The following is a 57,671-nucleotide window of genomic DNA, read 5'->3' as shown; positions in this document are numbered from 1 at the left end:
AGATCGGGAAGACCTTCCGCGTACCGTCGCTGGATTCCTTACCGGACTTGCGTTCCGGCTGCGCGGGCCCCTCTTCGAGGACGACGTGGGCGATCGTGCCGCCGACGCCGTAGCTGGACACACCGGCGCGGCGGGCGTTCTCACCGGCGGGCCACGGGGTGGTCTCGCCGACCAGTTTCAGTCCCGAGCTCGGGTCGGAGATCGCGTCGTTGGGTTCGGTGTGCAGGCTCGGCGGGATCTGCTCGTTGCGCAGCGCCAGCACGGTCTTGATCACACCGGTGATGCCCGAACCACCCTCGACGTGCCCGATGTTCGGCTTCACCGAACCGACGAGACAAGGGTTCTCCGCGGATCGCACGGCACCGATCACGGCGGCCAGCGCCTCGACTTCTTCACCGTCACCGGTCGGGGTCCCGGTGCCGTGCGCCTCGACGTAGTCCACAGTGGACGGATCGACGCCCGCGCGCTCGTACACCTCGCGCAGCATGTGGGCCTGCGCCTCGGCGTTCGGCGCCATCATGCCCTCGGACCGGCCGTCCTGGAAGACTCCGCTGCCCCGGATGACGGCCTGGACCGGGTCGCCGTCGCGGATCGCGTCCGAAAGCAGCTTCAGCACGATGACACCGGCGCCCTCGCCGCGGCCGTACCCGTCGGCGTTCTTGTCGAAGGCCTTGCTGGTGCCGTCCGGCGACATCGCGCCGGCGCCCTCCAGCGCCACGTTCAGCGCCGGGGTGGCCATGATGTTGACGCCACCGACGAGCGCGATCGACGTCTCACCGGTGCGCAGGCTCTGCGCGGCGATGTGCAGCGCCGTCAGCGATCCGGCACAGGCGGTGTCGACGGCCATGCTCGGGCCGCGGACGTCGAGGAAGTAGGAAACGCGGTTCGCGATCCCGTAGAACGTCGTACCGTTGACGGCGTACGCGCCGGTGAGGGGGATGTCCTCCAGCAGGCGGCGGCCGTAGTCGTTCGAGTTCGCGGCGACGAACACACCGGCGTCGGAGTTGCGCAGCGACAGCGGCGGGACACCCGCGTCCGCCAGCGCCTCCCAGGCCAGTTCGAGGATGAACCGCTGCTGCGGGTCGAGGAAGTCCGCCTCACGCGGGGAAATGCCGAAGAAGTCGGCGTCGAATCCCTCGATGTCGTCGAGGAAGGAGCCGCGGATCGTGGTCCCCCTCAGGATCGCGGTGGCCTGCGGACTGCTCGCCGCGTAGGACTTCCACCGCTTTTCGGGCATGTCACTGACGGTGCTCTTACCATCGGCCAGGAACTCCCAGAACTTCTCCGGGGAGTCGAGGTCTGGAGCGAACCTGCAACTCATACCGATGATCGCAATGGCTTCGTCGGGTGCTTTGTACTCGCTCAAGTCCTCGCTCCTCGAAGTAATAGGTCGCCTGAGGCGGAGACAACACAAAATTCCGGCGTCTCGTTGTACGGACAGCGTCTGCCCTGGCGCCTCGCTCCGGCATCTCCTCGACTGCTTGCGCGGGATCCTCGAGCGATCTCCGAGTGCGTGCGCAAGGTTCGAGACGCCCGCGCGCACAGCACGTCCCTAGAGTCCGATCGGGACCCATATCGAGGAGGAACAGCCATGCCGGGATCAGCGGGGCGGTCGACCGGGACGGGAGTCGTGCCGTGGCCGAGGAACGTCGCGGACCGCTATGTCGCCGAGGGCTACTGGGAAGGCCGGTCGCTGGGGACGCATCTGGCCGAGGCCGCGCGCAAGTACCCGGACGAGGTCTGCCTCGTCGACGGGGACGTGCGGCTGACGTTCCGTGAACTGCTGGCGAAGGCCGACGGCGCGGCGATCCGGATGAGCGCGGCCGGGATCGGCGCCGACGACCGGATCGTCATCCAGCTGCCGAACTGCTGGGAATTCGTCGTCACCACCGTCGCCTGTTTGAGACTCGGCGCCGTTCCGGTGTGGACGATGCCGCAGTTCCGCGAACACGAGATCGGCGGCATCCTCGCCAACGCCGAAGCCGGGGCGATCGTCGTTCCGGACGTCCACAAAGGATTCGACCACCAGACGCTGGCCCGCGAGGTCCTTCCGGACGGGCTCGTCTTCGTGGTGGGCGAGGACGTCCATCCCGGCAACATCGACCTTCGCGCGCTGTTCGTCGCGGACGAGCCCGTCGAGGTCTCGCAGGCGCTCGACGCCGCCGCGCCGAACGGCAGCGCCGTCGCGACTTTCCTGCTTTCGGGTGGGACGACCGGGCTGCCGAAACTGATTCCGCGCAGCGGCGACGACTTGAGCTACATGATCAAGACGGCGTCGGAGATCTGCCGGTTCGGGCCGGACACCTCGTATCTCGTCGTGCTGCCACTGGGACACGGGTTCGCCAACACCGGGCCGGGGATCCTCGGCGCGCTGATGTCCGGCGGACGGATCGTCATCGCGCCGTCGCCCGCGCCGCGACAGGCGTTGCCGCTGATCGAAAGCGAGCGGATCACCGCGACGTCCGCGGTGCCGGCGATCCTGCACCGGTGGATCGAGTACCTGGACTCCGATCCCGGTCTGGATCTGTCCACTTTGGAGATGATCCAGATCGGCGCCGCCAAACTCGACCCCGCTTTGGCGGCGCGGGTCCGGCCGAAGCTCGGGTGCACGTTGCAGCAGGTTTTCGGGATGGGCGAAGGACTCCTGTGCCTGACCCGGCTCGACGACCCGGACGAGCTGATCCTGCATACCCAAGGGAAGCCGATCTCACCGCACGACGAATTCCTTTTGGTGGACGAAGAAGGCACGCCAGTCCCTCCAGGCGAGCCGGGGATCCTGCTGGTCCGCGGGCCTTATACGACGCGCGGCTACTACCGCTCGCCGGAGTTGAACGCGCGGTCGTTCGTCGACGGCTGGTACAACACCGGCGACATCGTCCGGATGACACCCGAGGGTTACCTGGTGGTTTCCGGACGGGAGAAGGACGTCGTCAACCGCGGCGGGGAGAAGATCAACGCCGAGGAGATCGAGACGTTCGCCCTCGAACTGGACGGCGTCGAGCACGCGGCCGCCGTCGCGATGCCGGACGCGGAACTCGGCGAGGTCGTCTGTCTCTACGTGGTCGCCACGAAAGCTGTTTCCCTGCAGGCTCTCCATGCGCTGATGCTCGGTGCGGGCGCTGCCAGGTTCAAGCTTCCGGAGCGGCTGGTCGTCGTCGACGCCCTGCCCGTCACGGGAATCGGCAAGGTGGACAAGAAGGCACTGCGGGCCGACATCGCCGCGCGCCTGACCCAAGTCCCCCACGCCGCCTGAAAGTCCGTGAAGGCCTCCTTAAGGGACCCAGAGTCCCTCAAGGAGGCCTTCACGGACCTCGGCTACGCCTTAGCCAATTCCACAATGGACATGTACGACTTCTGGCCGACCATGTGCGTCCCGCGCACCTCTAGCCCGGCCTGCCGCGCCAGCTCCGCCAGTTCGGAGAGACCGCGTTCCTTACCGCCGTTGTAGATGAGCATGCGCAGGTCCATCCCGGTGTTCGGGGTCTCGCCGTCGGAACCGATCGCCTCGACGAGCAACACGACACCGTCGTCCCCGGCCGCCTCCGCGCAGCGCTTCAGGATCGCGACGGACGGTTCGTCGTCCCAGTCGTGGATGATCGCCGACAGCACGTACGCGTCCGCGCCGGCGGGCAGCGGGTCGAAGAAGCTTCCCGGCACGACGTCGACCCGTTCGGCCAGACCGTTTTCGGCGAACCGCTCCCGCGCGTTCGCGGCTGGGCCCGGCAGGTCGATCAGGGTGCCGCGCAGCCCGGAATGCTTGAGCAGCAACGCTTCCAGCAGAGCGCCGCTGCCACCGGCGACGTCGGCGACGTGACCGAGGCTCGCCCAGTCGTAGGCGTCGACGATGCCCGAGTTGTCCAGCGCGATGTGGTGCCCCATCAACGCGTCGAACGACGCCGAAAGTTCCGCGTCGCCGCTGAGGTCGTCCCAGAACGGGACGCCGTGGCGCACCGAATAAGACTCCTCGCCGGTCTTGACCGCGTGGCCGAGGTCGACGAAACTCAAGTCACCCTTGCCGATGGCACCGTTCATGTCGAGCCACTTCCGCTTGCTGCGCGGGTGGCCGTCCCGGAGTTGCTCGCCCAGTTCGGTCGCCGCGTAGGCGCCCGAGTCGTCCTTGGTGAACAGGCCGACGGAGACCAGGTGCAGCAGCAGGCGGTCCAGCGCCCCCGCGTGCGTACCGGTGACCGCGGCGAGTTCGGCCGGGGTACGTGCCCCACCGGCGATGTGGTCGGCGACCCGTAACGTGGCCGCCACGCGTACCGCCATCGGTGTCGCCAGATCCGCCAACGCCCTCAGCCCGAGCCGTCCCGCGTCGTCGACCGACATTTTTGCTCCCTTCGCCCTTCGGTCAGGCTAGGGGCGGAAGGTACGGCGAGGCTTATCCACGACTGCTCGCAATCGGGGAGAGGCGCTCCGCCGCCCGCGACCGATAGCGTCGTTCACCGAGGGGAGGGCAGTTCCCCGGACCGGAGGTCGCATCCCGTGGCACACCACGAATTCGAACCACGGCTGGCGATTCCCGGACGCGGAGCCGTGGCACTGCCCGAACTCGCCGGAACGCTCAGCGTCCGCGAACGTGACCTCGCGGACGCTGAGCGGGACTTCGGCGGCCACGTCCACCGCCGCCCGCTCGCCGTCGCCTTCCCGGCCACCGCGGTCGACGTGGCGACGCTCGTGCGGTTCGGCCGGGCACATGGAATCCCTGTCGTGGCACGCGGTGCCGGGCATTCCGTCGACGGGCAGGCACTGACCACCACCGGCATCGTCATCGACATGTCGACACTCGGCGGGGTCCGCCCGTTCGGGCCGGACCGGATCAGCGTGGACGCGGGCGCACGCTGGCGCGCGGTCGTCGACGCGACCCTGCGCACCGGCACCGTCCCACCGGTACTCCCCGACTACCTGGAACTTTCCGTCGGCGGGTTGCTGTCCACCGGCGGTTTCGGCGGTGCGAGCCACCGGTACGGCTCGCAGGCCGACAACGTCCACGACCTCGACGTCGTCACCCCCGACGGCGAACTGGTGACCTGCTCACCCAGCGGCAACGCGGCGCTCTTCGGCGCTGTGCGCGGAACGCAGGGACGGCACGGGATCATCACACGCGCCACCGTCGCGCTGACCCGCGCGCCCGCGAAGGTCCGGCGGCATCGCCTGATGTATCACGACCTCGGCGCGTACCTCGGCGATCAGCGACGGCTGGTGGACGGACTCCGCTTCGACCATGTGGACGGTCAGGCACAGTATGTGGACGGTCGCTGGCGTTTCGTCCTGGAAGCGGTCTCCGCGCTGTCGCCGTCGATCGACGATCTCCGGCACGATTCCGCCGAGATCATCGACGCGACCTATCGGGAGTTCCTCGACCGGATCCAGCCGATCGAGGCGCACCTGCGGTCGACCGGTTCGTGGTACCACCCGCATCCGAGGGCGAACGTCCTGCTGCCCGGCGCTCACGCCGAAAAGATTCTCGGTGATGTCTTGGCGGACCTGACGCCTGAGATGCTCGGCGACGGCGGCAGTGTCCTGCTGTATCTCTTACCGACCGCGCGGGTGTCCGCTCCCATGGTCCCGACCGCGCGGGATCCGTACACCGTGCTGTTCGGCGTCCAGCGGACCGCGCCGCCCGGAGATTCCGTGACGCTGCAACGCATGCGCGAGGCCAACGCCGCTCTGCACGCGACCGCGCGCCGTCTCGGCGGGGCGAGCTACGCCTATCCCCTGGGCGACACGGACGCCCGGGCCGCCTGAATCGCGACGACCGCGCGGTCGACGTCGGCCTCGGTCGTACTCCAGTTGGACACGGAAATGCGCATCAGGCGCTGGCCGTGCCAGGTGGTCGCACCCATCCAGCACTCGCCGGAACGCTGCACGGCTTCGACGACTCGGTCCGTTTCGTCGCCGAAGCCGACGAGAACCTGGTTCAGCACCACGTCGTTGACGACGGTGATGCCCTCCGCCGTAAGTCGTTCGGCGAACCGCCGCGCCAGCGCACAGCAGCGCTCGACCATCTCGGCGACCCCCTCGCGGCCCAGCTCGCTGAGCGCCGCCCATGTCGCGAACCCCCGCGCGCGGCGGGAGGACTCCGGCACGAAATTGCTCGGCGCTCTCACGCCACCCTCACCCTGGCCGGTCAGATACGCGGCGGTGAGCGACATCGCGGCCGCGTGCGACCCGGGATGGGCGCAGAAGGCGTAACCGCTGTCGTAGGGGACATTGAGCCACTTGTGCCCGTCGACCGCCCACGAATCCGCTCGCTCGACCCCCGCAACTAGAGGACTGGTTGCGGGGTTGGCGGCCGCCCAAAGGCCGAAGGCGCCGTCGACGTGGACCCAGGCACCGTGCCGGTGGGCGATCTCCGTCGCGGCGGCGAAGTCGTCGAAGGCACCGCTGTTCACGTTCCCGGCCTGAAGGCAAACGATTGCGGGCCCGTCGAGCGTCTTCTCGAGGCCGGCGATGTCGATCGCGCCCTTGGCATCGGCACCGACGGGCGTGACGGCGTCGGTCCCCAAGCCGAGAAGACGCAAAGACCGGTCGATCGTCGCGTGACGCTCCTCGCTCGCGATCACTTTCAGCGGCGGTGCCCCGTTCAGGCCGCGGCGCTCCACGTCCCACCCGGCCTGCGCCAGCACGTGATGACGAGCGGCGGCCAGGCAGACCGTGTTCGCGCCCTGGCCGCCGGTCACGAACCCGAAGGAGGTGGTGGACGGCAGGCCGAGAACGTCCTTCAGCCACTCACCCGCCACCTCCTCGACGATCGCGGCGGCCGGTGACGTGACCGTGTTGAAAGCGGGCTGATCCCAGCCGGTCGCCAGCATGTCGGCGGCCGTCGCGGCGTCGAGCGCGCCACCGGTGACGAACCCGAAATACCTCGGCCCGGTGGTCGCCACCAGCGCGGGTTCGACGGCGTCCGCGAGCCGCCGGATCACCTCGGCGGGCGGGGCGGGTTTCTCGGGCAGTTCGCCGAGCTTTTCCCGGACGCCTGCCGTGTCGTCCGGGAAGACCGGGCCGTCGGCCACGCTTTCGCGGTAGCCGGCCACGCGGGCGGCGACGTCGGCCAGCAAACCTCGCAGCTCACTCATCCGGCGGCCCTCTTCCGATCGTCGCGCGGCCCGTTACCCGCTCATGATTTCACGATCACGGCCGTGAAGGTTGCTTCGCGAGCAAGGCGCCGGCCACGAACAGCACACCGATGAGCAACAGGATGAGTGTTCCAGCGTCGAAACCACCCAGCAGTCCGAGCAGGACAGCCCACGCGGCGAGGCCTCCGCCCAGCCAGCCGGGCACGCGTTCGCCGCGCCGGGTCAGCCGGACCACGAGAGCGCCGAGCAGAAACAACGGCACGCCGAAACTCCCCGGACCGAGCCAGAACGCCTCGGCCATGGGAAGCCGGTCGGGCGACGGGTCCAGTGTGACCGTGTTGAAGAATCCTTCGTCGAAGATCCGCGCCCAGACTTCGTCGCGCATGAGAGCGGCGACCACGGTGTGGAAGAGACCGCCGCAGAGCGCGAGAAGCCCGCCCCACGCGGAGAGGTTTCGCCACCAGGCTCGGGACGTGGTGGCCGCGGGATATGTGTCGGTTGTCGTCATGTGCCCAGGCTGCGCGCCGCCCCGGCGGAAATCCTCGGCTGGAGGTCGCTGACCGCTCCACCGAAATGATGAGATCAGCTAGTGCCCTGAGAGGTTGGGAACGCGGCTGGCAGGTGGGTGAGGGACCTGATGATGCCGCGGCGCGGGCCGCGGAGATCCGGAAGCGCGCTTTGGGAGACACCAGTCTAGCTCGGACGAACGAGCCCGTTCTCGTACGCGAAGATCACCGCTTGCACCCGGTCGCGGACTCCGAGTTTGGCGAGGAGGTGGCCGACATGCGTTTTCACCGTGGCTTCGGAGAGGAAGAGGTGCTGCGCGGTCTCGGCGTTGGAGCGCCCCTGGGCGATCTCCAGCAACACATCGCGTTCGCGCGCGGTGAGCCGCTCCAGCAGCGGGGAAGTTTCGCGTGCGACCGCGAGCTGGTCCAGCATGCGGCGGGTCGTGGAGCGCGCGAGCACGGCATCGCCGGCATGGACGGCGCGGATCGCGTGGAGCACCTCGTCGGCCGACGCGTCCTTGAGCAGGAACCCGCTCGCGCCGGCGCGTAGCCCGGCGATGGCGTACTCGTCGAGATCGAACGTCGTCAGCAGGATCACTTTGGGCGCGTTCCGACGGGCGGTGACCAACCCGGTGGCCTCGACGCCGTTCATCCGCGGCATCTGTACATCCATCAGCACGACGTCGACCCGCGTCTCGGCGAGCTTCGCGACGGCCTCCACCCCGTCGGCGGCCTGCACGACGATCCGGATGTCGTCGGTCGCGTCGACCACCATGGCCAGGCCGACCCGGACCAGTTCCTGGTCGTCGACCAGGGCGACGTCGATCGTCATTTCACCGCTCCCCGTTCTCCGGCACGAAACTCCGCACGCACCTCGAAACCGCCGTCGACGGGACCGGCCTCGAACGTACCGCCCGCGGCTCGCACCCGCTCCCGGACACCACGCAGGCCGGCACCGGCGCCGGGCAGCGACGCCCGATCCTCGTCGTCCCCTCCGTCGTCCTCGACGGCGAACACCGACGCCCCCGGTATGTGCGTGACCCTGACGGTGACGCACACGTGCGGGCCCGCGTGCTTGACGCTGTTGGTCAACGCCTCCTGGATCAGCCGGTAGGCCGCCATGGCCGCGCCCGCCGTCAGCGCGTCGGCCGAACCCCGCTCGGTCAGGCGGACATCGACACCCGTCGCGCGTACCCGTTCCACCAAGGCCGGGATCCCGGCGAGCGAGGGCCGCCCGGCCTCCCGCAACACCCGCAGCGTGCCCCGCATGTCGGCCAAGGCCTCCCGGGCGGTGCCGGCGATGACGGACAGCGCCTCGGCCGCGCGGTCCGGTGACTTGGCGGCGATGGCGGAGCCGCCTTCGGCCTGACGCACGATGACCGCCAGTGAATGGGCGACGATGTCGTGCATGTCGCGAGCGATGCGACGGCGTTCGTCGGCCGCGGCACGCTCGACGGCTTCCTCGGCCTCTTCGGCGAGACGCTGCCGCCGTTCGAAACGAAACCGGCCCGCGGCCCAGGTACCGGCCACAGCCGCGACCAGCGCGAGAAGGGCCAGCAGGAGCGTGAGCCATCCCGCGGGCAACGCGCCGTACGCGGTCGCCGTCCTCGCGGTGCACAGCAACGCCCCGGTCACGCTGATCCCGAGGGCGAGCAGGCTCTTGGGCAGGGGCCGCCACGCGGCGACGGCGTAGAGGTGCACCAGGTAGACCGCCGACGACGGCAGAAAGAACAGGGGGATCTCCATACCGTCGCTCGCACCGGCCAGCCCCAGCGGCGCTGGGGAGACCATCGTGTTCGGCAGGGTGACGGTCACCGCCATCGCGAGACTGGCGACGACGAACGCGGCTTCAGCGGCGACCCGCCGCAGCGCGACGGTGGCGAGTACGGCGGCCCCGCAAAGACCCGCCCCCCACAACGCCCAGGCCGGAGACTCGGCCACCAGCAGGATGTCGAGCGAAGGCGGCCCGAGCATCACGGCGATGCCCAGGGCGAGAAGGGCGTCCGAAACGAGGGGGTGTCTCCGCGTCCACCGGTCCACACGGTCGGTCCACGTCACGGCCACGATCGTAGACACCGATGTCCACTCATCGGAGACTCAGCCGCCAGCGGTCGCTCTCTTTCCCTTGACCACGCGGTTCACCTTGTCGGCGGAGACGCCACTCTCGCGGAAACCGTTCCGCCGGAGCCGCCGATCAGCTGGCTCACACGCTGTGGTGTCAAACCGAGTTCCGCGGCGAGCTCCCGCCCGGACAACCCGGATGTTCCCAGGTTTTTCGCCACTTCACGCTGTTTTCGCGGCGGCTCTGCCTCTTCGAGGTCGAGAGCGAGCGCGATGTACTCCCTGGCGACAGCCTCCGCCTTGGACAAGGTGCCCGCCTGCGAGACACCGACGCCATCGACCTGCAGTCCCCACCACGCTTCCAGCGCCTGGCCAAGACAACGTAGGTGTCGGCCATCGCAGCGATCCCTTCGGTGGGCACGCGAGCTTCTCCACTTCTCATGACTCCCCCCGAGTCGATGACCACGCAGATCCAGGGGGACTGGATGTGAACGGGAGCCGATTCGGATCCCGCCCGTGGACAAGGGGTGTGACCAGGGCGTCGTGTGACCTTGGGAAACCTTGTTTGACCAGCGTTGGAATGCCCCGGTACCGTGTGGCGTTAGCACTCTTGTCGGCTGAGTGCCAATGCACGAAGGAGCAGCAGTGCCCACCTACCAGTACGCCTGCAAGGAATGCGAACACGCTTTCGAGGCCGTGCAGTCGTTCTCCGACGCGAGCTTGACCGTGTGCCCGCAGTGCTCGGGGCCGCTTCGCAAGGTCTTCAGCTCGGTCGGCGTGGTCTTCAAGGGCAGCGGGTTCTACCGCAACGATTCGCGCGATTCGAAGGCAGGCACGACCTCGGGCACCCCGGCCAAGGGCGAGGCCAAGACCGAGAGCAAGCCGGAGTCGAAGACCGAGTCGAAGACCGAGTCGAAGACCGAGTCGAAGCCGAAGACCAAAAGCGAGTCATCCTCCTCCACGGGTACGACGAAAACGGCCGCCGCCGCTTCCTGACGTCCCGAGTTGTCCACAGGCCCCCGGTTGTCCACAGCCGGGGGTTTTCGTTCTTTCCGGCCCCGGCACCGCCCCCTAGCGTCGAGATCATCACCGATCGACGAGGGGAATCCCGTGTTCCAAGATCTGCCCGCCCTGCGAAGACTTCGAGGCAGGCCCGCACGGCTGCTCCGCCGCTGGCTCGCCCTGTCCCTGCTGCTCAGCGGCCTGGTCGCGCTCTTCCTTCCGGCCTCCGCGCGCGGCACGCCCGGCGCCGCGACCGTGGTCTCCGCCCGTGACCTCCCGGCGGGGACACTGCTGCGCGCCGAGGACCTCAAACTCGTCGATCTCCCCGAGGACGTCCGTCCACAGGGTGCCACCGGTCGGGCGGCCTCGGTCGAGGGGCGGATGCTCGTCGGAGCGGCGCGGGTGAACGAACCGCTGACCGACGTCCGCCTGCTGAGCGCGGCCATCCCCGGAACGGGTGATCCGGAAAGTTCGACTGTCCCGGTGAGGCTCGCCGACGCCGGTGTCGCGGAGTTACTCAGGCCGGGTCAGCGGGTCGACGTCGTCGCGGCCGCCGAGCACGGGCGGGAGGCGTCTGTGCTGGCCGGTATGGCCGTCGTGGCGGCCGTCGGCGACCAGGGCACCGGCGGGCCGAAAGCCTCCGGCGCCGGGAGCAAGGGACCTTTGGTGCTGCTCTCCTTGCCCTCCGCGACCGCGACACGAGTGGCGGCCACCTCGCTGGAACGGTCCATAACGGTTACCCTCCGCTAGCTCGCGCCCGCCGGCGGCGGGCGCCCGCGTCCCCCGGTATGGAAGAAAGGGACGGTCGGCCAACCGTCCCAGCTGAAGAGGAGAGAGCGTCTTGCTCAAGGGTTTCAAGGACTTCCTGATGCGCGGGAACGTCGTCGACCTCGCGGTCGCGGTGGTCATCGGCGCCGCGTTCACGTCGATTGTCACGGCGTTCACGACCGGCCTGGTCAAGCCGTTGATCAACACGATCGGCGGGTCGGACGCCGCCAAGGGGCTCGGTTTCAACGTCCTCAGCGCGAACGACGCCACGTTCCTCGACTTCGGCGGCGTGATCAACGCGGCGATCAACTTCGTGCTGGTGGCCGCGGTCGTCTACTTCGTGATCGTGCTGCCGGTCAAGCACCTCCAGGAGCGGCGCAAGCGCGGCGAGGAGGCGGGCCCGTCGGAGCCGACCGACGTCGAGCTGCTCACCGAGATCCGCGACCTGCTGCGCGCGCAGCAGAACCGCCAGGGCTGAGCCGGTTCACCGGTCGTGGTGAGGCGGCCGGTTCTCCAGATACCACGAGTCGGAGTCCGGGGTGCGCTGCCCCGGCTCTCGCTCGTCGGAGGTCGTGTCGGGCAGGACATCGCCGAAGATCTCATCGACCCGGCGCTGTCTCTCTGTGCAGGATCCCGCCGCGGAAGGGCGCTCGTCCTCGTCTTCACCTGGCATGACGTCCATTTTCGCACCGGTCGTGGAGTCCACTGACCGGTGGGACCATCAGCGCTTGAACATTGTCGACAAGGCGAAGGGGCAGGCCGAGAAGGTGGAAGGGGTGTTGCACCACGACAAAAGGGCGAGCCCGGGACTGAGCCAGGACCCGCCCCCGAAAACTAGGCCTCTTCGAGCCCGGAAAGCTCGTCGATCACGTACGGCACCAGCGACGAGAGCGTCGCCATGCCGTCGCGGACGGCCGCGCGCGAACCCGCGAGGTTGACCACCAGCGTGCTGCCGGAGACGCCGACGAGCCCGCGGGAGATACCGGCGTCCACCGCTCCGGCGGCCAGACCGGACGCGCGCAGTGCCTCGCCGATGCCCGGAATCGGGCGGTCGAGCACACCGGCCGTCGCGTCGGGGGTGCTGTCGCGCGGGGAGACCCCGGTGCCGCCGACTGTGATCACCAGGTCGGCGCCGCCGATCACCGCGGTGTTGAGCGCGTTGCGGATCGCGGCCGTCTCGGCCTCGACCACCACGACACCGTCGACGATGAAGCCCGCTTCTTCGAGCAGCTCCGTGACCAGCGGTCCCGTGTTGTCCTCGTGTTCGCCATGGGCGACACGGTCGTCCACGATGACCACCAGTGCGCGGCCCAGCCGTTGTGCGCTCCGTTCCATACGCACACCGTATCCGGTTTCGGCTGATCTTCGCCGCCGCGGTGTCACGGGCCACGAGTTGTGATGATTCCCTGACGTGAGCGGCGGATCCAGGGCCGCCGTCGAAGATCGCCCCTAGCGTCGGGAAGGTGCGAACAGTGGTAACCGGCGGGGCCGGGTTCATCGGCTCCCCCAACCGCCGATCTGCTGTCCGATCAGGGCGACGAAGTGGTCGTCCTCGACAACAACCTGCTTGCGGACCGCCCACGGCTCCTCTCGTCCGCCCGGCTACACCGGCCGTCACCGGTTCTCGCGTCGCGACGTCACCGACGCGGAGCTGGTCGCCGAGCTGCTGGACGGCGTCGACGCGGTCTGCCATCAGGCGGCCGTCGTACGCGCTGAACAACGACTACGGGACCGCCGTGCTGCTCGCGGCGATGCACCGGGCCGGAGTCCGGAAACTGGTGCTCGCCTCGTCGATGGTCGTCTACGGCGAAGGCCGCTACGAATGCACCATTCACGGGATCGTGCCGCCGTCGCCGCGGAAACAGTCCGATGTGGACGCCGGACGCTTCGAGCCCACTTGCCGACCCTGCCCGTGCCGGACGGCTGCTCGGCTTCACCGCCGAGACCGGTTTCGCCGAAGGCATCGCCGGTTTCGCCACCGCTGAACTGCGGGAACCAGTCGGTTCCTGAAACCGGGAACAGACCGCGCCACCGGCCGGTTGTCGTTCCCGGCAACGGAAGCGACTTTATTTGGGGGTTCGAGTGGGCATCACCGTCGGAGACATCGAGATCGAGGCGCTCGGGGACGGCCTGATCAGGCTGCCGCTCGCGTTCTTCCCCGGTCTCGACCCCGAAGCCCACCCGGACGTCCTCGACGAGGACGGCACCGTGCACGTCCCGACCGGCGCGTACCTGATCCGCGGCGGCGGCCGCACGATCCTCGTCGACACCGGCCTCGGCCCGCGCGAGTTCGCCTTCCCCAAGGGGATGACGCCCGCCAAGGGCGATCCCACCCCGCCGATGGGCACCGGCGGCGACCTCGCGGCCGCGCTGGACAAGGCCGGCTGCCCGGTCGGCGAGATCGACACCGTCTTCCTCACCCACCTGCACAACGACCACACCGGCTGGATCGCCCCCGAAGGCGAGCTGACCTTCCCCAGCGCTCAGGTCGTCTTCGGACGACTCGACTGGGAGGCCCTGATCGAGCCCGCCGGGGCGGGCGAATGGGGCCGCGTCGGCATGGAGACCGCTCGCGGCGCCGGTCTGACCGAGGCGATCACCGGCGACGACGTCCCGATCGCGCCCGGCGTCGTGGCGCGGCACGCCCCCGGCCACACACCGGGTCACTACGTCCTCGACATCACCGCGGACGACGAGCGCCTACTGCTGCTGGGCGACGTCCTGCACACGCCCGCGCAGCTGACGGACACGCGGGTCAGCTTCCTCAGCGACGTCGACCCGGACCTGGCGCTTCGCACCCGGCAGCGGTTCCTCGCCGAAGCCGAAGAGACGGGCGCGATCATCGCACCCGCCCACTTCCCGGACCTGGGGTTCCTGCGTCTCTGATCCCCCGGTCTACTTGCCGCAGAGCACCTTGTCGGTGAGCACGCGGTCCGCGTTGTTGTAAGCCTGGCCGAGGTCGGCCGCGGAGTCCCCGTAGGTCATGGACAGCTCGAAAGTCCTGCTGCCATCGGGTGTGCTGGCCATGATCGTCCCGAAGCCGTGGAAACCGCCCATGCCCTTGAGGACGGTGCCGCAGCTCGCCTCCTGGACGTACAGCCCGAGCCCGTAGCCGCCCGTGGGGTGCGGTTCGCGCATCTCGGCGAGCAACGGGGCGGGCAGCAGCTTTCCGCCCAGCAGCGCGGAGAAGAACTTGTGGAGGTCCTTGGTGGTCGAGATCAGCTCACCGGCGCTGGACGCCCAGGACGGGTTCTGGGTGGTGATGTCGACCGTCTTCCACTTCCCGGCCTCCTCGTACCGGTAGTAGCCGTGGGCGTGCGGCCCGGGGATCCCGGGCCACGTGCCCGGCACCACGGTGTCCCGCAGGCCGAGCGGCCGCAGGATCCGCTTTCGGAGTTCGTCGCCGTAGTGCTTGCCGGTGACCTTCTCGATCAGCAGCCCGGCGAGCACGTAGTTGATGTTCGTGTAGTTCCAGTCCGTTCCCGGTTCGAACAGCGGCGCCTTGGACAGGCCGAACCGCACCAGCTCCTCCGGCTGGTAATTGTGGTATCGGTTGTTGAGGAACTCCTTGCCCTGCAGGGGGATTCCCGGCACCACCGTTCCGTCGGGCCGCAGCGCGCCGGTGTAGTCGAGCAGTCCGCTGGTGTGCTGCAACAGCATCCGCACGGTGATCCGCCGGTCAAGGCCGAACTCGGGAAGGTAACCGGCCACCGGTGCGTCCAGGCCGACCTCGCCTTCCCCGACCAGTTGCAGCACGAGGGTGGACACGAAGGTCTTGGTGTTGCTGCCGATCCGGAACCGCCCGTTCGTCGGCGGTTTCGCGGTCTCGCCCAGCTTGCGCACCCCGGCGCTGCCGGTCCAGTCACCCCGCTGGTCATGCACCCGCAGCTGCGCCCCGGCGAATCCGGAGTCGGCGATCTCCTGGACCATCGCCCGCAGGTCGGGGCGATCCTGTCCCATGGCGGCCGTGGCCACCCCTGGCATGGTCACTCCGGCCAGCAGCGCCGCCGCGACCGCCGTGGCTCCCACCCGCCGGAAGACCCGGCCCCTGTCCTTCTTGGCTGTGCTCCCTGAATTCGTCATGCGGCGACGATCGCCGTCGGCGCTGACACCACGGTGACACGGCACTGACACAGGTCACGGCATGGCGAGCGGCAGGCGGACCTCGAAGCGGCATCCCCGGCCATGGTTGCGGACACCGATCCGGCCGCGATGGGCCTCCACGAGCCCCTTCGCGATCGCCAGCCCGAGTCCGCCGCCGCTCGCCAGGCCGCCACGCTCGGGTGTCCGCGCCCGCGTCCCGCGGAACGCGACGTCGAAGACGCGCCCGATCTCGTCGTCGGGGATCCCGCCGCAGCCGTCGTCGACGGCCAGCAGCGCCTCGCCGCCTTCGATGCCGATCTGGACCGCGACCGTCCCGTCCGGCGGGGTGTGCCGGACGGCGTTGGACACCAGGTTGCGCACGATCCGCGCCAGCTCGGGGTCGCTGCCGGAGACGACCGGCCACACGTCGGCGTACTCGATCATCCGCACCCGCTTCCGCCCGGCGAGCGGCGCCTGCGCGGCGACGGCGTCGCTCACGACGTCGCGCAGCGGCACGGAGGCCATGGTCAGCCGGAGCGCGCCCGCGGTGATCCTCGACAGTTCGAACAGGTCGCCGACCATGCCGGACAGCCGGGTGGTCTCGCCGCTGATCCGCCGCGCGTAGTCGGTGACCTCGATCGGCTCCGCGACGACACCGTCCGCGACCGCCTCGGCCATCGCCTGGATCCCGGACAGGGGGCTTCGCAGGTCGTGGCTGATCCACGCGACCAGTTCGCGCCGCGACGCCTCGGCCGCGCGCTCACGGTCCCGCGCCTCCCGCTCCCACACACTGCGGCGGGCGATCGCGCGGCCGAGCGCGAGGGCGGGCGGCACGGTCACCAGCGCGACCAGCAGGCAGACCAGCGTCATCGTGGTCAGCGCGGGGGTGAACATGAACCCGCTGATCCCGAGCACCGCGGTCAGCGTCGCGAGCACCGGGATCAGCACGAGGATCGTCATCGTGCTGGCGAGCGAACCCCGTCTGAGCAGGTACAACGCCAGGACGCCGAGCAGCACCACCGGCAGCGCGAACAGCAGCGCGAACGGCAGGATGTGCCAGGCGTGCGCCAGCATCTCGCCGAACGACTCACCGGAGCCGATCACGGTCGCACCGGGTCGTACCGGTAGCCGACGCCCCAGACGGTGGCGACGCGGACGGGTTTCGCCGGTTCCCGCTCGATCTTCTCCCGCAACCGTCTCACGTGGACGGTCACGGTGGACTGGTCGCCGAAGTCCCAGCCCCAGACCTTCTCCAGCAGATCGGCGCGTGAGAACGCCACGCCGGGGTGGGCGAGGAAGAACGCGAGCAGGTCGAATTCGCGGCTGGTCAGGGGAAGTTCGGTGCCACGGAGGGTCGCCTGCCGCGCGGTCATCTGCAGCGAAAGATCCCCGTCGGTGAGCTGACGCGCCGCCGGTTCCGGCCGAGGCATCCGCGCGCGCCGCAGCACCGACGCCACCCGCAACGCGAGTTCCTTGGGGCTGAAGGGTTTCGTGACATAGTCGTCGGCGCCGAGCTGGAGCCCGGCGATCCGGTTCTCCTCCTCGCCGAGCGCGGTCAGCATCACGACCGGCACCTGGCTCACCTGCCGCAGCCGACGGCACACCTCGAGCCCGTTGAGCCCTGGCATCATGACGTCGAGGACCACGAGGTCAGGGCCGGTCGCGGAGAACAGGCGCAGCCCCTCCGTGCCGTCCCCGGCGACGTCGACGTCGAAACCCGCGACCTCCAGGTACCGCCGGACTACGTCACGGACGGTCTCGTCGTCGTCGACCACGAGCACACGGCCCTGCTCTGTCATCGAACCCACCTCACCAGCTCGTCAGCATCAGATGGTTCACCATCAGCGCCGTGGCCGCCGACGCGGCGAGCCACCACCGCCGCCGGAGTGACGGCAGCGGCGCCACCGCGGGCAGCAGCCACACCTCGAACGGTAACCAGATGCGTTCGACCTCCGCGTTCGACAGGCCGGGCAGGTCGGCGAACACGATCGTCAGCACCGCGGCCGGCACGATGACCGTGACCGGGTCACGGAACGACCTCTGTGCTTCAGCGAGGAACGCCGCCCCGGCCGCCTCGTCCCGGCGATCACCGCCGGACCGGCCGCGATCAGCACCGCCGCGATATCCGCCCACACCTGGTAGGAGTACGGGCGCAGCGTCGCGATCCCCCGGTAGTAGCGCTCGACGACCAGGTGATACCCGTCGAGCCACCACCGGAGTGCTGACATTCCTCGCGTTCCCGTTGCTATGGCGGCCCTTCGGCGGCGCCACGAACCCGGTCCTGCACGACGCCGACACGCTGACCGGCCTGCTGCTCACCCTCGCCGTCGTCTGGCTCGGCGTAGTCCTGGCCGCGCTTCTCCGAAAAGCACGTTATCGAGGGGTAAGGCAAAGGTGGCGTGTCTGGTCGTGGGGGCCTAACGAGAGCGGGGTAGCTACCCCGCATAAAAGGGCCACGCGCGACCGGGATTGGCAGCCGGTCGCGCGTGACCTCTGGTTCCGGCCCGCTGGGGGTTCGAGCCGGGGTTTGGTCTCGGCCGCGCACTGCGGCCGAGCGTCTGGAAGGACTAATTCGGGGTGACGGGCTGGCCGCCGAGGGTCACCTCGACCACCTTGTCACCGCTGAGGGTGAACTTGACCTTGTCGTTCGGCGCCCTGGTGCGGATCTCGGCGACGAGCGCGTCCGCGTCGGGGATCGACCGGTCGTCCAGCTTCGTCACGACGTCGCCGGATTTGAGGCCCGCCTTCTCGGCGGGGCTGCCCGGCGAAATCTCACCGAGCTGCGCTCCGCCTGTCGGCGCTGTCTGCACTCGCGCGCCGATGAACGTCTGCGTCGCCTGACCGGTGTTGATGATGTCGTCGGCCGTGCGGCGTGCCTGGTCGATCGGGATCGCGAAGCCGATGCCGACGTTGCCGCCGCTCTCGCCGCCCTGGCCCTGGCTGGACTTCGGGCTGTAGATCGCCGAGTTGATGCCGATGACCTGGCCCGCCATGTTCGCGAGCGGTCCGCCCGAGTTGCCGGGGTTGATCGCCGCGTCGGTCTGCACCGCCGACATCACCGTGGTCTGGTCGCCGCCGCCACCGGCGCTCACCGGCCGGTTCAGCGCGCTGACGATGCCGGAGGTGACCGTGCCAGCCAGTTCGAACGGCGAACCGATGGCGACCACCGGCTGCCCGACCCGCAGGTCGTCGGACCGGCCCAGTTCCACCGGGGTCAGCCCGCTGACGCCGCTGACCTTCACCACGGCGATGTCCGTCGTGGGGTCGCGGCCGACGACGGTCGCCGTACCCTTCTTGCCGTCCTGGAAAACCGCCTGGATCTGCCCGCCAGTGGCGGCGACCTCGACGACGTGGTTGTTGGTGAGTACGTAGCCGTCGGTGCTCAGCACGAAGCCGGACCCTTCGCCCGCACCGGAACGGCCGGACACCTGCAGCTCGACGACGCTCGGCGAGAGCTTCTGCGCCACCGACTCGACCGAACCGGCGGGCAGGTTGCCCGTCTGCTGGGCGGGCTTCGGCGCGTCGAGCGCGTTCACGGAGCCGCCACCGGTGGAATCCGCGGTCAGGAAACCGACCGTGCCGCCCGCGACCCCGCCGACGACCAGCGCGATGGCCGCGACACCGGCGAGCAGCTTGCCCGAAGTGGACTTCGAGGCCTGCCGCTGCTGCGGGACCGCGTACACCGACGGGCCCGGCTGGGTGTACGGCGTCTGCTGGCCAGGGATCTGGTGCCCCTGGGTGTACGGATCCGGCGCCGGCTGCTCCTGAGCGGGTGGCTGCTGGGTCTGCGTCTGGGCCTGGGGTGACCACGGGTTGTACTGCTGATCGGAGGTATAGGCCTGCTGTGTACCGCTGTGCGGGGTGGCATGGCCGCCGAGGCCGGTCGCGTCAGGCTGCCGCGGGGCAGGCTGTGCGGCCCAGCTCGCGCTCTGCTCCGCGTCCGGCTGAGCGCCGGCGGGCCGCGCCTGCTCGGCGTTCTGGGCGCTGGAGTCGTTCTCGGTCATGTCTCTACCTTGCGGGATGGTCCTGAGAAGTTCCTGAGCCAAAGCTGTGCATCGCACATGAGTATGGCCTCCTCAGCGGGTGGCGCGCAGCCTTTCCGCGATCTGCTCGGGGGTGGCGTCGTTGATCCACACGGCCATCCCGGACTCCGACCCCGCCAGGTACTTCAGCTTGTCCTCGGACCGCAGGACCGAGAACACCTCCAGATACAGCCAGCCGAGCTCGCGATCGCGTTGGGCGGGCGCCTGGTTCCAGGCCGCGATGTAGGGCAGGGGCCGGTCGTAGAGCCCGTCACAGCGGCGAAGGACTTCGAGGTAGATGTCGGAGAACTCGTCACGTTCGGCGTCCGAGAGCGCGGGGATGTCCGGCACCTGGCGGTGCGGCACGATCTGGACCTGCACCGGCCAGCGGGCGGCGGGCGGCACGAAAGCCGTCCAGTGCTCGCCCGCGACCACGACCCTCGCCCCGGATTCCCGCTCGGCGGCCAGGACGTCACCCATCACCGGACGGCCGTGTTCGGCCTCGTAGGCGCGGGCGAGGGCCAGCATCCGCTCGGTCTTCGGCGTGACGAACGGGTAGGCGTAGATCTGGCCGTGCGGGTGATGCAGTGTCACGCCGATCTCTTCACCGCGGTTCTCGAACGGGAAGACCTGCTCGACACCGTCCATCGCGGACAGTTCGGCGGTGCGGTCGGCCCAGGCGTCGACGACCGCGCGGACCTGCTTGGCCGTCAGCCCGGCGAAAGAACCGTCGTGGTCGCTGGTGAAACAGACGACCTCACAGCGGCCGACGCCCGGCGCGACCGGCACCAGCCCCGCGTCATCCACTGTGGACGATCCGCCGACGACGTTGCGCGCGAAGGAAGGGAAGCGGTTCTCGAATACCACGACGTCGTAGTCCTGCTCCGGGATCTCGCTGGGCTTCCCGGGTTTGGTGGGACACAGCGGGCACAGGTCGGCGGGCGGCTTGTAGGTCCGCGTCTGCCGGTGGGCGGCCATCGCCACCCACTCGCCGGTCAGCGGATCACGCCGGATCTCCGACGCCGCCGCGACCTGAGGCAGGTCACGGGTGTCCTCGGCGGTGCGCTCGGGTGCGCCGGGCGAGTCGAAATAGATGATCTCCCGGCCGTCGGCCAGGTGCCTTACCGTGCGCTTCACGCTTCTTCAGCCTCAGCCGTCTCCGCCGTTTCGGCGATCATCAGCGCACCTGCCTGCTCGGTGAGCGTTTCCCTTGCGTTGTCGGACAAACCGTCGTCCGAGACGACGACGTCGGCCTCTTCGAGCCCGGCGATGGTGGAGATGCCGACGATGCCCCACTTGGTGTGGTCGGCCAGCACGACCAGCTTGCGACCCGCTTCGACCAGCGCCCGGTCGGTCTCGGATTCGGTGAGGTTCGGCGTGGTGAACCCGGGGCCGTCGGCCATCCCGTGCACCCCCAGGAAAACGACGTCCAGGTGCAGCGAACGCAGGCTCTGCACGGCGACCGGCCCGACCAGCGCGTCCGACGGGGTGCGGACGCCACCGGTGAGGACCACCGTGCGATCCGGCTGGTTGGCGCCGCGCAGCACGTCGGCGACCTGGATGGAGTTCGTGACGATCGTCAGGCCGGCGATCTCGTCGAGCGCCCTGGCCAGCGTCCACGTGGTGGTGCCCGCGGAGATGCCGATCGCGGTACCCGGCCGGACCAGTCCGGCCGCGACGGCGGCGATGGCCTCTTTTTGAGCGCGCTGACGCACGGATTTGGCCTCGAAGCCCGGCTCGTCGGTGCTCTTGCCGACGATGGAGGTGGCGCCGCCGTAGACCTTCTCGACAAGCCCTCGGCCGGCGAGCACGTCGAGGTCTCGGCGCACCGTCATGTCGGAGACGCCGAGCCTCGTGACGAGGTCGCTGACCCGGACCGCCCCGGTCCGGCGCGCCTCTTCGAGGATCACCGCCTGTCGTTGCCGCGCGAGCACGAAGCCTCCCTGGATCAACTACACAAAATCCTACACGATCAAACATGGCGCGACGAGCCGAACGGGCTGCCAGCATGAGGCCATGGCCACGCTTCGCGACGTCGTCTTCGACTGCCGCCACCCGGCCTCGCTGGCCCGCTTCTGGGCGGCCGCGCTCGACGGCTACGAAGTGGCGCCCTACGACGAAGAGGAGCGTGAGCGACTTCGTTCTCTGGGGTTCAGCGGCCCCGAAGACGATCCTTCGGTACTCGTCGAAGCAGCTTCGGGTCCGCGACTCTTCTTCAATCTGGTTCCGGAGTCGAAGGTCATCGAGAACCACGTGCACCTGGATCTGACAGGCGACGATGTCGAACGGCTCGACGCTTTACTCCGCGTCCGCCTGCTTGATGCCGTCGATCGGGACGCCGCGGAAACTCAGCACGAAAAGAGAGACCGCGCCGAAGAACAGCGCGATGTCGGCGACGTTCCCGACGAACCAGCCGTGGTAGTCGATGAAGTCGACGACGTGACCGCGCGCGAAGCCGGGGTCACGGAACAAGCGGTCGCCCAGGTGCGTCGTCGCGCCGCCGAGCAACAGCCCGAGCGAGATCGCCCAGCCCGCCGAGCGGACCTTGCGCGAGATCCACAGCAGCGCGACCACCGCGACCGCGGCCAGGATCGCGAAGATCCAGGTCGAGCCGGCGCCGAGGGAGAACGCCGCACCCGGGTTGTAGAGCAGCCGGAAGCGGATGAAGTCGCCGATCACCGGGACCGGCTCCCGGCCGGTCAGGGCGTCGACGGCCCACCATTTGGTCAGCTGGTCGGCCGCCAGCAGCACCACGGCCACCAGCAGTGTCCAGAGCAGACGACGGGGCGGCATCTCAGGCGCGTTCTCGGTGCTCATCACCCGTCAGAGTAATCACCCCTCAAGCAGGGGCTCCCGGAAGCCGCAGGGTCATCAGCGCGCCGCCACCGGAAGCGCGTCCCGCGTAGACGTCGCCGCCGTGCCGCTGCGCCGCGTGCTGGACGATGGCGAGGCCGAGCCCCGAACCGGGCAGCGTCCGCGCTTCGGAAGAGCGGTAGAAGCGGTCGAACACCTTCGGCAGGTCCTCGTCGGCGATCCCCGGCCCGGCGTCCTCGACTTCGAGCACGGCGGTGCCGTCGCCGACCGGGTACAGCCGGACCCCGACCGTCGAACCTTCGGGCGAGAACTTCACCGCGTTGTCCAAGAGGTTCAGTACCGCGCGCTCCAGCGCGCTGGAGTCGCCGGTGAGCACCCACGGCTGGAGCGTGACGTCGAACTCGATCTCGCCCGCGCGGCGGCGTGCCCTGTCGAGCGCGCGCTCGACGACGTCGGCCATCTCGACGCGTTCGTGCTCGATCCGCGGCTCGTCCTGCCGCGCGAGTTCGACGAGGTCGCCGATCAGCTGGGTCAGCTCGTCGAGCTGGCCGCGGATGTCGGCCTCGATGTCGCTGCGGTCCTCGTCGGACAGCGTGCGCGCACCCGGCCTGCTCGCGGACAGGAGGAGTTCGAGGTTCGTGCGCAGCGAGGTCAGCGGGGTTCTCAGCTCGTGACCGGCGTCGGCGACGAGCTGCCGTTGCCGCTCCTGCGATTCGGCGACCGTGCCGAGCATCGTGTTGAAACTCTGGGTGAGGCGGGCGAGTTCGTCGTCGCCGCTGACCGGGATCGGCCGCAGGTCACCCGTGGTGGCGACGCGTTCCGCCGCCGACGTCAGCCTGTCGACCGGCCTCAGTCCCGCTCTCGCGACGGCCGTTCCCGCCGCCGCGGCGACCAGGATCCCGGCGCCGCCGATCAGGAACAGGACCACCGAAAGCTCGTTCAGGGTGCGTTTGGTCGGGCCCAGCGACTGGGCGAGCACCATCGCCTGCCCCGCGCTCTGCGGGAGGGCGACGACGCGGCTGTCGGTCTTCGGGTCGGTGCGCAGGGAGAACCCCTTGTCGCCGGTGGCGACCGCGATCTCGTCCTCGCCGTACGGCGGGCGGCTCCCGGACTGCGGATAGGTCAGCCGGATCTTCTCCCCGACCGTCAGCTGGCCGATCTGCAGGTCCGCGCTGGCAAGGAAGGCGCCGGGCACCTGCTGCAGTTCGGTCTGCACCTGCGGCGAGTCGACCGCGGCCTGTGCGCGGGCGAGCAGGTTGTCGTCCACCTGCTGGTAGAGGTTGTCGCGCACGACGAGGTACGCGCCGAGGGACACGAGCGCCACCGCGCCCGCCACCGAAGCGGCCGCGAGTAGTGTCACCCGGCCTCGGAGCGAGAAGCGCCGCGTGCTCCAGCGGTCGCCGCGCGGATCCTTTTCGGCCACGCCGACGACCTGGACCGGGTCGGTCACGGCGGGGTTTCCCTCAGCACGTAGCCCACTCCCCTGACCGTGTGGATCAGTCTCGCTTCGCTCCCAGCCTCGGTCTTTCTGCGCAAATAGCCGACGTAGACCTCCAGCGCGTTGCCCGACGTCGGGAAGTCGTATCCCCATACTTCCTCCAGGATCCGGCTGCGGGTCAGGACGTGTTTCGGGTAGGAGAGGAACAGCTCCAGCAGCGCGAATTCGGTCCTCGTGAGACTGATCTCCCGCCCGGCCCGGCGCACCTCCCGCGTGCCAGGGTCCAAGGTGAGGTCCGCGAACGACAGGATCTCGGCGTTCTGCCCCGCCTGCGGATCCGGGATGGCGCGGCGCAGCAGCGCGCGAAGACGAGCAAGAAGCTCTTCGAGCGCGAAGGGCTTCGGGAGGTAGTCATCGGCGCCGGCGTCGAGACCGGACACACGATCGGACACGGTGTCCCGCGCCGTGAGGACGAGAATCGGCAGGTCGTCACCGGTGCTTCGCAGCCGTCGGGCGACCTCCAGGCCGTCGAGCCGCGGCATCATCACGTCGAGGACCATCGCGTCGGGCCTGTTGGCGATGATCGCTTCCAGGGCCTGCGCGCCGTCCCCGGCCAGTTCCACCTGGTAGCCGTTGAACTCAAGGGATCGCCTGAGTGATTCACGGACGGCCCTGTCGTCGTCCACCACGAGGATGCGCATGACGACAGTCTTACGCAGAGTGCTGAGACTCGCCTAAGAACACACACAGAACAAACAAAGGAAATCGAGCGGTCCACAAGGCGTTTCAGCCGGTCTCGGGACCCTTCGCAACAGGTGCGTTCCATCTACGCCACAAAGCGAGCATCCGGACCCCGACCACCGCGGCGGCTGATACGGCCGTCACCGGCCCCGGCGGCAGTCGCAGAGCGTGACCGATCACGACGAGCACGGCCCCCGCGAGCGCCGCGACCGCGTAGATCTCCTTCCGCAGCACGAGCGGGATTTCGCGGAGCAGAAGATCACGCACCGCGCCGCCACCGATACCCGTCGTCATCCCGATCAAGCACGCCGCGTAGGGAGTGGCGCCCGCGTTCAACGCGATAGTGGTACCCGCCGTCGCGAACACCCCGAGCCCGAGCGCGTCGGCGAGGAGGACGCCACGCCGCAGCTTCGCGATCTGCGGATGGAACACGAATACGACCAGCGCCGTCCCGCCACAGACCGCGAGGTAAGGCCAGGTCCGCAGCGTCGTGGGCGGGGTGATCCCGAGCAGGACGTCACGGATGATCCCGCCGCCGAGCGCCGTGGTGAGCCCGACGACGACCACCCCGAAGACGTCCAACCTGGACCGCACCGCCGCGAGCGCGCCCGAAGCCGCGAACGCGATCAAGCCGAGGAACTCGAGCGCGGTGAGGATCATTACTGGTCGAGAAGGCCACCGCGGTAGGCCAGCAGCGCGGCCTGCACCCGGTTCGCCGCACCGATCTTGGACAGGACAGCCGAGACGTAACCCTTGACCGTGGCCTCGGACAGGTGAAGACGTCCGCCGATCTCCGCGTTGGACAACCCCTGCCCGATCAGCCCGACGACCTCACGCTCCCGCTCGGACAGCGACGCGAGCAACTTGCGCGCCGGCTGCGCGGCCCGCTGCTCGTCCCGATGCGACTGCACCATGCGCGCCGCGACCCCCGGGTCCAGCACCGCGCCACCCCTGGCGAGGTCCCGCACGGCACGCAGCAGCGCCGCCGGGTCGATGTCCTTCAGCAGGAAGCCGTTGGCCCCGAGCCGGAGCGCCAGACTGACGTAGTCGTCGATGTCGAACGTGGTCAACATGGCCACGGTCGGCGGATCCGGCAACGCGAGAATGGCCCTGAGCGCGCGAATGCCGTCGTCAGGAGCCCGCATCTTGATGTCGAGCAGGGCGACATCAGGGTGGTACCGCCGGGCGACCTCGACCGCTGATCTCCCGTCGCTCGCCTCGCCCACGATCTCGATGTCGGCGGCGCCGGACATCATGGCACGCAGGCCCGAACGGACCAGTTCCTCGTCGTCGGCGAACATGAGCTTGATCAACGAAGCCCTCCGGCAGCCGGGGGAGCGGCGTCTCGCGTCCCGTTAACGAAGATTACCTACTGTTGTTCAGGGTTTCGAAACCAGACACGTACGAGTGACCCGTACGGGTCATCTGTGTCGATCTAGCTTTCGATTCAGACCCTGGTTTGCTGGGTCGAGTGTGGGTGGTTCTGGGCGGATCCGCAGGTCGAGTGTCACTAGATGGCCAGTGGCTGGGTTGCGCGCCATGCTCCTCTGGCTGCTGCGGCGCAACCGCCGTTCGGGGCATCCCCGCGGTTCACCTCGCCGGCCGCATGCCCTCTCTGCCCCGGCCCGCGCGTGACGGGCACCTCCCTACCCAGCAGGAGGCGACCACCCGGTAGGCTGTGCTTGGCAGTACATGCCCTCGTAGCTCAGGGGATAGAGCACCGCTCTCCTAAAGCGGGTGTCGCAGGTTCGAATCCTGCCGGGGGCACCTCAGTGAATGATCGCGAGTGCCAACCATCAAACCGTATCTGGGCATGAATCCACCGCAATGGACGTTCCGCATCGACGTTGTCAAAGAAAGTTTGTCTCACTACTGCCCCTTGAGGGCCTTAAAGACTCAAAGCACGAGCGTGGTGGCTCCGACGAACGCAACCCCACCTCCTCCAACCGCCTTCAGAACTTGGGCATCGCCGCTCAAGACCGCGACGGCCACGGCTCCCCCAGCAAGCAATCCAACAAGCACCGCAACTACGACTGACAACGACGATTGAGTCGCTTGCACGGGGTTCGGCTTGGCCATAGTCCCACCTTCCTTGCATCCACCACCGAATCGACTACTATCTTCTCAGTCTATTGAATTGAGGAGACTTTGAGGACTGTTCAGCTAGCCGACAGCGACCACGAGCGGGTACTACTCCTAGCTCGTGCTTGGCGAATCTCCGAGGGGGAGGTCGTGCGGCGCCTACTCGACGACTTCGTCAAGTTGGACGAACCAGACAAGTCAGCTACTGCCAGCACGCAACAACCTGACAACGGCGTCCCGATCTACGCGGACTACGAGGGCAACCACGTCGAAGCGATCTATCACCAAGCTACGAAGCGGGTTGAGATCACGAGCGGCGTACTTCGCGGCCACTCATACAAGAGCCCGAGCGGTGCAGCCATCGGGGTCGTGCAGGCATACAATCCGAACGTCCACCCCAACCGCAACGGGTGGTCATTCTGGTTTATCACCGAAAATGGTGAAGCGCTCCAAACGATCCGCTCCTAAACATGACCGCAACTTCGCGCCCGTGGCACAGATCTGTCGCCAGGAACTCACCGCGAGCATGAGATATCCGCCTAAATACCAGCGGGCGGTTGCTCGTAATACCGGAAGACGTGAGCCAACACGTCGTCGGCATTCCAAAGCTTGAGCACTAACCGATTTGCGTTCAACTCGTCGCGACAGGTCTAGTGAGACCACCCCACGCGACAAGCAAGCCTTGGTCGGCTTTCTGCCCGGAAACGCGCCGTGCAGCTGTTGCACGACCGGGCGGCCCATGTAAGTGGTTTCGGACTTTGACCGAGACGACGAGCCCGGCGTATCCAGCCCCAACGCTCCCGTCCCCGCAAGGATGTCAATCCCGCCGTCCGGTCCAGGCGGTGCCACGTCACAGGTGAATTCCTTTGCGTGAAGAATCGCGGCGACGAGCGCAGTCAAGACATAACTGGTGAATACGTCACCGATCCTTGCCTGAATCTAAACACGGGTATACTGCTCGTTTTCGATTTACACAATAGACTCGTCCTCATCACCAGCGGCGGCCCGTCTTCCCACCTTCGCTTCTCTGATTTCGACACTGGAGCGACCTCCATGCCCGGATCTCGTTTGGCCTTCAGCAGCTCAGCAAGGCGCCGGGCTCCGTCATTGCGCGAGACATTGTAGATGGCCGAAAGGCACCTAGGGTAGAGCAGTCATGCTCACCGCAGTTCCTGGCAATTCCGTGACGATCCACTCGACCGGGCGAACATGGCGACGTTCGGGACCAGGACCATCGAGTAGCGATACTCGCCCGCCACGCGTCCGATCGCTAGCTATAGCCGTCTTCAAGGACATGACGATGAGGTCACTCTTTGCCATGACTCCACGAACGACCAAAGTCGGCTAGCGACGTCCGTATGGCGCCATCTTTCGATGGAGCTGCGCCCGTGTGAACGCAGCGAGGACCAGCTCACGCGTGTTCGCACCGGTAAAATTCTTAACGTCACTGAATCCGCCACCGCTGTATCCATTAGTCAAGGCCCACTGTTCGCGTTCTCCGGCCTTACCGGACCGCGCCATCCAAGCCCTCATCACACCGATCGGCCATCGACACCCGGCCGGAAAGAATGTGAGCAGCGTACCGGGTTCTTAGTCAACCCATGACCGCCGAGCCCAAAACCGCATTCACCATCGGAAGCAGGACGTCACCAAACCAGACCCGTGTACAACTGTGGACAGCAGCGTCAGGTCGGCCCACCTGCCGCGCGCCGGATTAAGCTACCTCCAGTTAACGGGGTCACTCATGCTTGTCGACACCTCGACTCGGCGGGTACCGCACACCCGCGACCACTACGGCGCGCACAAGACCAATTCGTTACACGAAGCCGCGTCCCACGAGTGCATCCGGAACTCCAGTACGACACCATACTGCCGAGCCGAAAGGCCAACACTGGTGCGGACGGTGAACACCCCACCGATCGTCTCCGTTCACAAATTCCAGGGGGAGCCAGCGGTCCGTCGTGGTCATCGACACGGTCACTGGTGCCGACGAGAGCTTGGCTGCATCTGAAGGTACCTGTACAGGAGAGACGAAGCCACGCACGGGGCCAAAGCTAAGGTGGGATCCCGAACACCAGCTATGGCATGTCGATGCGACCGTCGACCGCCCACAGTTAGCTCAATGGCTGCCGCCGACAATCAACTTATGATCTCAGACGTCCCTCTGTTACCCCGCAACCAACTGCATTAGTTCGACATAGTCGGTGACGACGTCGTACTTGACGTCTCGATCATTCTTCTTGTTGAGAGAAGCGAAGAATTTGCGCGCACACTCGATCTTGCCATTTTCGATTCCTTTTAACTGGAGCGTTGATAACGAACCTTTTGTCTCTGCGACGAAGTAGACGTGCTTGACACTGCCCTCCTTGAAGGCAATGGCCCAATCCGGGTTGTAGTTGCCCATGGGAGTGGGAATGAAGAACCCCCTCGGAAGTTTCGCGTACACCGCTACTTCGTTGCTCTTGTCCAACTCGTTGACGAAGGCGCTTTCAAGGTCGGAGTCCGTGACGATATAGTCATAGATGTGCCTGGCGAGCTTGCCGCCAACACGAGTGAGGTCTTGCTTGGTCTGGTTCTCCGTGAAGATCGCAGTATCAAAGCGGTCTTCGAGCGTGTCGTAGGCCAGGTGCTCGACGATCACAGTGGCCTTCTGCTCGTTGATGAGCCGAATTGTCTCGGTGATGAACTGTTCAGGATTCCTTCTGAACTTCGTGAACGTCACCGGTGTCACGCCACCGAGGATCGCCGCGGCCGTCCGGCGGGTTAGCTGAGTCTTCTCCGCGACCTCACCCAGCAAATCATATTTCACCCGTGAGCCCGCCGAGGCCGTCTCGGTGTGCGTGGACGTGCTGGTGACAGTGAAACCCTTGCCGTCACTGAGGTCCTCGAATTCAAGCGAGTCGCGTTGCCTACCTGACTGGACAACATATTGCGTGGCCGCGACATTTAGGTGCATGTCCAGTGCTCGCACGCACTTCGAAACTAATTCTATCGAATCGAATTCGACCCGATAGACCGCCTTATGGTTGATTCTACCCCACAATTCCTGAAACTCTTTTTTCGCGAAATTAGCCTCATTAAGGGGAATCGGCTTTGACTTGCGGTGATTGATCAGTGGCGGGAGCTCAATGTGGAGCTCGTCGACTAGCGGCCAGACGAAGTCAATGATCTGTTTGAGCAGCTCAGAGGCCGGTTCGGGAAACAAACCAGTGGTCTTGGCTTCCTTGTAGACGTCGGACAGGGTGTCGTCCTCGTTGAGGAAGTCATACTTGACGAGATACTTGTACAGCGCCCTGGCAGCCGCCTCCGTTACGAGGACCTCACCCGACTCGGTTTGTATCGTCTTGCCGACAAAGAACTCAACGCTCGCTTTACGAGGGCGTGCTTCCAGGGAGGCGACCAACTCCTGCTGCAAGCCATCGACGAAGTCGGTGTAGGCCTCATCGGTGACGACGGTCAACTCGTTGATGTCATGGACAGTAGCAGGGTCGTCCATCCGCTCGCCGTGCTGGTCAACAGCCAGACGAAGCCCGCGGCCGATTTCCTGGCGCCGGGAAACATTGTTGTCACTCTTCTTAAGCATGCCCATCACGAACACGTTCGGGTTGTCCCAACCCTCGCGCAGGGCAGAGTGGGAGAAAAGGAACCGGACCGGCTCGGCGACCGAAAGCAGGCGTTCCTTGTCTTTCAGGATCAAGTCGTAGGCATCGACATCCGCTGATTGGCCGGCGTCCTCGCCACGCTTCGCCACCGTGGAATCGACCTGACGCTTGGTCTTCTTGTCGATAGAGAAATACCCCTCGTGTACCGTGCCGACGTTGTCCCGGCGAAGATAGGCCTGGTACGCCGCCGTTGCGGCATCCAGTTCAAGCTCACCGAGGATTTCCTCGACGATCGCCGTATACTCGGTCTCGAAAACACGGGCATAGTCGCCCCGGGTGTCTTCGCGGCTGTAATCGCGATACTTGGCGACCTCATCGATGAAGAACAGTGAAAGCACCTTGACTCCCCGAGCGAACAGTTCACGCTCCTTATCAAGGTGAGCTCGGATGACCTCGCGGATCTGAATGCGACGCTTAGTTTCCTCCGTGACATCGCGGTCAGCGAGTTGTCCGGCGACGACGACGTCACCACTGCTGAGTGTGAGTGTGTCGTCGACGGCGCTGACATCGGTGACAACGAGATCCTTGTATGCCTCAATTCCGCCGGCGAGGTCGTGTAACCGACTGCCCCTGGTAACACGCTTGACCTGACGCTTGATCGGTCCCGCCTTGGTCTGGACTTCCAACTCGATCCGGGCAGTGGGCGGATGCCCGCTTTTAAGCTCGATCGCGTCGAGGTAAAGGTACGCGGTGGAACCCGCGAGACCCTTCACAGTGATTCCTCTGACCGTGATCTTTTTCACGAGATGCTGCTTGTAAGCGTCGAGGGCATCCAGGCGGTGCACTCTGGTGTGTTCCCGTTTGTGCGTGGCCGAATAGCGAAGTACCATCAGTGCATCGAACTCGGCTAGCGCCCTAAGCGACTTACCCGCACCGATCTTCTGCGGCTCATCGATGATCACAATCGGCCGGTTTGCCTTGATGACGTCGATCGGCCGACGAGACTGGAAGTCATCCAACTCTTCATAGATACGCCGTTGATCTTTGCCAGCGGCATTGAAGGCCTGGATATTGATGACCATCACCTGCACACCGGCATCAGAGCTGAACCGCTCAACCTCGTGGAGCCGAGCAGAGTTGTAGATGAACGATCGGGGCTTCATTCCGTATGCCTGCTGGAAATGCTCAGCCGTCACGTCAAAGGATTTCTTGACACCTTCGCGAATAGCCACAGATGGCACGACGATGATGAACTTCGACCAGCCATACCGTTTATTCAGCTCCATGATCGTCTTGATGTAGACATAGGTCTTGCCGGTACCGGTCTCCATTTCGACATCGAGATTCGGCGCACCAGGGGCGGCTTTGCTATCTTTGATCTCGACCGAGAGTGGCAAGTTGCGGGAACGCTGCACGCGATGGAGGTTATCAAGAAGCCGCTTCGAGCCGAGCGTGATTTCCGCATTTTTCAGCCCGGAGTCCGGGGTCGCGTTTGTCTCGAACAGCGCGGGCGTAGCGGCTGGCTTCGGCTTCCCCGGATCTATCCGATAGGAGACCCCGTCATGCTTCGGCTGACCATCGAAGCACTCGACGACAGCATCGACGGCCTCGGTCTGGTATTGCTGGACCTTGAACTGAAGCTTCATTCTCGTTAAATCGCCTTCACGTCGGTCGCGGGCGAGAGTTCCTTGAAAATCTGCTCGGCATTGATCCGGTCGTCGTCAGAAGAGAAGCCCGAGTCACGGAACACCGCTCGAAGTGGCTGGCGTTCGGCGATAGCACGCACCAGTTCTTGCTGCACTGCTGGCTCAAAGCAGGCGATCAGGTCACCGTCTTCGGCGACGTAAACCTCCTGGCCGTCAATTTCCTCAACACCGATCGGCCTCGTGAGTTCCAATCCCCAATCAAGCAGAACCTGAAACAGCAAGTCCTCCCCCGAACGATTAGGTTTCACGCTGTCCTCCAAAAATCCGAGTTCTTGCTGATCCGTCTCGTCAGGAGTGCGCAGAACATCCGCCATATTGGTGGTGTCGACGCGAAGCAATCGATAGCCGAGGTCTGGTTGCCTTACCAGGTCGGACTGGGCGCGGAGTTCCTCCACCAAATTCTGTATACGAGTGAGGCTCATTCCAAGGATAGAAGCGAACGTCGGTTCCGGTTTAGGAATTGGCTCACGAACCTGAACAGCAATGAACTTGCGACGTCCACCATCCTCAGCGTTCTGCTTCAGCACAGCATGTGCCGTCGTGCCACTGCCGCTGAAGAAGTCCAACACGATATCGTCACCATCGGGATCCGTGGCCAGCTGCAGGATTCGCTGGAGCAATTCCACCGGCTTGACAGAATTAAGGACGTTCTCGGTGTACTCAAAGGGCACATACTTGAGCAGAGTCTTCTTTGCATCTTGCGTATGGCCCACCTCCTTGTAAGTCCACAACGTCTGCGGCGTGCGACCACTCGACACCTCGGTCAAGAATCGCTTTACCGCAGGCGTGTTATCCCCGTCGGGACCCCACCAAATGCGGTTGTCCGCATCCAACTCCTTGAGTTTTGTCTCCGAGATTCGCCAATATGTCCCTCGGGGCGGACCCGCGATCACCCGTCCACTTGGAGTGGTGATCGGATAGATGCCGGCATCGTAAGGGTTGCGAGCCGTCATGTTTTCAGCTTTCCAAGGCCCACGACTGTCGTTGTCGGAATTCTTGTAACGCGCTTCCATCTCTGGGGTGCGCGGCAGCCTACGAGGTATCCAGCTACGCTTGTCCCGTGCAAATACAAGAATGTAGTCATGATCCTCCGAGAACCACAGTGCGGAGTTCTTCGGCGCGTAGACCTTTTGCCAAATTATCTGGGCAACGAAGTTCTGTCCGCCGAAGATTTCCGCACACATTTTCCGCAGACTGTCGACTTCATGATCGTCGATGGAAATGAAGACGACGCCATCTTCTCGCAATAGATTACGGGCGAGCTTAAGGCGCGGGTACATCATGGACAGCCAAGCGGAATGGAATCGCCCATTGGCCTCGGTGTTCGCGACGAGGCGGCGGCCTTCCTCATCTCGCTCGCCGGCCAGTTGTTCAAATTCGACCGCATTCGTCGAATAGTCGTCGTCGTAGATGAAATCATTGCCAGTGTTGTATGGCGGGTCGATGTAGATCAATTTGACTTTGCCCAGGTACGACTCTTGAAGCAGCTTAAGCGCATCCAAATTGTCGCCCTCGATGAACAGGTTTTGGGTGGTGTCGAAATCGACCGACTCGTCACGGATGGGACGCAGCGTTTTTGGGATCGGGGCATTGGCCGCGAGTGCGGCGGCCCTCTTGCCTGGCCAATCCAGCTGGTACCGTTCCTGCGGGCCCTCGACCACATGATCCGAGAGTTCCTGGCGCAGGAGGTCGAAGTCGACGGCCCGAGTCGGGTTGCCGCCCTCATCAACGGACTCGGTCACTACGCTGGGGAACAGGTCAGCGATCTTGTCGATACTCGCCGCTGTCAGGTCGGGCGACGTCATGCGTAGCTTCTCCACCGTGTTCCTCAGTTCATCGTGCCGGGCGTTTGGCTCATCAGCTCGGCAAGCGAGCCTTGCTTGATCCTCAGGGCGCGACGCAACTCCACCTTCCGGTTGAACTGCGGCTCGTTGCGGATCCTCCGGTCGAGGGCGCCGATCTCGCGTTCGAGCTGTCGCACTGCCTCTATTCTGGCGGTGACCTCCGACAGTCCTTCACCTGGGCGCGCCGCGACGGGCAACAGGGTCCCCACCAGGGCGGCGTACAAGGTTGAGAGGTTGATGGCCGCCGGAAGCGGTTCACGCTCCGTGTCGAATCCTTGCCAAGGAGTAGTGAAGTAGCCGCCCCTGAGCACACCCGCAGTGAGGTCCTTATGAGCGGCGACCATCCGGGTCTGCCGGAAATCAGCGGTGCTGCGGGTTAACTCGAAGATGACAGGCGTCTTCACCGCCCTGTCGATCGCGGCGAGCACCACATCAGCGACGTCGTCATTCTTCGCATCGACCTGGAACACCTGCAGCTCCGGGACCTCGTCCGTTCCGGCCAGGTTGATCGTCGCCTCGGCGAGCTTGTAGGCCCACGTGATCCGCAGTACCTGATCGACGAACTTTTTCTTGACTCCCGCGGTCACCTGCGCGTGTTCGTAGAACTTGTTCTTCGGCACGACACGCCCGAACTTCGCCCCGACGGGCCAACGGTAGAGCGGCGCGGTCACGCAGGTGCCTGATTAAGATCGACGATCGCGATGAAGGCGATCAATTCGAAGTCGTCGACGCCGCCGATCGCTTGAGTGAGCGCTGTCGTGGGCCCGCCGGTGAAGAGGCTGTCGAGGTCTCGCTCTTCGGTCACGTCGATCATGGACCGGATAGCCGCTGTGAGCAGCTCGGAATACTTTCCCATCTCCGCGCCCTCACTCGTGGCGGCGTTGAAGAGACGCGTTGCCTCGACGACCGGCTCGTCATAGGGGCGGCATCCCGCGCGGACGACATCCAGCAGATGCTTCACCTCGGTGTGGTCGGCGATCACTTTGCCGTCGTCGGCGAGGTATACCAGGTAATGCGGATGCAGGCGATTGCCCCGATTGTTCGCCTCCGCCGCATCGACGTTGCGAAGCGCGAACAGAGCGCCAGGTTTCAGCCCCTTCTCCGGCTGCGCCGGCACCACGGCGTGGAGACCCTTCGGCGCGGTGGCGAGGTCCCCGTACTCCTTAAGGTATCCGAGGAGGTCCATTCGGAAGTCGTTGAGGCCAAGGTCGGTGATGGAGACCCCGGTCCGGACGTCTTCAAGTTCGATGACCTCGTCCTGGAGCTTCCGCAGCTGTTCTTTGCGGTAGGCCGCGTCGGCGCTGGCCGGGTCGAGAATGTTGTCGTCTCCCACACCGGCGAGGTCGGCGATGACCATACGGCTTTCGACACGTTCCTTTAAGTTGATGTACTCGTCGAGCGAGATATCCGGCCAGAAATTCACCAGCTGGATGCGGCCATTGGTCGACCCGATGCGGTCGATGCGACCGAAGCGCTGGATGATCCGCACCGGATTCCAATGGATGTCGTAGTTGACGAGGTAGTCGCAGTCCTGGAGGTTCTGCCCCTCGCTGATGACGTCGGTGCCGATCAGTACGTCCAGCTCACCCGTCTCTTTCGGCATGGTCAAATGCCGCTGCTTCGACCGTGGCGAGAACAACGTGAGTACTTGCTGGAAGTCGTAGCTGGTTCCGAGGGTCGTCTTTGCGGAGTGCCCCCCACCGGTGATGAGCGCGGTCTGGAGACCGCCCGCCGCCAGCAATGGCGCGAGTTCCCGGTAGAGATAGTTAGCGGTGTCGGCGAATGCGGAGAAAATCAGCGCTTTCCGGTTGCCGTCGTTGATGGGGTCGGCCGCCTTGTCTTCGACGAGACGCCTTAGAGTTTGAAGTTTCACATCGCGAGCCGGTGTGACCTTGTTCATTTCCTCAAGCAGCTCACGCAGGGTCTCACGATCGTTCCACAGGTCGCGCCGCCATGACTCGATGTCGATGTCGTCGAGGTCTATCTTGATCTTCTCGCCGTAGAAAAGTGTCTCAAGGTCGACCTCGTCGTCGACATCCAGGCCCGCGAAGTCGGCGTCCGCGTCGGCGAGAGGCTCGGTGTGGGAATCGATGCGGCCGAGGGTCTTGTCGACGGCACCCTCGATCCTCGCCAGTGTCAGCCGAAATGCTTCGACTGAGCTTTCGAGCCGCTTCAGCAGATTGACCGTCATGAGTTTCTTAAGACCTTGCTCGCGGCCGCGCTGTCCGAGGTTGGACCGGGCGGTTCCGCCCTTGACGTCGTACAGGTCTTCGTACTTACCGATACGGCTCGGGAACACGTAGGCCAGCGGGGTGTAGACCGCGAGCGTGAGCACTTGGAGCTGCTCGAAGATCTCATTGAAAGTCGGCACATTCGGCAGATCGGCCAGGGGCGCGCGGATAGACTCCGGTGGGAGCCGTTCGGGGAACGCGCCGATTTCACTGGTGTCATAGAAGGCCAGGATGTGTTTCCTCGAACGGGCGATCGTGACCGCGTCGAGCAGCTCGAAGAAATCGAAGTCGAGCATCTGCAGGATCCGGTCCGTGGTCCTAGCCTCGGGCACGAGCCTAGACCAGTCGTTGAAGACACGCTGGGCGTCGCTGAAGACCTTTTCGACCGTGGTGGAGATTCTCAGGTGCTGCGCCAGGTTCTCCGACTCACCTTCGTAAGCGAGCTGGAGCTGATTCTTCAGGTCATTGAATCGATTGTTTACGGGAGTCGCTGAGAGCATGAGGACCTTGGTCTTCACCCCCTCACGAATAACCTGCCGCATCAGCCGCTGGTAGCGCGACTCCTTCTCCTCCGCGTAGTCCGCGTTGCGAAAGTTGTGGGACTCGTCGATGACGACCAGGTCGTAGTTGCCCCAGTTCACCCGATCGAGCCGCAGGCCCAACGATTCGCCTCGCGTGCGGGACAAGTCGGTGTGTGCGAGTACGTCGTAATTGAACCGATCGGCGGCGAAGATGTTGGTCGTCAGGTTCGCGTTGTAGTTGGTCCAGTTCTCAGAGAGCTTCTTCGGCGCCAGGACGAGCACCGACTTGTTCCGAAGTTCGTAGTACTTGATGACGGCTAACGCCGTGAAAGTCTTGCCCAGGCCCACACTATCCGCGAGAATGCAGCCGTTGTAGGTCTCCAGCTTGTTGATGATCCCGGTCGCGGCATCGCGCTGGAAGTTGTAAAGGCTCTGCCAGATTTGAGTTTCTTGATAGCCGGTGCGGTCGTTCGGCAAGACGTCTTCGTTGATGTCGTCGAGGAATTCTGAGAAAAGGTTGTAGAGGATAAGGAAGTAGATCTTGGCCGGCGAGTTCTCCGCGTACACGCTCGCAATGTGGTCACAAACCGCTTCGGTGACGTCGTCGAGCTGGTCAGGGTTATGCCAGATCTGGTCGAAAAGCTGGATGTACTGTGCGGTCATCGGCGCGTCGTCGATCCGGTGAACCATGTTCGAGACCGCGTTACCACGCTCATAGCCGAGATCCGCTGTAGTGAACCCCTGGAGCGGCACGTAGACCGCCTTGTCGTCAACCACAGCGAACTGTTGCATCGGTTTGCCTGTAGAGTTCGACCTAAATGTGACCTTGCGGCGCACCCAGTCCGCACATTCCTTGGCAATGGCACGCTAAGTCAGTTTGTTACGAAGCCGGATCTCGAACTCGGAGCCGTAGAGGCTAGATTCCTCACCTTTAGGCAGCGGAATGAAGAACTCACGGCGTTCTTTGCGAAGCCTTTCTGCGGCGTTGCTGGCGATGAACGAAGGTGACGTATAGATGAACTCCAACTCGCTCACCTTCTCAAGCTCCTTACGAAGCGCTTCAAAGGCGAAAATAGAGAACGTCGAGGCTGCAATACGCACCTTGGAACCCGACGAGATCTGAGCCTTGAGATCGTCGCCCAGAAGCTCGTTGAGGTTATCGATCATCTTCACGAGCAACCTTCTTGCTTGAGGTCTCGTCGGCGTCATCGCGACGGACCCTTACTCCGACCTCGGTGTTGTGCGTGACGATCCAGTCGTAGATGCCGTCCTTCTTGACACCAAGACGCTCAACGATCACGTCGACGGACATCCACGGCTCAGTCACCCTTCACACCCTAATCCGTTTTAGCCCAGCTGGACATCCTTATAGTCGGCCGGGCACGGGGCGTCGGCTGGGCATCGTCACTGCCAAGGGCGACGTGAATCGACGCCAGCCACCTGTTGACCCGCTCATCGACTCTGACCCGAGACGCCCCAAAAGCATGCCAGGGCGGGGTCACGGTGACAGCCCGACAGCCGAACAGGATACTGACCCCTTACGCTCTGGACACAGGCTGCCCAGCAGCGATGCGAATTGGACTCCCGCTGGGGTAGGCGGCGGGGTATGCGTGTTCAGCCACGGTCCTACCAGCTAGATGTGTGCTGACCAGGCGTCCGGAGGGTCCACGCCAAGACTGTCGGTGCCCTCCCCATAATGGGATCGTGACCGCCGACCAGGAGCCACAGCCGTTCGCGCACCTGAGTGCGCCGAACGCGGCGCTTTATCGCGACGTCCTGCTGACGTTCGCGCGGGCGAGGGACCGGTTCATCGTTCACATGCGTCCGGAGGACGTCGCGGCGGATCTGGGCAGGCCGGGTGAGGTCGAGCAGGTCGCGGACGCGCTGGACAAGCTCGTCGACTGGGGCAACTTGCGGGCCGATCCGGACACGAGCCGGGTGACCAGTGTCGCGGACTTCCACCGCGCGCGGTATCTGTACCAGCTCACTGCGGCGGGCCAGGCCGCTGAAGAGGCACTCGCGGTTTATGACCAGGCGCTGGGCCGCCGGGGTTCGCTGCAGTCGGTGGCGCTGGAGGACATCGCCGCGCAGCTGCGGGCGCTCGTGGAGCTGGCGGGGGCGCGAGAGCTGGACCCGGCGAAGGTGCATCTTCTCCTCTTGGCCCTCGCCGAGCGGTTCACCGGCCTGGCCGACAACGCGCAGGCGTTCATGGCGTCGCTGCGCCGCGTCATCGATTTCGCCGACGGCGACGTGGAGGCGTTCGTCGCCTACAAGCAGCGGCTGATCGACTACGTCAACCGGTTCATCGCCGACCTCGCCAACCGGGGTGCGGAGATCGCCAACCTGCTGGGCAAGATCGAAGAGGCCGGGGTGCGAGAGCTGCTCATGGTGGCCGCGCGACGCGAAGCGGCCGATGTCGCGCCGGACGATCACGAGAACGCGGCCGCCATCGAAAGCTGTTACGACACTTGGCGAAACCGGTGGCGTGGGCTGCATGACTGGTTCGTCTCGGCCGACTCCCGCCGTCAGTCGCAGGCGCGGCTTCTACGCGGAGCCGCGGTCACGGCGATCACCCAGCTCATCGACACGGTGGCCGCGCTCAACGAACGCCGTTCCGGGCGCTCCGATCGCTCGGCGGATTTCCGGACGCTGGCGCGGTGGTTCGCCCAGGCCCCGGACGACAACGCGGCGCATCGGCTGTGGCGGACGGCGTTCGGGCTCAGCTCGGCGCGGCACCTCACAGTCGACAACGAAACCGTTGCCGCGTGGGAGGAAGAGCAGCCCGCGCCGAGTACGCCGTGGCGGCAAGCGGCCGGGGTGCACATCAGCCCGCAGTTGCGCCGAACGGGATCCTACGAGCGGCGCGGTCAGCCCAACCGGGTCTCGGACCGCGCGGAGCAGCGACGGATTCTGGCCGAGCAGGCGGCTTTGGAGGCCGAGCAGGTCGCCGCGGCGCGTGAGCGGCTGGCGACGCCGGGGCCGACGCGGCTGTCGGCGCTGGGCGAACTCGACGCGCGGGCGTTCCGGCTTTTCCTCGGGCTTCTCGGCGACGCTCTTTCGGCCCGTGCCCCTGGCGAGCACGAAGTCCGGACCACCACCAGCGACGGCACGATGGAGGTTCGCCTGACCCTCGTGCGAGGTGGCGGAACAGTGCACATCGACACCGAGGACGGGGTTCTCCAGGGGCCGGAACACCTGATCGAGATCTTCGACCTGATCGGAAACGGCCGGGTGGAGGCGATCGCGTGACCGTGCTCGTCGAGGAAACCGTCGCTCAGCAACGGAAAGCCCTGCGGGCGCTACTCGCCAAGCCGTTGCTGACCGCGGGGGCGGACGGCGAAGTACTGCGGTTGGTCCGGCGCCATGCGGCGGATCTGCGTGATTGGCTGGCCACGGAGACGGGCTGGCGGCTGCTGGTCGGCGCGGAATCCGCGCGCTTGTTCAAAACCGCGCCGACGTTGACCGACCCGACCCATCCAGCGAGGGACGGTAAGGGCAAACCACCGTTCGGTCGCCGCAGATACGTCCTGCTTTGCCTGGCGTTGGCCGTTTTGGAGCGAGCCGACGCGCAGATCACTCTCGGGCGTCTCGCCGAAGGCGTGCTCGCCGCCGCGGGTGAACCCGAACTCGTCGATGCCGGTGTGTCGTTCACGCTGAGCAGGCGCGACGAACGTTCGGATCTCGTCGCCGCGGTCCGACTGCTGCTCACCTGGGGTGTCCTCGAGCGGGTCGCCGGTGAGGAAGACTCCTATCTGAGCGACAACGGAGACGTCCTGTACGACGTACAGCGCCGAGTGCTGGCCTCGCTGCTGACCAGTGGTCGCGGTCCTTCGACGATCAAGGCCGCCGACCTCGAAACCAGGCTCGCAGAACTCGCCCACGAACCGGTCGCCGACACCGACGACCTGCGCAATCGAGCCTTGCGTCACCGGCTCACCCGCCGCCTGCTCGACGATCCAGTGGTCTACTACGACGAGCTGGCCGACGACGAACGCGCGTACCTGGTCGGCCAGCGGCATGCGATAACTCGCCGGATCGAGGACGCCACCGGGCTGGTCGCCGAAGTCCGCGCGGAGGGCGTCGCGATGGTCGACCCCGACGACGAGCTGACCGACGTGCGCATGCCGGAGCAGCGCACCGATGGTCACGCCACCTTGCTCGTCGCCGAGTACCTCGCGGCGCGGAACGGACCGGTGCCGATCGAGCGACTACTGGCATATGTCAGGAAAATCGCCCGCGAGCACGCCTCCTACTGGCGTCGCGGAGTCACCGAAGAAGGCGCTGACGAGGAACTCCTCGCCATCGCGTTGCACAAGCTGCGTGCCTTGCGTCTCGTGGAGGATTCCGTAGGGGATCCTCCGATGGTGCGTGCGCTGCCCGCGATCGGCCGCTATCGGCTCGACGCGCCCACCATTCGGGAGAGGAAGACCGGGAAATGACTTCGCCCGTCCCGGACAGGGCCCGCTGGCAACCGCTTCGTGCCGGTCTGGTCGACCTGTTCTACTACGACATCGAAGAGTTCCATTTCCATGACGGCCGTTTGCTGTTGCGCGGCAACAACGGAACCGGCAAGTCCAAGGTGCTCGCGCTCACCCTGCCGTTCCTGCTCGACGGCGAACTGTCGGCGCACCGGGTGGAGCCGGACGGCGACCGCAACAAACGCATGGAATGGAACCTGCTGCTCGGCGGGAAACATCCGCACAACGAACGCCTCGGCTATACCTGGCTGGAATTCGGCCGTGCCCTTCCCGACGGAAGCGCCGAATACCGCACGATCGGCTGCGGGCTCAAGGCCGTCGCCGGACGCGGGATCGCCAGGCATTGGTTCTTCGTCACCGATCAACGCGTAGGCCGTGACCTCTCCCTGGTGAGCCCGACCAGGGTGGCGTTGACCAGGGAAAAGCTCAAGGACGCCATAGACGGACATGGCTTGGTCTACGACACCGCGTCGGAATACCGGCGTGCGGTGGACGAAGCACTGTTCGGGCTGGGGATCCACCGCTACGAAGCCCTCGTCAATCTGCTGATCCAGCTTCGACAACCGCAGCTGTCGAAGAAACCGGACGAGAAACTGCTGTCCCGTGCGCTCACCGAGGCACTTCCGCCACTCGACCCGGCCCTGGTGACCACGGTCGCGGAAGCTTTCCGTGGGCTCGACGAGGAGCGGGAGACCTTACGCGCCCTCGCCGAAGCGAAGACGGCGGCGGACCAGTTCCTCACCCATTACCGGCGCTATTCCCGGATCGCGGCCAAACGCCGGGCGGCTCCGGTTCGCCACACTCACAGCAGGTACGAACAGCTCGGGCGTGAGCTGGGTGAAGCCGAGGCCGCTTACGAGAACGCGACGCTGGCGCTCGAAGGGACCCAACGACTGCTCGATGAGCTGGCGGCGGCGAAAACCCAGCTGGAGGCTCGCCGTGCCGCGCTGCAGAGCAGTCCGGAAATGCGGGACGCCGAGGCACTGAAGCAGGTGGGCGAAGAAGCCGACAGGCTCAGTGAATTCGCCCTTTCGCGGGAACGCGATCTGGCGGCGGCCGTCGGCAACCTGCGACGCCGGGAAGAGCAAGCCGAAACGGCACGGCGGACGACCGATGCCGACGCGGAAATCTTGGGGCAGGCCAAGGGCATCGCGAGAGAGGCCGCCGACGCCGCGTATTTGGCCGAGGGACATGCCGCTGTCATCGCCGAGCAAGATGAGCGAGCCGGGCAGGCGCTCGTCGAACGGCAGACCAAAGCGGTCGAACAGCTGCAACGGTTCCTCAACGCCGTGACACAGGCCGAAGCCGCGTTGCGTTCGGCACGCGAAAGCGTGGACCGGATCACCGCCGAGCAGCAGGACGCCTTCGAGCGGATCACCGTGGCCGATGAGGCCATCGTCGGGCATGGTGCGGCGCTCGTCGCCTCTTATCGCTCGTACTTGGCAGGCACGGAGCAGCTCAAACTGTCCGATGTGGACGAATTGCTCGACTCGCTGGACGCGTGGACCGAGACTCTCGCCGGTGCCAATCCCGCGGCATCGGCCGTGGAGGAGGCCGTGCTGCGGGCGACCGCCGAACTCGGGCGCAGACGAGCCGCTCTCGACGCCGAACGAACAGCGGCGGTGAACGAACGGCGAGCGATCTTCGATGAGATCGCCCGGCTCGAGGCCGGCGGGCACGACGCTCCACCAAGGCCTTACACCCGCGACGAAGCTGCTCGAACGGGTCGTCCTGGCGCTCCACTGTGGAAGGTCGTGGACTTCGTCCCCGGCGTCACCGCGGAGCACAGAGCCGGTCTCGAAGCGGCTTTGGAGGCCGCGGGGATTCTGGACGCTTGGGTGACGCCGGACGGCGAACTGCACAGCACACAGACCGGTGACGTGGTCGTCAAGCCCGGCGCCGCCGCACCGGCGGGCGGCCTCACTGCCGTCCTCGCACCGGCGGTGGACCGGGCCGACCCCCAGGCCTCGGCCCTGGCTGACGACGTGGTCGGATCCGTGTTGCGCGCGATCGGTCTCGGACCCGGCGCGGAGACCTGGGTCGCGGCGGACGGCAGGTTCGCCATCGGCGTGTTGAGCGGGTCGTGGCACAAGGACACGGCCGGTTATCTGGGCGAGGGCGCGCGCGAAGCCGCGCGCAGGGAACGCGTTCGGCGGCTGCGGGAAGAGGGTCTCCTGCTGGATCGGCGCCTCGCCGAATTGGCGGACGTCGAGGACGGCCTCGCCGCCTACCGAGCCACCCTCACCGCGGAACACCGTGCTCAGCCGACGGACACCGATCTTCGCGACGCTCATGTCAAGCTCGCCGGCGAACACGACGCGAAACGCCGGATCGACGTCCGTCTCGGCGAAGCTGTCGCGGCTTCCGAGGACCGCGCCGAGGAAGCAGAGCGGACTCGCGGACAGGTCATCGAATTCGCCGGTGACGTACGTCTGCCGACCGACCCCGAGGAACTCGCTCGGGTTCGTCAAGCCGTCGGTGACTACCGCGTCGCCTTGGCCGGGCTTTGGCCGGCGACGCGGGCATTGGCTCGGGCGATGGCGGAATCGGCCAAGGCCGAAGACGAACTGCTGGCCGCTGCCGAACACCACGGCGAAGCGCGGGAATCGGCCGTCGAAGCCCGCGCCGAAGCCGAAATCGTGGCGGAACGCCACCGCGTCCTGGTCGAGACCGCGGGGGCGGGAGTCGATGAGCTCTATCGGAAGCTCAACGCGGTCGCTACGGACCTGGATGAGCGAGACGCCCGCGAAAAGCAGGTGCGAAGAGACGAACAGGTCGTACGCGAAGAGCGGGGTACGGCCAACGGGCGGCGAGAAACGCTTCGGGGTTCGATTTCGATCGCCGTGGCGGAACGTGACCAGGCCATCAGTGAGCTGCGGGCTTTCGCGACGACGGGGCTGCTGACAACAGCTATTCCCGATTTGGAATTTCCCGATCCCGAGAAGGAGTGGGCGCCGAACCCGGCTGTCACCCTCGCGCGGACCGTCAACGCCGCGCTGGACGGCGTGGACGACGCGGACCGGCCTTGGGAGTTGGTGCAGCAGCGGGTGTCGGCCGAACACAAGCTGCTGACCGACGCGCTGTCCAGGCACGGCCATTCGGTCGGCATGACCGTGCGGGACGGGATCATCGTCGTCGACGTGCTGTTCCAAGGGCGCACCCAGGACATTCCCACGCTGGTGGCCGCTTTGGAGGTGGAGAACGAGCAGCGGGCGAACCTGCTTTCGGCGAAGGAACGCGAAATCCTCGAGAACCACCTCATCAACGAAGTGGCGGGCACGCTGCAAGAACTGATCGGCAACGCCGAGGATCAGGTCCGGTCCATCAATACCGATCTGGAGGCCAGGCCGACGTCGACCGGGATGCGCCTGCGGCTGCAGTGGCGTACTTCGCGGACGGCGCCCGACGGCCTCGACAGGGTGCGAGACCGGTTGTTACGGCAGACAGCCGACGCCTGGAGTGTGGAAGACCGGACCGCCGTCGGCGGATTCCTGCAGGAACAGATCAATCGCGAGCACGCCGAAGACACGGCGGGCGGCTGGGTCGAACAGCTGACCAGGGCACTGGACTATCGGACCTGGCACGAATTCGCGATCCAGCGTTACCAGGACGGACAATGGCGGTCGGCGACCGGCCCGGCTTCCGGCGGCGAGCGGGTGCTGGCCGCGTCGGTCCCGCTCTTCGCCGCGGCGTCCTCGTTCTACTCGTCTTCGGCCAATCCCCACACGCCACGTCTTGTCGCGCTCGACGAAGCGTTCGCCGGCGTCGACGACGACTCACGGGCCAAGTGCCTCGGGCTGCTCGCCGCGTTCGATCTCGATGTCGTCATGACCAGCGAACGCGAATGGGGTTGCTACCCGCAGGTGCCCGGTCTGGCCATCGCACAACTCGCCCGGCGCGACGGGATCGACGCCGTGCTGGTGACGCCCTGGCGGTGGAACGGCCGTGAGCGTGTCCAGGAGCAACGACCGATTCCCTACGTCCCGAGTGCCTGATGGCCGATCTGGACCGCCTTCGCAGGCTCTTGGGCGGCGAAGAGACGACGTGGCTGCTCGACCGCTTGCGGCGGCGGATGCTCAACGGGAAGCCGTTGAGCGGAATCGTCACCCTCGGCTCGGCTACGCCTGACCAGCGCAGGGCCATCGAACGGTTGCTTGGTCGCCGGGCCGGTACCGGCACTTCCCTGAGCGTTTCTCTCGACGAGGTCGACGCGGTGCTCCGTCGCAGCGGTTCGGCGCCGGACGGGCTCGCCGATGCCGCGAGGCTGCTGATCGGAGCCGTGCCCGACCGGGTGCAGGAAGCCGCGGCTTGGGCAGCGGCGTACGTGCCCTTGGACGAGCTGGTCGCACGACATCCGGCTCTGGTGACCTGGCGCGGCTGGTTGGACGCCACCGGCCTGGTCCGGAGGCTGACTTCCGATCCGGGGATCGCTTCGACGTTGATCACCACGGCGGTCCGTGTTCTCGCCGAGTTGCCTTCCGAGGGCATCGCACTGGGTCGGCTCGCGGCGGAAACCACGGGCGACGCGCACGGCCTGGATGACGGGCGTCCCCTGGCGACAATTGTCCTCTCAGCGGCGAGAGTCCTCCGTGGCATCCCACCGGCGGGGGACGGAACAGCAGGCGAACGCCGTACTTCCTGGGCGGCGGTCGGCGTCCACCGCGACGAGCTGTCCTCGTCCGTGTTGTGCCTCGGTTTGCCGGGCAGCACCACCACGGTGACCGGCCGCATACTTGCGTTGGCCAAGGACGCCGGTGAACCTTGCGTCTTGACGCTTCGCCAATTGTACGCCGCGCGGCTCGGCGTCGAAGCCGGGATCGTGTCGGTTTGCGAGAACCCGATCGTTCTCGCCTCCGCGGCCGATGAGCTGGGTCCCGGATGCCCTCCCCTCGTCTGTGTCAATGGCCAGCCGTCGGCCGCGGTGTGGCGGCTACTCGATCTGCTGGCGACCGACGGTGCCCGGTTCAGGTATCACGGCGATTTCGACTGGGGCGGCATCCGGATCGGCAACACCCTGCGGGACCGGATTCCTTGGGAACCCTGGCGTTTCGACGCTTCCGCGTACTCCGCGACGAGCGTGACCGGCGGTCCGCTGGCAGGCAGGCCGGCGGACGCCTCCTGGGATCCGGGACTACGCCCTGCCCTCGAGCGACGCGGGGTGCGCATCGAAGAGGAACTGGTTCTCCCTGCCTTGCTGGACGATCTTCGCTAGGCCTCGTGGAAGTCGCCGAGGCGATGAGCTTCGACGGAGGCTTCGGTAGCCGCCAGCCAGTGCGGATAGGTGACGTAGACCAGTTCCGTGTCCTCCTCGGCCGCGTAGACGACCTCGGTCCCCGCCCGCAGGTAGATCACCTCACCCGCCCGAGCCGTCACCGATCCGGAGGGGTCCTCGACGGTGAAGACTCCGGAGGTGATGACGAGGGCCTCGTCGTAGGTCATCTTCCACGGGTTCTTCTCCCCCTTCCGGTAGCGCCCGAATCCGACGGACATCGCCGCGCCGCTGTCCTCAGAGAGGACGTCGGCGAGAAAGATCTGCTGGTCAAGCCGCTGGAACCAGGTCGAAGCGTCAGCGCTCATGAAGTGTTCGACGGACATCCAAGCCTCCTTAAGTGGAACTTTCTCCGCTTAGTTAAGCGGAGAAAGTTCCACTTGTCTACCGACTAAGCTCACCGAGTGCTTCCCATCGCAGGATCCGGACCGGTCGAGCGGGCGGACGCGGCTCGCAACCGGCGGAAGATCGTCCGGGCCGCGGCCGAGCTTGTGGCGGCCAAGGGAGTCGACGGGCTCGTGTTGGACGAGGTCGCGGCCGAGGCGGGCGTCGGGATCGGGACCGTGTATCGACGGTTTCCGGACAAGGGCGCGTTGGCGCAGGCGCTTCTGGACGAGAACGAGCGCGAGTTCCAGGAGGCGTTCATCAGCGGGCCGCCACCCTTGGGACCGGGGGCGCCGCCGCAAGAACGGCTCCGGGCGTTCATAAGCGCGTACGTCGACAGGCTTGAGACGCATGGAGACCTGCTGATGGTCGCGGAGACCGAGACGCCGATGGCGCGGTTCGTGACCGGCGCGTACCGGCTGCACCGCGGTCACCTGGTCGCGCTGATCAGCGAAATCGAACTGGCAGCGGATGCGCGATTCCGGGCGGAGGCACTGCTCGCACCACTGGCGGCGGCACAGTACGCCTACCTGCGACGGGAAGGCATGACGCCGGAACAAGTCAAAGCGGGCCTGAGTGACCTTCACCAGGTGACAGGTAGTTCTCGCACCGTGTAGAAGATCGCGTTCTCGTTGAAGCGCAGCTTTTCTGCGAGACCGCGGTCTCGGACGTCGGCACCGAGACTTCGCGGGAGTCGAGAAAGGTCTGGTATGGATTTTGCGGCGAAGTCCGGACTGGTCGAGCAGGTACGCGCGTTCACCGGAGGGGTGGCCACGAGGAACACCAGGACCTCCTCGCCTGAGGGGACTCTGGGTCCGTGAAGGCCTCCTTAGGGGACTCTGGGTCCCTTAAGGAGGCCTTCACGGACTTGGACTCAGCGCTCGCCCAGTTGCCATTCCGGCCGCACGTAGTGGCAGGTGTAGCCGTTCGGGATGCGCTCCAGGTAGTCCTGGTGCTCGGGCTCGGCTTCCCAGAAGTCACCGGCCTCGGTCACTTCGGTGACGACCTTGCCGGGCCACTTGCCGGAGGCGTCGACGTCGGTGATCGTCGCCTCGGCGACCTGCTTCTGGGTGTCGTCGGTGTAGTAGATCGCCGAGCGGTAGCTGGCGCCGAGGTCGTTGCCCTGACGGTCAAGCGTCGTCGGGTCGTGGATCTGGAAGAAAAACTCCAGGATCTGGCGATACGTGAGCCGCGCCGGGTCGAAGACGATCTCGATGCCTTCGGCGTGCGAGCCATGGTTGCGGTAGGTCGCGTTCGGCACGTCTCCGCCGGTGTAACCGACCCTGGTGGAGACGACTCCGGGGTGGCGGCGGAACAGGTCCTGCATGCCCCAGAAGCAGCCGCCCGCGAGAACAGCCTTTTCCGTCACTGTGGTTCTCCTCTGGTCGTCGACATCCAGTAGAACGCGCCAGGGCGTCCCTGTCATCCCCGCCCAAGTGTGACGGAACGCTTACGTCCACCGCGCGTCTCACGATGCGTGAAGCTCCTGCTCGCGGCCCTGGTCTTTCTGCTGGCCGGCTGCACGACGACGCAAGACCCCGCACCGTCACCCGAGGAGGCCTTCCGGTTCGGCGGGATCTCGATGCCCGCGAGCGGCGAGGTGCTGGAGACGAAGTACGAGAGGGGCATCGACGTGATGTACCGCGTCGCCCTCACTCTTCCGGCGGAGGACGTGCCGGAGCTGCTCAAGGCGTCCCACTTCGCCCCCGGTGTCATGGAGGACAGTCAGTTCATCGACGGTCGCCGTGTGTCTCGCAAGGTCGCTGTCGAGGGGACCACCGTGCACCTCAGCCTTTTCACCACATGAGTACGCAGCGTGAAAAAGATGGGCCGTTCGGACTCGCCTGGGTGACCCCCTAACGTGTAGCTCCACGCATCATCGCCGGAGGTCGCATGGATCCGATCCGGGTACCGCCCGAAATGTTCCGTTTCACCGACGGCGGCAGGTCCGGGCTCCCCCTGGCGATCCTGCACGCCTTCGGCGAGGCGAACGAACGGCTCGAGACGGCGCTCGGCATCGACGACCTCCGCACGAGGCTGCGGGAAGTCGGCTGGCTGGAGACGCTGGACGACGAAGACCTGGTCAAGGCGCTGGACCAGCTGCGGAGCCAAGGCCACCTCGACATCGTCCAGAACCACGCGGGCGACTACCGGACGGCCTCCGAGTACGAACGCCGCAATCTTCAGTACTCGCTGACCCGGCTCGGCGAAGCGGCGTACGCGGGTGTGGTCCGCGCGAACGAAGTGCTCAACGCGACGGGTGGGCTGCAGACGGCCACCCTCGACGCGCTGGGCGAGCGGCTCGGTGAACTCGTCAAGCAGCTGGAAGACGGCACCGACAGGCGTGTTTTCAGCACGCTCACCGAAATCGAGAGCCACCTCGAGGCGTTCCGTGACAACACGAAGCGGTTCAACGGCGACCTCCAGCGCCTGCTGCACGCCGAAGCCGACCTCGCGACGTTCCACGAGGTCAAGGCATCCACGGTGGCGTATCTGCAGGAGTTCCTGAACGACCTGGAGCACCACACCCACACCATCGCCACCCGCATCAAGGAAATCGACGAGTACGGCGTCGAGCGCGTGCGCCGGCGTGCGCTCAACGGGGCGGCTTTGCCGAGCGCGGACCCGCGCTGGCTGGAAGTCCGTAAAGCCCGCTGGGACGGGCTTCGCGCGTGGTTCCTGCCCGAAGACGGCGCGGCGCCGCGGGTCGAAAACCTCCATCAGGTCGCGCGGCGGGCGATCATCACGCTCCTCCAGGTCCTGGACCGGATCACCGAGTCGCGACGCCGGGCGAGCAGCGCGGTCGCGGATTTCCGTGAGCTGGCGCGATGGTTCACCGTCGTCCCCGCTCAGGAGGACCTGCATCGCCTGTGGTCCACCATGTTCGGGCTCAGTTCCGCGCGGCACGCGCACCTCGCCCACGCGGACCCGGAGGTGGTCAGCACGACGGCGTCCTGGCTCGACGCGCCGCCGGTCGAGGTGTCGGAACTGCTCCGGTCGGCCGGCCGCACCGAGCGGTTCACCAAGACCGGAAGGGTCCGTGACGTCTCCGCTGTCCGGGCGGCACGAGTGCGGCAGGCGATCGCCGAGCGCGCCGAACTCGAGGCGGCGTGGAGCATGCTCGACACCGGCGGGGTCGTGCGGCTTTCGGCGTTCGAGAAGCTGGACCACACCGTTTTCGAGCGGCTTCTGGACCTGCTGGGGCAGGCACTCGGCAACAGTCCCGGCACGGGCGGCGCCCGGCGGAGCACGACATCCGACGGCCAGATCGAGATCGTCCTGCGGCCGCCGCGGAACGGCGCGGTCGCGCGCCTGACCACCACGAGCGGCGTCTTCCGCGGTCCCGACTACGAAATCGAGATCAGCACGGCCGGAGGCGGTGCGTGAGCCTCACGAACCAATTGGTCATCGCGGAGCGCGAAGAGGTCGCACGCGGAATCCGGGCGATGCTGGCCACGCCGCTGATCGGCGAACGCGGCGCCCCCGAGACCTTCGACCTCATCCGGCGCCGCCGCGAGCCCATCCGGCAGTGGTTCGACTACTACTGCGGCTGGACGCTCACCGTCGAACCCCGGCTCGGCTACGCCCGGCTGGTCAAGGTCCGCGCCGCCGACGACCCCAGCCGCCCCGCCCGGCGGCCGCGGTCCGGCAGGCAGGCGTTCGACCGGCGGCGCTACGTCCTGTTGTGCGTGGTCGCGGCCGAACTGCTCACGGTGCCGGTGACCACGATCGGCCTGCTCGCCGACCGTGTCGCCAGGGCGAGTGCCGCCGACGACCTCGTCACCACGTTCGACGTCACCTCGCGGGCCGAGCGCGTCGCGTTCGTGGACGTCCTCAAACTGCTGGAGTCCTTCGGTGTCCTGGCGGTCGCCGACGGGGACCCGGAGTCCTTTGTGGACGAATCCATCGCGAAGGCACTGTTCCGGGTCGACGCGACCCTGCTGCTGCGGATGCTCGCCGCCCCGGTCGGGCCGTCGCAGCTGGCCGTGCCCGCCGACGACGTCGCGCTGCGGTTCGAGGAGCTGCTGGACGCGGTGTCGTACGAGCAGCGCTACGGCCTCTCGTCGGGGCGCCACGAGGACACGCCGAGCGCTTCCGACGTCCAGCGGAACCTGTGGCTCCGGCATTCGGTCTTCCGCCGTCTCGTCGACGATCCCGTCCTCTACTTCGACGAACTGAGCGCCGAGGAGCGCGCGTACCTCGGGTCGCCGACCGGACGTCAGTTGCTGCGCCGCGCCGCGGAACAGGGTGGCTTCGTCCTCGAAGAACGCGCGGAGGGTGTGCTGCTCGTCGACGTCGACGGGCTGGCCACCGACGAGAAGTTCCCGGACGACGGCAGCAACGCCAAAGTCGCCGCGCTCCTGCTGCTCGACGCGCTGGACGAGCCGCGGACGACGGACTACCTGCAGAAAGCCACCGTCAAGCTGCTGAAACGGTTCCCGCGCTGGGCCAAGACCTACCGGGGCAAGGACGGCGTGCGGCGGCTGACCGTGGACGCGCTCGCGGTGCTGACCGGCTTCGGGCTGGTCCGCGTCGAAGCCGAACTCGTCCGGCCACTCCCGGCCGCCGCGAGGTACACCGATCGAGACGAGGAGGCGACGTGACCGTGACGAGATGGATCCCGTCCCGTGCGGGCATCCTCAACATCTGGCGCTACTACGACGAGATCTTCGAGTTCCACGACGGGCGACTGCTGTTGCGCGGCCCCAACGGGAGCGGGAAATCCAAGGCGCTGGAGCTGCTGCTGCCGTTCCTGTTCGACGCGAGCCTGCGCGCCAACCGGCTGTCGACCTTCGGCACCAGCGAACGCAGCATGCACTGGAACCTGATGGGCGAAGGCGCTTCCGGCGCCACGCGCGTCGGGTACGTGTGGCTCGAATTCCGCAGGGGCGAGGACAAGTGGTTCACCTGCGGCGCGCGGCTGCAGGCGAGCACGCACACCAGCACGGTGCACGCCGACTTCTTCACCACCGGACTGCGCGTCGGCGACGGCCTGCCACTGGTCGACGAGGCAGGCCAGCCGCTGACCAAGAACGCGCTGGAGGAGCACCTCGGCGAACGCGGGACCGTGCACACCGGCGCGGCCGACTACCGCACCGAGATCCGCGCGAAACTGTTCCCCGGCTTGAGCGAGCAGCGGTACGACGCGTTGATCACCGCGCTCCTCCAGCTGCGGATGCCCAAACTCTCGCAGCGGCTCGACCCGAGCCTGCTGTCCAACCTGCTGTCCCGTGCGCTCCCGCCGTTGGGGCAGCAGGAGATCGCGGATCTCGCCGAGGGTTTCGAACGGCTCGACGCGCAGCGAGAGAAGCTGGGCTCGCTGGAGACCGAGGTCGACGCGACCCGCGCGCTCGCCGCGCGGCAGAAGACCTACGCCCAGCGCGTCCTGCGCGCGAGCGCCGCGAACCTCATCACCGCGACCGCCGAACTCGACGGACTCGCCGCGGCCGCCCGCCGTTCGGCCGAGGAGTACGACGAGGTCGCCGCGAGCAAGGAAGCCGCCGAGGAACGCGCGGCGAAGCTGGAAAAGGACGTCGCAGAAGCCGAAGCCCGCCTCTCGGGACTGACCGAATCCGAGTCGTACCAAAAGGGCCAGGAACTCGACAAACTGCGACAGCGCGCGGTTTCCGCGCGGGAGCAGGCGGAAACGCTCCGCGCGGACGCCGACCGGCTCCGTGCCGAAGCGGACGCCGACGAGGAGCGCTCGCGAGCGGCGCGGCAGGTCGCGAAACGGCAGGCCGACCTCGTCCGCTCGCAGGAGATGGAGGTCAGGGCCGCCGCGACCCGCGCGAACCTGGCCGGGGTGCACGACGAACTCGTCGCCGGAATGGGCGAACCGGGCAGGCTGCGTCCGTTGCTGCAGGCCGCCGTCCGCGGCAAACGCGACCAGGTCGAGACCCTCGGCCGGGCACTGGACAAGCACGAACGCGCCGTCGGCCGCCGTCACCAGGCCGAGGCCGAGCTGGACCGGGCGAGGTCGGATTTCTCCGCCGCGCGGGAGAAACTGGATCTCACGACGGCGACACGTGAACTCGCGCTGAGCGATCTGCGCACCCGGCTCGCCGAGTGGGCGATCGGCTGCCGTGAGCTGCGTTTCCCCGACACGGAAGCACTCGTGCGGGAAGCCGAGGCGGAAGTCTCGCTGCTGGGCGAGATCAGCGCGGTCGCCGAGGCCGTGCTCGAGGACATCGTCCGGCGGGAGACGGCGACCGGCGCCGCGCTCGCCACGACGCGCACCGAGCACGACGAACTCCTGGTCGAGGCGAGTGTGCTCGAAACGGAGGACGTCCTCGCCCCCGCGTCGCCGAAGACCCGGACGGCGGACCGGGCCGAGATGAGTGGCGCGCCGCTGTGGCGACTGGTCGACTTCGCCGGTTCCGTCCCGGAGGACACGCACGCCGGGATCGAAGCCGCGCTCGAAGGCGCCGGGTTGCTGGACGCCTGGGTGAACTCCCACGGTGTCGTCGACGGGCACGACGTGCTCGCCGAAACCGGGACGCTGCCCGCGGCGTCCGGCCGTTCGCTCGCCGACGTCCTCGTACCGGAACCCGACGCCGGGGTCGCCCCGGCGAAGGTCCGGCGGGTGCTGGAAGTGATCGCCTTCGACGACACGCTGCCCGCGGGTCCCGCCGCGATCGGCGCGGACGGCGGCTGGCGGATGGGCAGCCTGTCAGGCAGCTGGGCGAAGCAGGCACCGGCGTACATCGGCGCTTCCGCCCGCCTGCGGGCCCGGGAGCGCAAGGTCGCCGGACTGCGGGACGAGATCTCCGGCCGCGAGAAGACCATCGCCGAGCTGGAAGGCGAACTGGCCGCGCTGCGCGGCAGACGCGAACTGATCAAGATCGAACGCGCCGCCCGGCCCGGCCACGAAGATCTCCTTGCCGCGACTGGAGAACTGACCACGGCCGAGGCCGACCTGACCGCCGCCGACGCCGACGTCCGGCATCGGGAAACGACCGTCTCCGCGCTGGAGATCGAAGCAAAGACCGCGCTGCACGAGCTGACCGGCCAGGCTTCGGAGAGCGGTCTGCCGACCGAACGCGCGCCGCTGACCGCGCTCGCCTCGGCCCTGCGCACCTACTCCGACCAGGGCGAGAACTGGTTGTACGAGCACGGGAACCTGCTCACCGCGACCCAGCGGGCCGAGACGTTCGCCGAGCAGGCGGAGCGTTCGGAGGCGAACGCCACCCGCCGCGAGGACGAGGCTTCGGAGGCGGAGACCGAACGCGCCAAGCTCACCGCGATGCTCGACGCGATCGAGGGCACCGTCGGCACCGGCCAGCGCGAGGTGCTCGCCGAAATCGACGGCCTGCGCACGAAACTGCGTGAACTCGCCGACGAACTCCGCGGCGCGAACTCCGACGCGAAGAAGCTCGCGGTCCGGCTGGGCGCGCTCGGCGTCCAGCGCACGACCGACGCGCAGGCCCGCGAGGACGCCACCGCGAAGCAGGACGCCACCGCGCTCCGGTTCCGGAAGCTCGCCACCGGGGTCTTCCCCGCCGACGGCGGAATCGAGGACCTGCTGAAGTTCCAGGCCACCCTGTCCGCTTCGGAAGGGGTGCGGGCGGCTCTCGACACAGCTCGCCTGGTGGCCGCGGCTTGGCCGTCCGTGCCGCACGCGCCGAGCAACCTCGGCGAGGCGCTGCACCGGCTTTCCGAGGCCGTGCACACCTGCCGGAACACGCTCAGCTCGCGCGCGGAACTCGATCTGGAGACCGACGAGGACGTCCAGATCTTCACCGCCGTCGTCGACGGGCTGCGGGTCGGCGCCGCCGAACTGCTGAAGATCCTTTACGCGGAAGCGGAACAGAGCAGGCACGAGATCACCGGCCGCGAGAGCGACCTGTTCGACAAGACGCTGACCGGTGACACCCGCCGCCATCTCGCGGCCCGGATCCAGCAGGCAGGAGACCTCGTCGACGGGATGAACGCGCGCCTGGAGCGGGTGCGGACCGCGTCGAGGGTCGCCGTCCGGCTGGTCTGGCAGGTCTCCCCCGACCTGCCGCCGGGTACCAAGACCGCGCGGGACCTGCTGCTGAAGGATCCGGATCAGCTGACCACCGAAGACCGCGAATCGCTGCACAAGTTCTTCCGCGAGCGCGTCGAGCAGGCGAAGGCGGACGACACCGCGACCAGCTGGGAACAGCAGCTCGCGCAGGTCTTCGACTACACGTCCTGGCACCGGTTCGTGGTCAAGCTGGACCGCGCGAACGGGGCGGGCTGGCAGCTGCTGACCAAGAAGCTGCACGGCGCGCTTTCCGGTGGGGAGAAGGCGATCGCGCTGCACCTGCCGCTGTTCGCCGCCGTCGCCGCGCACTACCAGGCCGTGCCGGAGGCGCCGAGGGTGATCCTGCTCGACGAGGTGTTCGTCGGCGTCGACACCACCAACCGGGGGCAGGTGTTCGGCCTGCTGTCCGTGCTCGACCTCGACCTGATGCTGACGTCGGACCACGAGTGGTGCACCTACGCCGAACTCGGCGGCGTCGGGATCCACCAGCTCATCACCGGCGGCGACGGGGACGACGCGGTGACCACGGCCCGGTTCACCTGGAACGGCCACGACCTCCTGCCCGCCGGACATTAGCCTGAGCGGCTCCGAAGCCGGTCGCGGAGCCCTTTCCGTGGTTCGTCCTTGTGCGACGCGGGATGGCTCACTACGTTCTCCTCCGATGGCGCCGACGTGGCGCGGCGGCACGGAACTCGAACTCGGCCCACCCGGCCGCCGGGCCGTGCTGGGGTTGCTGGTGCTCGCCGGCGGCGAGGCGATGTCCAAGCAGGACCTGGCGGACGCGCTCTGGGGCGAACGGCCGCCGCACAGTGCGGTGAACGTCCTCCAGACACCTGCGGCGGCTGCTGGAACCCGAGCGGGCCCCGCTCAGTCCGGGAGCGAGCTCCTGCCGCATGTCGGCGGTGGTTACGCGCTGCGCTGGGACACCATCGACGTCGACCTTCCCCACGTCCGCGGGCTCGTCGCCGAGGCGAACGACGCCCGGCGCGACGCGGAGACGGGCCGGGCCGCGGCCCTGTTCGGCGAGGCCCCGCGCTGGTGGCGCGGCAGACCGCTGGCCGATCTCCCTTCGCTCACAACGCATCCGAGGGTCGTGTCCCTGGTCGCGGAACGCCGATCGCCGCTCGCCGGGTACGGCGACGCGATGCTCGCCATCGGCGCCGCCCGCGAGGTGCTGACCGACCTGGTCGAAGCCGCCGCGGACCAGCCGCTGGACGAACCCGCCCAGGCCCGGCTCGGGCCAGCGGGCGACGGCTTTCCGGCTCTCGGCCCACGCCGCCCTGCTCGACGACGGGGAACCGCCCGCGAACCCGCGTCCCGCCCCTGGCGTCCCGCGGCAGTTACCCGGTTCACCGGCCGGGGCCACCGAACTGTCCATTTTGGACGAACTGGTACCGGGGGCGGCGGGTTCCAGTGGCACGGTGGCGATCGCGGCCGTCACGGGAACCGCGGGTGCCGGGAGACCGCACTCGCCGTGCATTGGGCGCACGCGTGAAGAACCGTTTGCCCGACGGCAGGCCGGGTCGTGCACCCGCGGCGTCACCGACGGCTCGGCCCAGGTGATCTTTCCGCCGTCCGCGCACCAGGAAAGGCCGTAGGCGCAGGTCCACTTCACCGGCACTTCAAGCACGGCCGGCTTGATGGTCTCGACGCCGGAAGCGCAGCCCCGTGCCGCATTCGCCTCACCTTCCGCGACGAACGTGAGCCCCGCGAAGAGAACCACCACGCCGGCGGCGTTCTTGATCGTCATCGCTCCCCCTGATTCCGTTGTCTCCCACTGTTGCGCCGGTCCCCCGCACCCGCAATCCGCCGGACGCCGGGTCTAATCGACGTCCAAAGCCACCGATTAGCTTGTGGCGCAATGATTTGCATTGAAGGGGAGTACCGATGAAGGCACGGCTCAAGAAGGCCATGATCGCGGCGACGCCCTTCGTCGGCACCGTGAGCGGGAGTTCGGCACCGACCGCCGGCCCGAAAGCGTTCGCGATCTCGTCGGACGGCAAGCTGATGGCCATGTTCTCCACCGGCAGAGGAGACCAACCTGATCGGGATCGACTTCCGGGTACAGAACGGCGTGGGGAACAAGGGCCGCGTCTACCCGATAGAGACCCCCGCCCGCGACGCCCGACGTCGTCGTCACGAAGGTCTCACAACTCAGTGTTCCCTTGTACGGCACGAACTTCGGTGTCGACTTCAACCCGGCCGCCGACCGGCTGCGGGTGATCAGCGACCACGGCCAGAACCTGCGGCACAACCTCGGCGACCACACCACGATCGAAGACACCATCCTGACCACGCCGCCGCAGGGCGGACCCACCAGGGGTGTCACGGCCGCCGCCTACACGAACAACGACGTCAACCCCGACACCGCCACCGCACTGTTCGTCATCGGCACGAACACCGACCAAGTGTTCATCCAATCGCCCGCCAACAACGGGTTCCTGGCACCGACCGGCACGCTCGGCTTCGACACCGGCCCGCTCGCGGGCTTCGACATCCACAGCGACCTGACCAACGGCAAGACGACCTCGGCGACCGTGTTCGCCGTGCTCAACCCGCCGAGCGGCTCTCCGTCGACGTTCTCCACCGTCAACCTGCTGACCGGCGCGGCGGCCAAGGTCGGCGACTTCCCGCTGCCGATCGGGGACGTCGCGGTCGCACTCGACACGCACTGAGTCCTCGGGGGTCGTGCTGTTCGGTGTTCGGTCTCGGCCGGACAACGAACAGCCGCGCGAACCTGGAAAGATGTTTTGCGGGTGGTGGAGCGTGAGCTGAACATGTCGGGCTAAAGCAGGAGGCGCCGGCCAAGCGGAACTCGATGCCGTCGCCGACGCGGCGCACTGAACCCTTGATTCCCTCCAACCGTTGCCGGAAATCGGCGACATCCACGTTGTCCGCACGACCCGAAACTGTCGGTGGTCGGTTGTATGTTCGCTGAGTGGACATTCACAAAGCCGCACCTGTGGCACTACTCGAAGACACAACCAACCCAAGAGTCTTGGAGGAGATCAACGCTTCCTTGAACCTCTTGG

The 57,671-nt window shown here is 66.7% G+C and carries 47 protein-coding genes, 1 tRNA gene and 3 pseudogenes (1 of these 51 running past the window's edge); 21 read left to right on the top strand and 30 right to left on the bottom strand.

Annotated elements, in window-relative coordinates; all coding sequences use genetic code 11:
* A protein-coding gene (locus ACM6LU_RS22045; protein WP_414939621.1) for a beta-ketoacyl synthase N-terminal-like domain-containing protein crosses the window boundary here: on the bottom strand, positions 1–1,366 show its 5' portion. 3,926 nt of this gene lie to the left of the window's left edge; the window shows 1,366 of its 5,292 coding nt (coding positions 1–1,366); it begins with the start codon at positions 1,364–1,366; the stop codon falls past the left edge of the window.
* Positions 1,367–1,591: 225 nt separating this feature from the next.
* Here ACM6LU_RS22045 and ACM6LU_RS22040 point away from each other — a divergent pair, with 225 nt between their 5' ends.
* A complete protein-coding gene (locus tag ACM6LU_RS22040; protein ID WP_414939620.1) occupies positions 1,592–3,253 on the top strand; it encodes a (2,3-dihydroxybenzoyl)adenylate synthase in 1,662 nt (553 codons plus the stop codon).
* A gap of 62 nt (positions 3,254–3,315) precedes the next feature.
* On the opposite strand, the gene ACM6LU_RS22035 is transcribed toward ACM6LU_RS22040, so the two are convergent.
* A complete protein-coding gene (locus ACM6LU_RS22035; protein WP_414939619.1) occupies positions 3,316–4,329 on the bottom strand; it encodes a methyltransferase in 1,014 nt (337 codons plus the stop codon).
* A gap of 156 nt (positions 4,330–4,485) precedes the next feature.
* On the opposite strand from ACM6LU_RS22035, the gene ACM6LU_RS22030 reads away from it, so the two are divergent.
* A complete protein-coding gene (locus ACM6LU_RS22030) occupies positions 4,486–5,748 on the top strand; it encodes an FAD-binding protein (protein ID WP_414939618.1) in 1,263 nt (420 codons plus the stop codon).
* Here the strand turns inward: ACM6LU_RS22030 and ACM6LU_RS22025 are convergent.
* From ACM6LU_RS22025 to ACM6LU_RS22005, 5 genes are all read right to left on the bottom strand, one after another.
* Entirely contained in the window at positions 5,712–7,079 is a 1,368-nt protein-coding gene (locus ACM6LU_RS22025) for a pyridoxal phosphate-dependent decarboxylase family protein (RefSeq protein WP_414939617.1), read from the bottom strand. The two genes, ACM6LU_RS22030 and ACM6LU_RS22025, sit on opposite strands and share 37 nt — an antisense overlap.
* Before the next feature lie 55 nt (positions 7,080–7,134).
* Positions 7,135–7,587 carry a DUF6463 family protein gene (locus tag ACM6LU_RS22020; protein ID WP_414939616.1) on the bottom strand — a complete coding sequence of 151 codons (453 nt, stop codon included), beginning with the start codon at positions 7,585–7,587 and terminating at the stop codon, positions 7,135–7,137.
* Positions 7,588–7,772: 185 nt separating this feature from the next.
* Complete coding sequence (locus ACM6LU_RS22015) at positions 7,773–8,417, bottom strand: response regulator (RefSeq protein WP_414939614.1); 645 nt, start codon at positions 8,415–8,417, stop codon at positions 7,773–7,775.
* On the bottom strand, positions 8,414–9,643 hold the full coding sequence (locus tag ACM6LU_RS22010) for a sensor histidine kinase (RefSeq protein WP_414939613.1): 1,230 nt from the start codon (positions 9,641–9,643) through the stop codon (positions 8,414–8,416). The genes ACM6LU_RS22015 and ACM6LU_RS22010 overlap by 4 nt, the downstream gene beginning before the upstream one ends.
* Before the next feature lie 80 nt (positions 9,644–9,723).
* A complete protein-coding gene (locus tag ACM6LU_RS22005) occupies positions 9,724–9,954 on the bottom strand; it encodes a hypothetical protein (RefSeq protein WP_414939612.1) in 231 nt (76 codons plus the stop codon).
* 337 nt (positions 9,955–10,291) lie between these two features.
* Here ACM6LU_RS22005 and ACM6LU_RS22000 point away from each other — a divergent pair, with 337 nt between their 5' ends.
* The 3 genes from ACM6LU_RS22000 to mscL all read left to right on the top strand — a co-directional run bounded on the left by ACM6LU_RS22000 (position 10,292) and on the right by mscL (position 11,894).
* Positions 10,292–10,642 carry an FmdB family zinc ribbon protein gene (locus tag ACM6LU_RS22000; RefSeq protein WP_414939611.1) on the top strand — a complete coding sequence of 117 codons (351 nt, stop codon included), beginning with the start codon at positions 10,292–10,294 and terminating at the stop codon, positions 10,640–10,642.
* 114 nt (positions 10,643–10,756) lie between these two features.
* The gene (locus tag ACM6LU_RS21995) at positions 10,757–11,398 is read left to right on the top strand and encodes an SAF domain-containing protein (RefSeq protein ID WP_414939610.1); all 642 of its coding nucleotides are present in this window, start codon (positions 10,757–10,759) and stop codon (positions 11,396–11,398) included.
* 91 nt (positions 11,399–11,489) lie between these two features.
* A complete protein-coding gene (gene mscL, locus ACM6LU_RS21990; RefSeq protein ID WP_414939609.1) occupies positions 11,490–11,894 on the top strand; it encodes a large-conductance mechanosensitive channel protein MscL in 405 nt (134 codons plus the stop codon).
* Positions 11,895–11,900: 6 nt separating this feature from the next.
* On the opposite strand, the gene ACM6LU_RS21985 is transcribed toward mscL, so the two are convergent.
* On the bottom strand, positions 11,901–12,089 hold the full coding sequence (locus ACM6LU_RS21985) for a hypothetical protein (protein WP_414939608.1): 189 nt from the start codon (positions 12,087–12,089) through the stop codon (positions 11,901–11,903).
* 161 nt (positions 12,090–12,250) lie between these two features.
* On the bottom strand, positions 12,251–12,751 hold the full coding sequence (locus tag ACM6LU_RS21980; protein WP_414939607.1) for a MogA/MoaB family molybdenum cofactor biosynthesis protein: 501 nt from the start codon (positions 12,749–12,751) through the stop codon (positions 12,251–12,253).
* Between the two features lie 128 nt (positions 12,752–12,879).
* Here ACM6LU_RS21980 and ACM6LU_RS21975 point away from each other — a divergent pair.
* Together ACM6LU_RS21975 and ACM6LU_RS21970 are read left to right on the top strand one after the other, a co-directional pair.
* Positions 12,880–13,362: pseudogene (locus ACM6LU_RS21975) on the top strand (NAD-dependent epimerase/dehydratase family protein); the annotation flags it as partial.
* A 136-nt stretch (positions 13,363–13,498) separates the two neighbouring features.
* Positions 13,499–14,302 carry an MBL fold metallo-hydrolase gene (locus tag ACM6LU_RS21970; RefSeq protein ID WP_414939606.1) on the top strand — a complete coding sequence of 268 codons (804 nt, stop codon included), beginning with the start codon at positions 13,499–13,501 and terminating at the stop codon, positions 14,300–14,302.
* Between the two features lie 9 nt (positions 14,303–14,311).
* Here ACM6LU_RS21970 and ACM6LU_RS21965 read toward each other — a convergent pair whose 3' ends face one another.
* The 7 genes and pseudogenes from ACM6LU_RS21965 to ACM6LU_RS21935 all read right to left on the bottom strand — a co-directional run bounded on the left by ACM6LU_RS21965 (position 14,312) and on the right by ACM6LU_RS21935 (position 21,455).
* Positions 14,312–15,499, bottom strand: coding sequence for a serine hydrolase domain-containing protein (locus ACM6LU_RS21965; RefSeq protein WP_414939605.1), 1,188 nt, complete (start codon positions 15,497–15,499; stop codon positions 14,312–14,314).
* A gap of 54 nt (positions 15,500–15,553) precedes the next feature.
* Complete coding sequence (locus tag ACM6LU_RS21960) at positions 15,554–16,603, bottom strand: sensor histidine kinase (RefSeq protein WP_414939604.1); 1,050 nt, start codon at positions 16,601–16,603, stop codon at positions 15,554–15,556.
* Entirely contained in the window at positions 16,600–17,298 is a 699-nt protein-coding gene (locus tag ACM6LU_RS21955) for a response regulator transcription factor (protein ID WP_414939603.1), read from the bottom strand. The genes ACM6LU_RS21960 and ACM6LU_RS21955 overlap by 4 nt, the downstream gene beginning before the upstream one ends.
* A 10-nt stretch (positions 17,299–17,308) precedes the next feature.
* Positions 17,309–17,712: pseudogene (locus tag ACM6LU_RS21950) on the bottom strand (hypothetical protein); the annotation flags it as partial.
* A gap of 354 nt (positions 17,713–18,066) precedes the next feature.
* Entirely contained in the window at positions 18,067–19,503 is a 1,437-nt protein-coding gene (locus ACM6LU_RS21945; protein WP_414939602.1) for a S1C family serine protease, read from the bottom strand.
* A gap of 72 nt (positions 19,504–19,575) precedes the next feature.
* Entirely contained in the window at positions 19,576–20,658 is a 1,083-nt protein-coding gene (gene galT, locus ACM6LU_RS21940; RefSeq protein WP_414939601.1) for a galactose-1-phosphate uridylyltransferase, read from the bottom strand.
* Positions 20,655–21,455: a DeoR/GlpR family DNA-binding transcription regulator gene (locus tag ACM6LU_RS21935; RefSeq protein ID WP_414939899.1), complete on the bottom strand. Its 801-nt coding sequence runs from the start codon at positions 21,453–21,455 to the stop codon at positions 20,655–20,657. The genes galT and ACM6LU_RS21935 overlap by 4 nt, the downstream gene beginning before the upstream one ends.
* Between ACM6LU_RS21935 and ACM6LU_RS21930 the strand changes: the two are divergent.
* Positions 21,355–21,798, top strand: a pseudogene (locus tag ACM6LU_RS21930) (VOC family protein); the annotation flags it as partial. The gene ACM6LU_RS21935 and the pseudogene ACM6LU_RS21930 overlap by 101 nt on opposite strands.
* Positions 21,799–21,819: 21 nt before the next feature.
* Here the strand turns inward: ACM6LU_RS21930 and lspA are convergent.
* The 5 genes from lspA to ACM6LU_RS21905 form a co-directional block, all read right to left on the bottom strand.
* Positions 21,820–22,338: a signal peptidase II gene (lspA, locus tag ACM6LU_RS21925; protein ID WP_414939600.1), complete on the bottom strand. Its 519-nt coding sequence runs from the start codon at positions 22,336–22,338 to the stop codon at positions 21,820–21,822.
* Between the two features lie 22 nt (positions 22,339–22,360).
* Positions 22,361–23,785 carry an ATP-binding protein gene (locus tag ACM6LU_RS21920; RefSeq protein ID WP_414939599.1) on the bottom strand — a complete coding sequence of 475 codons (1,425 nt, stop codon included), beginning with the start codon at positions 23,783–23,785 and terminating at the stop codon, positions 22,361–22,363.
* Positions 23,782–24,474: a response regulator transcription factor gene (locus ACM6LU_RS21915; RefSeq protein ID WP_414939598.1), complete on the bottom strand. Its 693-nt coding sequence runs from the start codon at positions 24,472–24,474 to the stop codon at positions 23,782–23,784. The genes ACM6LU_RS21920 and ACM6LU_RS21915 overlap by 4 nt, the downstream gene beginning before the upstream one ends.
* A gap of 85 nt (positions 24,475–24,559) precedes the next feature.
* Positions 24,560–25,174, bottom strand: a complete 615-nt coding sequence (locus tag ACM6LU_RS21910; protein ID WP_414939597.1) for a trimeric intracellular cation channel family protein — start codon at positions 25,172–25,174, stop codon at positions 24,560–24,562.
* Positions 25,174–25,827: a response regulator gene (locus tag ACM6LU_RS21905; protein WP_005155565.1), complete on the bottom strand. Its 654-nt coding sequence runs from the start codon at positions 25,825–25,827 to the stop codon at positions 25,174–25,176. The genes ACM6LU_RS21910 and ACM6LU_RS21905 overlap by 1 nt, the downstream gene beginning before the upstream one ends.
* 381 nt (positions 25,828–26,208) lie before the next feature.
* On the opposite strand from ACM6LU_RS21905, the gene ACM6LU_RS21900 reads away from it, so the two are divergent.
* Positions 26,209–26,281, top strand: a tRNA-Arg gene (locus tag ACM6LU_RS21900).
* 465 nt (positions 26,282–26,746) lie between these two features.
* Positions 26,747–27,064 (top strand): hypothetical protein, encoded by a 318-nt coding sequence (locus tag ACM6LU_RS21895; protein WP_414939916.1) that lies wholly within the window; start codon positions 26,747–26,749, stop codon positions 27,062–27,064.
* On the opposite strand, the gene ACM6LU_RS21890 is transcribed toward ACM6LU_RS21895, so the two are convergent.
* From ACM6LU_RS21890 to ACM6LU_RS21860, 7 genes are all read right to left on the bottom strand, one after another.
* Positions 27,011–27,496, bottom strand: coding sequence for a restriction endonuclease (locus ACM6LU_RS21890; RefSeq protein ID WP_414939595.1), 486 nt, complete (start codon positions 27,494–27,496; stop codon positions 27,011–27,013). The genes ACM6LU_RS21895 and ACM6LU_RS21890 overlap by 54 nt on opposite strands.
* Positions 27,497–28,763: 1,267 nt before the next feature.
* On the bottom strand, positions 28,764–31,844 hold the full coding sequence (locus ACM6LU_RS21885) for a type III restriction-modification system endonuclease (protein WP_414939594.1): 3,081 nt from the start codon (positions 31,842–31,844) through the stop codon (positions 28,764–28,766).
* 5 nt (positions 31,845–31,849) lie between these two features.
* Positions 31,850–33,724 (bottom strand): site-specific DNA-methyltransferase, encoded by a 1,875-nt coding sequence (locus ACM6LU_RS21880; protein WP_414939593.1) that lies wholly within the window; start codon positions 33,722–33,724, stop codon positions 31,850–31,852.
* Positions 33,725–33,732: 8 nt separating this feature from the next.
* On the bottom strand, positions 33,733–34,419 hold the full coding sequence (locus tag ACM6LU_RS21875; protein WP_414939592.1) for a DUF4391 domain-containing protein: 687 nt from the start codon (positions 34,417–34,419) through the stop codon (positions 33,733–33,735).
* The gene (locus ACM6LU_RS21870) at positions 34,416–37,292 is read right to left on the bottom strand and encodes a helicase-related protein (protein WP_414939591.1); all 2,877 of its coding nucleotides are present in this window, start codon (positions 37,290–37,292) and stop codon (positions 34,416–34,418) included. Before ACM6LU_RS21870 ends, ACM6LU_RS21875 begins: the two co-directional genes overlap by 4 nt.
* Before the next feature lie 75 nt (positions 37,293–37,367).
* Positions 37,368–37,673, bottom strand: a complete 306-nt coding sequence (locus tag ACM6LU_RS21865) for a hypothetical protein (protein WP_414939590.1) — start codon at positions 37,671–37,673, stop codon at positions 37,368–37,370.
* Positions 37,657–37,827: a hypothetical protein gene (locus tag ACM6LU_RS21860; RefSeq protein WP_414939589.1), complete on the bottom strand. Its 171-nt coding sequence runs from the start codon at positions 37,825–37,827 to the stop codon at positions 37,657–37,659. The genes ACM6LU_RS21865 and ACM6LU_RS21860 overlap by 17 nt, the downstream gene beginning before the upstream one ends.
* Positions 37,828–38,204: 377 nt before the next feature.
* Between ACM6LU_RS21860 and ACM6LU_RS21855 the strand changes: the two genes are divergently transcribed.
* From ACM6LU_RS21855 to ACM6LU_RS21840, 4 genes are read left to right on the top strand one after another with little or no spacing between them, the layout of a single operon-like run.
* Complete coding sequence (locus ACM6LU_RS21855) at positions 38,205–39,749, top strand: TIGR02677 family protein (RefSeq protein WP_414939588.1); 1,545 nt, start codon at positions 38,205–38,207, stop codon at positions 39,747–39,749.
* Complete coding sequence (locus tag ACM6LU_RS21850) at positions 39,746–40,939, top strand: TIGR02678 family protein (protein WP_414939587.1); 1,194 nt, start codon at positions 39,746–39,748, stop codon at positions 40,937–40,939. Before ACM6LU_RS21855 ends, ACM6LU_RS21850 begins: the two co-directional genes overlap by 4 nt.
* A complete protein-coding gene (locus ACM6LU_RS21845; protein ID WP_414939586.1) occupies positions 40,936–44,973 on the top strand; it encodes a TIGR02680 family protein in 4,038 nt (1,345 codons plus the stop codon). The genes ACM6LU_RS21850 and ACM6LU_RS21845 overlap by 4 nt, the downstream gene beginning before the upstream one ends.
* Positions 44,973–46,190 carry a TIGR02679 family protein gene (locus ACM6LU_RS21840; protein ID WP_414939585.1) on the top strand — a complete coding sequence of 406 codons (1,218 nt, stop codon included), beginning with the start codon at positions 44,973–44,975 and terminating at the stop codon, positions 46,188–46,190. Before ACM6LU_RS21845 ends, ACM6LU_RS21840 begins: the two co-directional genes overlap by 1 nt.
* Here ACM6LU_RS21840 and ACM6LU_RS21835 read toward each other — a convergent pair.
* Positions 46,187–46,573, bottom strand: coding sequence for a cupin (locus tag ACM6LU_RS21835; RefSeq protein ID WP_414939584.1), 387 nt, complete (start codon positions 46,571–46,573; stop codon positions 46,187–46,189). The genes ACM6LU_RS21840 and ACM6LU_RS21835 overlap by 4 nt on opposite strands.
* A 78-nt stretch (positions 46,574–46,651) precedes the next feature.
* Here ACM6LU_RS21835 and ACM6LU_RS21830 point away from each other — a divergent pair, with 78 nt between their 5' ends.
* Positions 46,652–47,248 (top strand): TetR/AcrR family transcriptional regulator, encoded by a 597-nt coding sequence (locus tag ACM6LU_RS21830; protein WP_414939583.1) that lies wholly within the window; start codon positions 46,652–46,654, stop codon positions 47,246–47,248.
* Positions 47,249–47,505: 257 nt separating this feature from the next.
* Here ACM6LU_RS21830 and msrA read toward each other — a convergent pair whose 3' ends face one another.
* A complete protein-coding gene (gene msrA, locus ACM6LU_RS21825; protein ID WP_414939582.1) occupies positions 47,506–48,000 on the bottom strand; it encodes a peptide-methionine (S)-S-oxide reductase MsrA in 495 nt (164 codons plus the stop codon).
* Positions 48,001–48,108: 108 nt separating this feature from the next.
* Here msrA and ACM6LU_RS21820 point away from each other — a divergent pair, with 108 nt between their 5' ends.
* From ACM6LU_RS21820 to ACM6LU_RS21795, 6 genes are all read left to right on the top strand, one after another.
* Positions 48,109–48,438, top strand: a complete 330-nt coding sequence (locus tag ACM6LU_RS21820; protein WP_414939581.1) for a hypothetical protein — start codon at positions 48,109–48,111, stop codon at positions 48,436–48,438.
* A gap of 86 nt (positions 48,439–48,524) precedes the next feature.
* Entirely contained in the window at positions 48,525–50,018 is a 1,494-nt protein-coding gene (locus ACM6LU_RS21815) for a TIGR02677 family protein (protein ID WP_414939580.1), read from the top strand.
* On the top strand, positions 50,015–51,235 hold the full coding sequence (locus tag ACM6LU_RS21810) for a TIGR02678 family protein (RefSeq protein ID WP_414939579.1): 1,221 nt from the start codon (positions 50,015–50,017) through the stop codon (positions 51,233–51,235). The genes ACM6LU_RS21815 and ACM6LU_RS21810 overlap by 4 nt, the downstream gene beginning before the upstream one ends.
* Positions 51,232–55,215 carry a TIGR02680 family protein gene (locus tag ACM6LU_RS21805; RefSeq protein ID WP_414939578.1) on the top strand — a complete coding sequence of 1,328 codons (3,984 nt, stop codon included), beginning with the start codon at positions 51,232–51,234 and terminating at the stop codon, positions 55,213–55,215. The genes ACM6LU_RS21810 and ACM6LU_RS21805 overlap by 4 nt, the downstream gene beginning before the upstream one ends.
* Before the next feature lie 85 nt (positions 55,216–55,300).
* Complete coding sequence (locus ACM6LU_RS21800) at positions 55,301–56,134, top strand: AfsR/SARP family transcriptional regulator (protein WP_414939577.1); 834 nt, start codon at positions 55,301–55,303, stop codon at positions 56,132–56,134.
* A gap of 670 nt (positions 56,135–56,804) precedes the next feature.
* Positions 56,805–57,314, top strand: a complete 510-nt coding sequence (locus ACM6LU_RS21795) for a DUF4394 domain-containing protein (protein WP_414939576.1) — start codon at positions 56,805–56,807, stop codon at positions 57,312–57,314.
* The last annotated feature ends 357 nt before the right edge of the window (positions 57,315–57,671 follow it).

Source organism: Amycolatopsis sp. cmx-11-51 (assembly GCF_047608665.1).
Classification (GTDB): domain Bacteria; phylum Actinomycetota; class Actinomycetes; order Mycobacteriales; family Pseudonocardiaceae; genus Amycolatopsis.
This window is presented reverse-complemented; position numbering and strand designations above follow the sequence as displayed.

Excerpts from the sequence above, each read along its gene's own strand:
- ACM6LU_RS22040 (WP_414939620.1), top strand. The coding sequence starts at position 1,592 with ATGCCGGGATCAGCGGGGCGGTCGACCGGGACGGGAGTCGTGCCGTGG.
- ACM6LU_RS22035 (WP_414939619.1), bottom strand. The coding sequence starts at position 4,329 with ATGTCGGTCGACGACGCGGGACGGCTCGGGCTGAGGGCGTTGGCGGAT.
- ACM6LU_RS22025 (WP_414939617.1), bottom strand. The coding sequence starts at position 7,079 with ATGAGTGAGCTGCGAGGTTTGCTGGCCGACGTCGCCGCCCGCGTGGCC.
- ACM6LU_RS22020 (WP_414939616.1), bottom strand. The coding sequence starts at position 7,587 with ATGACGACAACCGACACATATCCCGCGGCCACCACGTCCCGAGCCTGG.
- ACM6LU_RS22015 (WP_414939614.1), bottom strand. The coding sequence starts at position 8,417 with ATGACGATCGACGTCGCCCTGGTCGACGACCAGGAACTGGTCCGGGTC.
- ACM6LU_RS21985 (WP_414939608.1), bottom strand. The coding sequence starts at position 12,089 with ATGCCAGGTGAAGACGAGGACGAGCGCCCTTCCGCGGCGGGATCCTGC.
- ACM6LU_RS21980 (WP_414939607.1), bottom strand. The coding sequence starts at position 12,751 with ATGGAACGGAGCGCACAACGGCTGGGCCGCGCACTGGTGGTCATCGTG.
- ACM6LU_RS21965 (WP_414939605.1), bottom strand. The coding sequence starts at position 15,499 with ATGACGAATTCAGGGAGCACAGCCAAGAAGGACAGGGGCCGGGTCTTC.
- ACM6LU_RS21955 (WP_414939603.1), bottom strand. The coding sequence starts at position 17,298 with ATGACAGAGCAGGGCCGTGTGCTCGTGGTCGACGACGACGAGACCGTC.
- ACM6LU_RS21945 (WP_414939602.1), bottom strand. The coding sequence starts at position 19,503 with ATGACCGAGAACGACTCCAGCGCCCAGAACGCCGAGCAGGCGCGGCCC.
- lspA (WP_414939600.1), bottom strand. The coding sequence starts at position 22,338 with ATGAGCACCGAGAACGCGCCTGAGATGCCGCCCCGTCGTCTGCTCTGG.
- ACM6LU_RS21915 (WP_414939598.1), bottom strand. The coding sequence starts at position 24,474 with ATGCGCATCCTCGTGGTGGACGACGACAGGGCCGTCCGTGAATCACTC.
- ACM6LU_RS21910 (WP_414939597.1), bottom strand. The coding sequence starts at position 25,174 with ATGATCCTCACCGCGCTCGAGTTCCTCGGCTTGATCGCGTTCGCGGCT.
- ACM6LU_RS21885 (WP_414939594.1), bottom strand. The coding sequence starts at position 31,844 with ATGAAGCTTCAGTTCAAGGTCCAGCAATACCAGACCGAGGCCGTCGAT.
- ACM6LU_RS21870 (WP_414939591.1), bottom strand. The coding sequence starts at position 37,292 with ATGCAACAGTTCGCTGTGGTTGACGACAAGGCGGTCTACGTGCCGCTC.
- ACM6LU_RS21845 (WP_414939586.1), top strand. The coding sequence starts at position 40,936 with ATGACTTCGCCCGTCCCGGACAGGGCCCGCTGGCAACCGCTTCGTGCC.
- ACM6LU_RS21840 (WP_414939585.1), top strand. The coding sequence starts at position 44,973 with ATGGCCGATCTGGACCGCCTTCGCAGGCTCTTGGGCGGCGAAGAGACG.
- ACM6LU_RS21835 (WP_414939584.1), bottom strand. The coding sequence starts at position 46,573 with ATGTCCGTCGAACACTTCATGAGCGCTGACGCTTCGACCTGGTTCCAG.
- ACM6LU_RS21815 (WP_414939580.1), top strand. The coding sequence starts at position 48,525 with ATGGATCCGATCCGGGTACCGCCCGAAATGTTCCGTTTCACCGACGGC.
- ACM6LU_RS21800 (WP_414939577.1), top strand. The coding sequence starts at position 55,301 with ATGGCGCCGACGTGGCGCGGCGGCACGGAACTCGAACTCGGCCCACCC.